The organism is Romboutsia sp., from assembly GCF_056995035.1.
In genome coordinates this window covers 57,672-115,342 of the sequence record NZ_JBXKIW010000048.1, presented here as the reverse complement: position 1 = coordinate 115,342, position 57,671 = coordinate 57,672, and the positions used below count along the sequence as shown (strand labels likewise).

Genomic DNA, 57,671 nt, shown 5'->3' with positions numbered 1-57,671 from the left:
AGCCCGTTTTTATACTATACAGTAGAATCATCCATATTACCAGATTGATTAGCTATATAAGTAGCAATAGATAGTACTCCTATGCCAGCAAGAAATTTTAATTGTTGCTTAGCAACAAACTTACAAGTTGGGACTGTAATTTTTCTAATTGTTGGGCTGATAATACTTGCAGTAGCTAAAGTAGAGCCTGCAATTATACCTGTAGCTAACATTGGATTATTTCCAGTGAATTTTTTTAAATCCTTTGAAAAATCATTGTAATTATCACTACAATCACAGAATTCATCTTCATTGATATTGTCAAATTCATTTAAAGTCATAAAATCACTCCAATCAAGAAATTAATAGAATTGAATTTGTAATTCTTGTACATATGATGTGCAAATAATAGAAAAATATGATATCAAAGAGTAATAATAAAAAATAATATTTAAATATGCAAACAAAAAACATATATCAATTTACTTAAAATACATCAACCCTAAATAATTAGTAACCACATTGAAAGACAATCATATAATTATATTAGACAACATAAGTTTTTTCTTATGGGGGTTAATTTACAGCAAAGGGGTTTTGACATATTATGAGAAAAAAAAAGAAACAAGTATGTTCAACTATATCCAAATATGAAGATTGTAATATATGTAGTGAACAAGTAAATACATGTAAACCATGTAAACCATGTAAACTAAATAATTCGTGTAAACCAAGTAGCACATGTAAAAAGCCAGTTAAGGAGTATGTAGAGTGTCCTTGTGACGATTATGAAATAACTTCTGTAGATAAGTGTGCTAAAATAGCTAAGCAAGCAGAAGAGTTATTTGAAAAAGCTTTAGCATCTGAATGTAAGGCTACAGAAGCATATGAACAAGCTAAAGAATGTGAAGAAGCATCAAAAATATTATCATCAAAAGCTAAAAATTTAATGAAAAATGCTCATCGTGATGAAAAAGAATCTAAAGCAGCTGAGTGTAAAGCTAAAGAGCTAATGGAAAAATCTCAAAAACTTTTAGAACAAGCTAAATGCTTATATAAAGAAGCTGAAAAGATAGAAAGTGAAGCAGAACGTAATTGTGAAAAAGCTAAGTGTTTATACCAAAAAGCTCAAGAGCACAATGATCTGGCAAAAGGTTTATATAATCAAGCATTAAAATGTGATGAAAAAGCATTAGAATGTTATAAGATAGCAGGGGAAAAGATAAAAGAGTATGAAATGAAATCAAAAAAATGTGAAGATATGATGCTAAAATGTAGTCACAAATTAGATCAATGTGAAAACAAACCTAAGTGTGGATTAGAGTCATCGAAGTACGTTGAATGTGGAAAAGAAAAAGAAAAAGAATGTGGATGTAAGCAGGAAAAAAATAAGTATGATTGCTATGCTCCAAAGCAAAAGTATTGTAAACCAGAATGTAAACCAAAATCTTATAATACATGTTATGAAGAGGATGAAATAATATATATTGAACAGGATGATATATATATGGATAATGGATGTACAGCTTATGTAAGTCCTATGTATGATTACTATGCTCCAAAGAAAAAAAATTGTAAATCAGAATATAAACAAAAATCTTACAATACATGTTATGAAAAGGATGATATGTATATGGATAATGGATGTACAACTTATGTAAGTCCTATGTATGATATGTGTAGTATGCAATACATGGGTGGATTTGCAGAACAATATCCAAGTTTAGATATGCCTTATATGAATCCATATATAAACCAATATCCAGACATGAATGATATGTGGATGAACTATTATATGATGATGCAAAATATGATGCAAAATATGATGGCTCAGCCAAGAGATTTTGATTAGTATAAAAAAAAGAATGCTTTAAAGCATTCTTTTTTTTATAGAAATTTAGATTTGATATTCATTATATGCTTATTTTAATAATTCTTTTTCAATTGATTTATATAGATTTTCCATCATAGAATTAAATTGTTTTGTAGCTTGCATATAATTTGAAACTAGAGGTAAGTTAAAAAAATCATGATAATCTCTATTTAGTTGACTAATCTTTTTAGAAGCATCTTCAATTTTATAATTTGAATAAATTGTATTTTTTTTATTAATGTAACTATCAAGTTGCTTTTTCAAAGTTCTATTTTTTTCTAAATCCATCTTACTTTTATTCATAATTTTGAATTCACTTGTATTTTTAACGTAATCAGCAAACTCTCTAGCTTTTTGATTTATATCCATATAATATCCTCCCTTATATAAAATCGCTATAGTATATTTTATATAATGAGTTTATAATATAGACTAAATATTAATATTTATAAAAAAAAGTAATACTAAAAGTGTAGCAAATCTAAAGTATAGTTAATAGTATATAAGGTATGAAATTGACAAATAAGAAATGACATCGTGGAAAAGGAGGCCTCTAATGTTAGTTAGGTCTCCTTATTTATAGTATTAAAGGGAAGTTAAGTCATTTAAAAACTGTTCAAACATAACCCCATCATTTCTGTCTGTATTAAACTTAGATGTATAATTTACAGTTTTATAAATGAAGCTGGTAGCTTCTGTAACAGAAAATTCTAAATCATATCCTTTATTTAAAAGCCCACAAAGTATAGAAGTGAATATATCTCCCGTCCCACTATAAGAACAATCATTATATTTAACAGAAGTAAAAAAGAATTTATCTATATCTCTATCATAACCCAAGTTTAATATATTTTCATCTCTTATTATACCCGTAATGACCACTTTACTAGGTCCTAGAGAAGACACTTCCTTAACAATATCTATAAGTTCACTTTCACTAAATTCATCTACCTTATAATCTCTATTAGTTAAAAAGCAAGCCTCTGTCAAATTTGGAGTAGTAAGATTTGAAAGCTTAACGAGTTCTTTTATTTTAAGGCACATATCTGTATCAAAAATAGGATACATAGATCCGTTATCTCCCATAACTGGATCTATAACTACCAATGCATTCGAATTTTTATGTATAAAATCACAAACTATATCTATTTGATTTTTTGACCCTAGAAAGCCGCTGTATATACAATCAAAATTTATGCTAAGGTTTTTCCAAACTCTAGAATAGTCACTCATATGGTTAGTAAAATCCACGAATGTATATTCTGGGTATCCTGTTTGACTTGATAGTATAGCAGTCGGAAAAGGACAACACTGAACTTTTAATGCTGAAAGTATAGGAATAGCAACTGTCAAAGAACATCTCCCAATACCGGATAAATCATTTATTGCAGCTATTTTCTTCAATATAATAGCACCTCCATATATAAATTTAAAAATTAAAGTTGTATTTTTCATTGTTAAACATTAAAACAATGAATTCTTAAGAATAGATATCATTAAAATGATAAATCATATAATTATATTACTACTAAAAATAGTAAAAAAATAGTGAATAGAATAAAAAAAATAAAAATAATAATGTATTACAACAATTCATTACTAGATAAAATAAGTAAAATTATTTATTTGTTATTTGGATATAATAATACAAAATAATAAACTACTATTCATATATAAATATTTAAAATTATTATGACAGTATGTGCTCTTTATTAGGAGGTGCAATTTTGAAAGGACTTAGAATAAAAAATAAGTACATTAAAAGCATGATTATATCACTAGCTTTAACTTTATCTATAGGATTATACGCATATACCGAACAAGATAAAATTCAAGTGAAAGAAGGATTAATAGAAGCGAGTATAATAGATAAAGAAGAAGTAAATGGTCAATATAAACTGCTTCTGGAGAGCTTATTTGATTATAGAAATAAAGCTTTGTTGGAAAAAAATGATGATATGCTTAAAGAACTATATGAAGTAGATAAAAAATTTGGACTTTGGGCATATGAGCACGAAGTTAAAAAGATGAAATATCTAGAAAACTGGTCAAATAAGCAAGGTGTTAAATTTAATGATATAAAAACAAAAGTAAAAGTAAAGAAAATAAAAGAAAAAGAAGATGATTTATACGGAATTATATGCACAGTATCAACTGAATATAAATACTCATATGAAAATCAAAAAGATATAATAAATATGTTTAGAATAGGAACATATCACTATTTAAATGTAAGGATTAGAGATAATCAGTATATTATAACTAAAGAATGGTACACTGATCCATTTGCTGATTCTTTAAATTTAGAAAATATTAAATCTGAAGATATAAGGAACCATATATTAGAACAACAGCCTGTAAGATTAGAATTAACACCAGAACGAATTAAAGCAGTAAACTATGCTCATCAGTATTGTGGGGGTGCATCTAATGAAGAGTATGGATTAAAGTTTAATTCAAATTATAAAGATTATAATCCTGATGGAGGAGATTGTGCTAATTTTGCATCTCAAATAATGTTTGAGAGTGGAAGATTTAAGAAAAATGATACATGGAATTATTGTGATAAGGAAGGTACAAAAGCATGGGTAAATGCACAAGCTTTCAAAAACTATATAATCTATAGTGGAAGAGGCAGCCTGATAGCAAAAGGTTCTTATCAAGATGTATATAAAGAAGCATATAATTTAAGACCAGGAGACTTTGTAGCGTACGAAAAAGGTGGAAGAATAACACATGTATCTACAGTCACAGGATTAGACTCTAAAGGCTATCCATTAGTAACATGTCATAATACTGATAGATTGCTTGTTCCTTGGGATTTAGGATGGAGCGATAAAAAGATAAGATTTCATCTAATACAAGTACATTACTAGTTTTAGACTAAAAAAGTATTAATAAAAATCATAATTTTACTATAAGTTTAAAGTTTATAAAATTTTACAATATTAGTAAAATATGATAAAATAGTAATAAGGTTACAATGAATTGTAGCTAAATAATTTGTTTTTTTAGGGGGATTTATCAATGAAAACTGGTGTAGTTAAGTGGTTTAACAATGAAAAAGGATTTGGATTTATATCTATAGAAGGCGAAGGAGATGTTTTTGTACATTTCTCAGCTATAACTGGTGATGGATACAAGTCTTTAGAAGAAGGACAAAGCGTTCAATTTGATGTAGTTGAAGGAGCTAAAGGTCCTCAAGCTGCTAATGTAGTTAGACTATAATCAAAAGTTCATATATATTAGTAATTCTAGTAATATGTGAAACATAGCCGCTTTTTAAGCGGCTTTTTGTATGTCAATACTTTAACTCATTTATAAAAAAATATTGTTTTTATGCCTCAAAAAATAGTTTTATATAAAAAAATATCATATAAATATATATTTAAATTTTAAAAAATATGTAAATATGTTAAAATTAATAATAAAGAGTAAAAATTAAATATACTACTTTGATAAAGAGATGGAGTAATATTTAGACAAGTATTTGGAGGTGTAGTATAGTGAACATATTATTTTTTCTAACACCTAAGAGTGAAGTTGCATATATATATGAAGACTACACTATGAGGCAAGCTTTAGAAAAGATGGAGCATCATAGATATTCAGCTATTCCTATAATCGATGATGAAGGAAAATATGTTGGGACTATAACTGAGGGAGATTTACTGTGGACATTAAAAAATGACTTTTCCTTAGATTTAAAATCAGTAGAAGATGTTCCAATAATGAATATAAAAAGAAGAATGGACAACTCACCAGTTTCTGTTAATGCAAATATAGAAGATCTGATATCTAAGTCTATGAATCAAAATTTCGTTCCAGTAATTGATGACCAAAAAACATTTATAGGGATAATTAAAAGAAGAGATATAATAGAATATTGCTACAATAAATTAAGAACATAAAATTAAGTAATTATAAAAGCCTAGCTAAATTAGCTAGGCTTTTTAATTATATATTAGTCGTTAAATTTAACATTACTTTGGTACTTAGACTTAAGATCATTTAATTTATTAGAGTAAACTTCACTTTGTTTTTGGTACATTAAAGTTTTTTCTATTTCACTTTTAACTTCTTCATATTCAGATTCTCCACCAGCTTGTAAATCTTCTAATTTTATTAAGTGATATCCAAATTGAGTTTCAACAGGTCCTGTTACTTCACCTTGTTTCATGTTGAATACAGCCTCTTCAAATTCAGGAACCATTTGTCCTCTAGGGAAAGAACCTAAATTTCCACCAGCATCTTTAGATGGGCAAGTAGAGTGCTCAGCTGCTGCATCCTCAAAAGATATTTCACCGGCATTTATTTTATTAAGTAAATCAGAAGCTTTTTCTTCAGTTTCTACTAATATATGTTTAGCAGAAGCACTTTCTGATTTATTGAATTTGCTTTTATTAGCATCGAAGAAGGCTTTCTTTTCCTCTTCAGTTAATGTAATGCTAGATATAACTTTATTTATAGCATATTGTTTTAACATATTTTCTTCGATTTTTTTCATTTCTGATTTGAAATCTTCATTATTATGTAATTCAGTTTCTTTAGCCTCAATATAGAATAATTCTTGATTTACTAAATCTTCTAATAATTGTTTTTTTCCTTCTTCAGTATTGAAATGCATAGCTTGATATGGATCTAAACTTTGTAATGCACTTTCAATATCATAATTAGTTATTTCTTTTTCTCCAACTGTAACTAAAACCTTTTTTTCCATAATAGTTAACTCCTTTGTATTTATATTTAATTGATAATATTACCTTCTAAAATAAATAATATCAGAAAAGTACTCATATGTCTAATATTTCCAAGTATTATATTAAATATGTATTAATATGAAAAAGTTATAGTAATGAGCATCAAAGCGGATAAAATTCCCACAACGCCCTCATTCATTTTATATTTAAAGTTTTTAATATATGAAATATAAAAATAAACAAATATGAACATAAGCTTTACAAATAATAATATTATGTTTTTGGAAAATAATAAGTAGCTACACAAGAAAACTATAAAAGTAACCAAAGTACTTACTTTATATAAAACAACTATCTTATCAAATTGCTTAAAATTATATAAAAGTAAAAAAATATAAATGATAGATAATAAAGTAAATATTGTAAACATAAAAATTTCCGTTTCTATTTTAGGAATTACAACATAGTTGTACCAAACTATTGGCCAAAATAATAATGTTAAAAATTTAAAAAAATCATCAATAAACTTAGTATTACTCATAACGCACATCCTTTCTAGAAAGTTAAATATCATAGATAGCAAAGGTAATCTATAAATAAATTAAATCATATAAATAGTTTAAATACTATAATTATTATCTATATATTATAAAAATATATGAAAGATTATAAAAATAATTAATATATATATTAATATATTGAAAAGTTTTTATCACAATTAAAAACTACTATAAAATGGAGGCGATTTTATGTATAGATATTATACAAAAGGAGTATGTTCAAAATGTATAGTTATGGATATAGAAGAAAACATATTAAAGGATGTAATATTTGAAGGGGGATGCACAGGTAACGCAATAGGAATAAAACATTTAGTTGAAGGAAAAGACATAGATGAAATAATAGAAACTCTTGAGGATATACCATGTAAGAATAGAGGTACCTCTTGCCCGGATCAATTAGCAAAAGCATTAAGAATTTACAAAGAGTATGCTTATACAAAATAATACAAAAAATGCTTCTACTATTAAAGTAGAAGCATTTTTGTATTATTTTGTAACTAATATTGCTATTTTAGCATCTGGATTGTAGCTTATTTGAACTAATTGATTTCTCTTGATGTTTACAAGGTCTTCTCCACCATAGTTAATTTCTAACTTTATAGGCATCTTTCCTTGTTTTATTATAGCAACATATTCATTTTTACCCTTTTTCTCTAAGCTAATTAAATTACCAACATAAGGCTTGAAGTTTTGGTATTTATCTCCAGATTTCTTTATATAGAAATAAGTACCAACAGCTATTAGTAAGTTAACTCCAAATAGAATCCAAGAGTTTATACCAGCTGCAATTCCACCTATTAACACGATAACCATTAAAATAATAGGAATAATAGCTTTTTTCATAAGTAATTTACCCATTATTTCATTAGCTTTTTTTTCAGAGCCAGTCATTGTTTTTGACCTAGCGAATGATTCTGCGAATTTGTCTTTAAAGCCCATGTTAATCCTCCTAGTCCAATAAATGTTTAGTTATAATAACGATGTAATGCTTGAAACTAAAAATTTACTACATTTATATTATGTACAAGTTTGCTATTAAAATTTATATTCAAGCAAAGTGAAATATATTAATTATTTTATCATAGAATTGTAAAAAAGAAAATAAATGTAGTGATAAAAACTCAATAAATATAATTTATAGGATAAACTTATTTGTTTTTAATCAATAAATAAGCTGAGACCATAAAAAAGCTTAGGAGAAACTTACTCAGATGTACCTACAATTAGGATTTATACTATAACCATATTTTAGACAAAATATAGTTATAGTATTATATCTAAATAAGATAAATTATCATGAAAGAGGTGTTAAAAAACACCTCTTTTTTACATATTAGTAGATTATATTTCTTTTGATTTGTAAACAAGTGGTAAAACTAATAGACTATTCTAATTTATATAGCTAATTATTAGATGAAAAGTTGATTTTCATAAAAATATTGAGGAAAAGCAAAAATGATAAAAATGAAAGTTGAAAAAAATAACTTGCAAAAATAAAAATTAAATGCTACTATTTAAGTAATAAATGCAAGATTAAGACTGATGAGTATAAAAAAATAATGAAAAAAAAAAATAAAATCATGCAAATTGAAGATGATGAGGGAGACGATACTTTGTATAAGGTGGATATAAACAGTGATTTAGGAGAAAGTTTTGGAGCATATAAGATTGGTATGGATGAACAAATACTTAAGTATATATCATCTGCAAATATAGCATGTGGATTTCATGCAGGAGATCCATTGAATATGGCTAAGGTAGTAGATTTATGTAAATTAAATAATGTAAAGATAGGAGCGCATCCAGGATTATTAGATTTAATTGGATTTGGAAGAAGAGAAATGAAGATAACTAAACAAGAAGCTAAAGATTATACAAAATATCAACTAGGAGCACTAATGGGATTTGCAATAGCTTGTGGAGATAAAGTATCTCATGTTAAGCCTCATGGTGCTTTATATAATATGGCTGCAAGAGATGAAAATTTGGCAATGGGCATTTGTGAGGCTATATATGAAATACATAAAGATATTATATTATTAGGTTTATATAACAGTAAGATGATAGAATGCGCAAAACTAATTGGATTAAGATATGCAAGTGAGGTTTTTGCAGATAGGGCATATGATAAAGATGGTTTTTTAGTACCAAGAAATATAACTGGTTCAGTAATACATGATACTGATTTAGTTATAAATAGAGTGGTAAGGATGGTAAAAGATAAAGTAGTTGAGAGTATAGATGGTAAACAAATAAAAATACAAGCAGATTCTATATGTGTCCATGGAGATAATCCTAGTGCTTTAGAATTTGTAAAACAAATTAGAAAAAGATTAGAAGATGAAAATATAAATATATGTTGTATAGAAGAGGTATTGAAAAAATAGGAGGATGATATAAAATGGATGTAAAAAATGCTAATAAAATAAAAAATAATGATAGTGAAAAGTCTAAAAATATAGGTGCTTTATTAGGGGCCGCATTTATAATGGCTACTTCTGCCATAGGACCAGGATTTTTAACTCAAACGGCTCAATTTACTCAAAATTTTGGGGCGAGTTTTTCATTTGTAATAGCTATAACTACAATTTTATTTGTAGGAGCTCAAGTAAATGTATGGAGAGTAATTGGTGTATCAGGTCTTAGAGGTCAAGAAATAGCAAATAAAATAATACCTGGTCTAGGTTATTTTGTTGCATTTTTAGTAGTTTTAGGGGGGTTGACTTTTAATATAGGTAATGTTGGTGGAGCAGCACTTGGAATAAATGTAATGTTTAATCTAGATGTGGTGGTGGGTACTATATTAAGTGGGCTTATAGCTATTTTTGTATTTATGTCAAAAAATTCCAATTCGCTTATAGATAAGATAACAAAGTTTTTAGCATTAGGTATGATAATAATAGTTGGTTATGTTGCAATATTTAATCAACCTCCAGTACAAGAAGCAGTTTATAGAGTAGTAAATCCTGAAAATCCAAAGAATTTAATATTCCCAATAATAACTCTTTTAGGTGGAAGTGTTGGAGGATATATAACTTTTGCAGGAGGTCATAGATTAATAGATGCAGGTATAACAGGTAAGGATAATATAAATCAAATAACTAAATCATCTCTTTTAGGAATCTTAGTAGCAACTATGATGAGAGTACTTTTATTCTTAGCAATACTTGCAGTAGTATCAAAAGGATTACAACTAGATCCAGCAAATCCATCAGCATCAGCATTTAAATATAGTTTAGGTCAAATAGGATACAAATTCTTTGGATTAGTATTATGGGCAGCCTCAATAACATCAGTAATAGGAGCAGCCTATACATCAGTATCTTTCTTAAAGACGCCAAATTCGTTTATAGAAAAAAATGAGAAATATTTCATAATAGGCTTTATAGCTATATCAACAGTTATAATGGCGTTTATAGGAAAGCCAGCAACGCTACTTGTTATAGCAGGCTCACTAAATGGGCTTATTCTTCCTATAACATTAGGAATAATGCTTATAGCTTCAAAAAGAAAGGATATAGTAGGAGAGTATAATCATCCTACATGGCTTTTAATATTTGGTATTGTTGTAGTCTTAATATCTACATATGCTGGAGTTATGTCACTGCAAGACTTAGTAACTATATTTATTTAAAGAAAGAGGAGAGATAATGGAAACTAAGTATTTTTTAGGTGGCGATAAAAGTATAGTTGTAGAATTTGGAAATGAAATAAATGAAGGCATTAATAAAAAAGTAATATCATTAATGAAAGTTATAGAAAAATCAAGCCTTAAAAATGTAGTTACAGAAATGGTACCAACATATAGGTCTTTAATGATAAACTATAACCCACTAAATATAGAGTATGATGATTTAATTAATAAAGTAAAGGAATTAGAACAAAAAATGGAAGAAATAAAAATTAAAGAACCTAAGATTCATGAGATTCCAGTATGTTATAATAATCAGCTTGGAATAGATATAGAAACTGTAGCAAATCATAATAATTTAACTGTAGACGAGGTAATTCAAATACACACAAGTAAAGAGTATTTAATATATATGTTAGGTTTTACGCCAGGATTTCCTTACTTAGGTGGTATGGATGAAAGAATAGCAACACCACGACTTCAAGTACCAAGAACTAAGATACACGCAGGTAGTGTAGGTATAGCAGGGGCTCAAACTGGTGTATATCCGATAGATAGCCCTGGAGGGTGGCAAATAATAGGCAGAACTCCAATAAAATTATATGATGAAAATAGAGAACAACAAATTTTACTTACAGCAGGAGACTTTATAAAATTTGTTCCTATAACTTTAGATGAATTTATAAAAATAGAAAAAAATATGAATTTTAATCAAAAGGGTGAAAAATATGGGATTTAAAGTTGAATTAGGTGGTTTCCAAACTCTAATACAAGATAGAGGAAGGGTAGGATACGGTCAATATGGAGTATCTGGATGTGGCGCAATGGACGAATATGCTCATAGAGTAGGAAATATATTAGTAGGTAATGATGAAAATGAAGCTTCTTTAGAAGTTTTAATGATTGGTCCTACGATTAAGTTTGATAAATATACTCAAATAGCAATTACAGGAGCAGACTTAGGAGCTAATTTAAATGGTAAAAAAATTGATATATGGAGGTCTTATGAAATAAATCCTGGAGACATATTATCTTTCAAAGGAGCAAAATCAGGGGTAAGAGCATATATATCAATTGCTGGAGGAATAGATGTACCAATTGTAATGGGAAGCAAGTCAACATACACAAGAGGTAAAATTGGAGGATTTGAAGGAAGAGCACTTAAAAAGGATGATTATATAAGTACTTTCTTTGAAGAAAGAGATTTTACTATTAATAAAAAGGTTGATGAGGAGTATATACCTAAATATGATGCTACTATAGTTCTTAGAATAGTTAAGGGACCTCAATTCGATTGTTTTAGTGACAGTGAAATAAATAAGTTTTTAGATAATGAATATAAAGTTACAAATGAAATAGACAGAATGGGATGTAGATTAGAAGGTGAAAGTATAAAACATATAAAAAGTGCTGACATAATATCAGATGGAATATCTTGTGGAGCAATACAAGTACCAGGACATGGAAAACCTATAATAATGTTAGCCGATAGACAAACTAGTGGAGGGTACACTAAAATAGGAAACGTAATAAGTGTAGATTTATATAAATTGGCTCAAGCTAAGCCTAATGATATTATAAAATTTGAGTTAATAGATATATATGAAGCTCATAGGTTATTAAAAGAACAAGAATTAAAGATAAAAAGTATATATAAAAATATAATAAATATAAGAAAAGTAAGAGGTAAGATTTTGAAATATATAGCAGTGTAAAAATGGGATTTCATACAATCCCATTTTTATTTATAAAATTTAATTATTAAACTCATATAAATTACTAATTATTTTTTAACAGCAGCTACAACACTCATTTCAACAAGTAAGCATTCTCTTGCCATATTTGCCTCAACACAAGCTCTAGCTGGCTCGAAACCATCTTCAATCCATGCATCCCATACAGAGTTCATATCTGCAAAATCATTCATATCTTTTACATATATTGTAACAGATAAAATATGTCTTTTATCAGAATCATATTTATTTAATAAATCTTCTATTTTAGCTAAAACAGCAGCCGTCTGATCTTTTATATCTCCTTCAGCATGGGTTTGTCCACATAAATAAACCGTATTATTGTGAACCACTGCTCTGCTCATTCTTCCAGTACCTTCAAATCTTTTTATTTCCATTATAAAAACCTCCAATAAATTTTGACAATATAAATTGTAATACATATACATAAAACAATCTATATATATTATTAAAATAATAATTATAAATTTTATAGATGAAAAGAAATTTAAAGATAAATCAATATATACAAAAGTATAATACAATAAGTTTAAGTAGCTATTTATAACAATTAGATACTTAAACTTTATTTGTATTAAAAAGGACTCGATTGTCCTGTGGAATCTAAAAACTTTGTCAAAATATCTATTAACCTTATATGAGATACCTGACATAACTTTTAAAATTAAAAGTAGTGTAGGTTTATCTTAAGATAAATATGAGTTAAAATATAGAATATCATTGGAAAAAGTGTATAATGTAGATTATAGATTACTGAAATGAAATATAGACGTTAGATAATTGTGTAGTGAAAATTTATTTTATGATTTTATTTTGGCTTGAATTGGAGTAATTATTAACGATTTATAATATCATGAAAGTAATTTAAACCTCATATTTCGCTTGATTAAATTTGAAAACTAAATATTTATTTTTGACATATAAAATAGGTGTGAATTTTAACATGAAAACTATGCTTAGCGAGTGAAAAACTGATTTAAATATAGTCTGGTATGTAACATAGATACCTATTTTTAGCCATTTATTTGATTATTAAGATTTAAAACCGAATTGTCTGAAATATGAGAAATAAATATTTAAAGAGGAGCAAAATGAATTTATTATGCGGAGAATTAATGTATTAGAGTTATTTAGAATAAAACAAGCAATATTAAAAAATATAGATAAAGACATAGTTAATCATGGTATAGAAACAGCTTATATTGTATGTATGATAGCTAATGAATTGGCTTATAACAAACAAGAAATATATTACCTTGCAATGGCATCATTTATGCATGATATAGGTGCGTATAAAACAGAGGAATTGAATAATATTAAACAATTTGAAGTAGTAGATACGGGAAAACATTGTATTTATGGATATGCTATTTTAAATAAAAGTAAGATTTTTAAGCACATGGCACCGTCAGTTTTATATCATCATCATTCTTATAAAGATAAAGATAAGTATATATCAGAAATAGAAATACCGCAGGAAGCTTTTTTAATAGGCTTAGGGGATAGAGTGTCAATGTTTTGTAACTTATTAAAATATAATGAAGAAAAAATAACTGAATTTATATATAACATGGACAACAGTTCATTTAATCAAAATCATATGGAGATATTACATGATTTGATAAAAAATAAAGGATTAATAAAAAAAATTATAAGTGGAAAATATGAAAAATATATATGGGAAATAATGCAAGGTGTAGAACTTGATATCGAATTAATCAAAGAGTATTTATTATTTATACCTTTATCAATAGATTTTTTTAGCTTTGAAACATCTCTTCACACTGTTAGTGTATCATGTATGACTAATCGAATATGCAGTAAAATGGATTTAAGTCATGCGTATAAAGAAAAAATAGAAATAGGTGCATATTTACATGATTTAGGGAAAGTATGTACACCAAAGCATATACTTGAAAAGAAAGATAAATTAACAAAAGAAGAATTTGAAATAATGAAACAACATGTATGTTATTCAAGAGAAATATTAGAAGATGCATGTATAGAGGAAGAGCTAATAAGCTTAGCTTGCAATCATCATGAAAAGCTAGATGGTAGTGGCTATAGTAAGGGTTTAAATGCAAAGGATTTAAGCATAGGAGATAGAATAATAAGTGTAAGTGATATATTTTGTGCGTTAACAGAAAAAAGATATTATAAGAAATCTTTTTCAAAAGATAAAGTTCTAGAAATACTTTATGATATGGTAGATTCTAACTATATAGATAAATCAATTGTAGAAATAGTATCTACTAATTATGATGAGCTTTTAGAGTTTGTAAATATAAATAGAAGAGACTATGAAAATAGCCTAGAAGAAATGTTGCAAGATTATAATTATATAACAAGTAAAATATATAAGTTAGATATATACTAAGCATATGTAAAGGGGAGAATTAATATGGGAATAGTAAAAATAGCAATAATAGGTGCAGGCTTAAGGGGAACATATGTATATGCACCATATATATATGAAGATTCTAGAAGGTCTAAAATAATTTCGGTAGTAGAGCCTAAAAAAGGAAGAAGAGATTTATTTGCTAAGAGGTATAATATACATGAAAATCAAGTGTTTGAAAGTATAGAAGAATTTTTAGAAGGAGAAAAAATTGCAGATGCAGTAATAATAGCTAGTAATGATGATAGACATTATGATCATACTAATCTACTTTTAGAAAAAGGATATCATGTTCTTTTAGAAAATCCTATAGCAAATACACTTGATAGGTTAGTGAAGCTTAAAGACTTAAGCGAAAAATATAGTGAAAAAATACTTATGACTTGTAGTGTATTGAGACATACTGAATTCTTCAATAAACTAAAGGAAATAGTAGAAAGTGAAGAACTAGGAGAACTAATAAGCATTCAGCATAATGAAAATATAGGATACTGGAATTTTGCACATAGTCATACAAGGGGTAACTGGAGAAATGATAGTGACACAAGCCCTTTAATTTTAAATAAGAGTTGTCATGATCTCGATATATTAATGCATCTAACAGGAAGTAAGTGTAAAAAAATAGCTTCGTTTGGTAATCTGAAACACATGAACAATGCACACTTTAAAGAAAATATGGGAGAAAACTGTTTCGCTTGTAGTGTGGAGAGTGAATGTCCTTATTCAGCTAAAAAAATATATTTAGAAAATGATAGAGATATAAACAATGCATTACATATTAATCCTACTAAAGAAAATTTAGAGCAAATATTAGAAAAAGGACCTTATGGAAGATGTGTGTATAGATGTGATAATAACGTTGTAGATAATATGGTCAGTATATTAGAATTTGAAAATGGAATAACTGCAACATTTAATTTATCTGCATTTACAAAAGAATGTGACAGAATAATAAAATTAATGTTCAGCCATGGAGAAGTTGACGGAAGTTTTTTAAAAAATGAAATAAATATTAAAAGGTTTACACAACAAGAAGATGAAATAGTATATATGGGAAAAAGCTTAAATCTTTATGGAGAAGGAGATATAAAGCTTATAGAAGATTTCATAAACTCAGTTTATAAAAATGAAAGTAGTAAATGCAACTGTAGTGTAGAAGAGGCTATAGAAAGCCATATACTTGCCTTTGCATCAGAATATTCAAGAATAAGTGAAGGAGTAGTGTATGTAGAAGATTTTTTCCAAAATGCAGTTTGTATGACTAATGAAATAGAAGAAGTTTTAATGTATTAAAGATGAGGATATTTAATTATATCCTCATCTTTTAGCATGTATAAAAAAATCTTAGTAAGAGTATCAAAAATATCAGTAAAAGTATATATAAATAATAGTGAAAGTTATAGAGCATTAAATATCAAGAGAGGATAGTAATCATTAAGGGGGATAAATATGAATACACCTAAAACTCTAAATATAGGAGATACAATAGGAGTTATAGCACCATCAGGGCCATTAAGAAAAGGAAATATTGAACAGATAAAAAGCGCCATAGAAGAGTATGGATATAAAGTTAAGATAGGAGATAGTTGCTATTTAACACATAAAGGATATTTAGCAGGAGATGATGAAACTAGAGCTAAAGACATAGAAAAAATGTTTTTAGATAAAAATATAGATGCAATAATGTGCTTAAGAGGAGGCTATGGAGCTAGTAGGTTATTAGATAAGATAAATTATAAAATAATATCTGAAAGTCCTAAAATATTTATAGGATTTTCAGATATTACAGTACTCCATATTGTATTTAATCAAAAATGTAATCTATCAACATATCATGGAATAATGGCTTATACAGCTCCTAAATGGGATGAATTTACTTATATATCGTTACTAAATGCATTAAATTTTGAAGAAGAACTAATCATAAAAAATCCAACTAAAGAAAAAATACACACAATATATCATGGTAATGCAGAAGGTATGTTAGTTGGAGGAAATTTATCTCTCATAGTATCTACACTTGGAACTAAGTATGAAATAGATACAAAAAATAAAATTCTGTTTATTGAAGAAGTAGGAGAATATGTATATAAATTAGATAGGCTGCTTATGCACTTATACCATGCAGGTAAACTCACTGACTGTAATGGAATAATATATGGAGATTTTAGTGATTGTAGAAAATCTAATGATGATGATAATGAAATAATTGATTTATTAAAAGAAATCTCAGAAAAAGTTAAAAAGCCATCAATATATAATTTACAAGCAGGGCATTGTATGCCGATGTTAACGTTGCCTTTAGGTGCATATTGCAATATAGATGCTAGTAGTCAAATAATTAAATTTACAAGGTAAGTTATGATAAATATGTTATAATCATATACAAGAAAAACTTTAGCTAGGAGGAATAGATATGTCTGATGATAGAATAATCAATTTTAATGATTTAAAAAACAAAGTCAAAGATTCTGATGTAGATAAATTTGAACAATATATATATAATTTATATTTTTCTGTTATGGATGGAAGCTTAACGATGGTTGAATTCTCAAAGAAAATATTTGATTATATGCAAGAGAACAATATATCCCAAGAAAAATTCATGAATATACAAAAAAAATTTATGGAAAGATATGGAATGGATTCTGAAGAAGTAGAAAAGCAACTTAAAAACTTTGGAATAGACCCATCAACTGCAGGGTTTGGAAATATTAATATAGATAATATGGCTAATGAAAATATAGAATCAATTAAAAAGAGTGCAGGATTTTATGAAAAATATGGACATAAAATACAACCTAAAAGCTGTATAACTACATCTATTAAAAATGATATTAATGATATTGAAATAGTAATAGACCAAGAAAAGGTTTTGCTTTATAGCAATAAAAAAATAAGTTTAATGGATTCAGAATTGAATGAATTCTTATTAGGATATAAAAATATGTTCAATAAAAAAATAAGAGTAGTTTTATGTGAAAGCTATACGGAATACGATTATTAAAATAATAAAAACTTCTGATAAATATATTACAGAAGCTTTTTATTATAATAACTTGCTAATAATTACTATTAGTAAGTTATTTTTTTTTACCATAAAGCACCCCCCTATTTACAATACAGGTAAAATTTAACATTTAAATACGTCAAAGTTAAGGCAATAAAAAATGCTACTCTTAAATAATTTTAAAAGTAGCATTTTAGGAGGACTAAGTTATTTGCAAATGTCAAATACCGTCCTATATATATTATGCCTTACACTATGAAATTGATACACTATACTCAAATTATCTTATAAAAAAATAAGTTTGGCTATAATATTGATTTATTTATATAATGATAAAATAATTTTAAAAAAAGTCAACTTTTTCGTTTTAAAAAATAAGATAAAGTAAGACATAGAAGTTTAACATAGGGGGAACGATTAATGGCTATTAATGAAATGTTTAGAGAGATGTTTAATAATCAAAAAAGAGAAAAGGAAATAGAATACCAAAAAGAAATAATAAAAAAAGCATTAGAAAGTCAGGGCAATATGTTGAATGATTTTGAAACAGGAATGGATTTCTTAGAAGAAGAAAAATATGAAGATGCTATATTTTATTTAGAAAAATGTGCACAAAATAATAATTCTCAAGCACAATATGAATTGGGCAGATTATTGAAAGAAGGATTAGGGATAAAACAAGATAATGAAAAAGCTAAAAAATATTTATTAGAATCATATAAGCATGGATTTAAAAAATCAGGTTCTCTTTTAAGAGAAATGAGATATGAAGAACAAGGGAAATTAAATAAAAAAGTAGACACAAAGTTTAAAAATAAAAATAGTAACTTAGGATTTAATATAGATATGCCAATAGATTGGATCGAGCTAGAATCTAAAAATAAAGCTTGCTTTGATGCTGTAGCAATAGATAATTTTAATGGAGATGTTATTTTTAATATAAAGATGCAAGTATTTTTAATAGAGATACCTGAGAATATGACTGGATGCGTATCCCTTGATAGAGTTGCAAATAATATGGGATGTATAGAATCTGTTGATTTTAATAATGGACACTGTGATGGAAAGCTTATATGTGGAGAAGGTATTGATGGAACTTGTAATTATATATTTATATCCAAAGGAAAACTAGGGGTATATGACGTTAGGGTCATTGTAGATAAATACCTTGAACCAATATATGAGGAAATAATTGACCATATTATATATAGTTTTGAGATAATTGATAATATAGAAAACTAGTATACAGTTATATTCAAATTTATTCACACTATAGAATATTTAAGTACAATTCGAGCTAATAAAAATAACTACCAAATTAATCGGTTGATTAAGTGGTAGTTATTTTTGAAAGATTAGGCATTGTGGTTATTAAATATTTAGTTCTTAGAGTTAGTAATTTCATCAGCTAAATTATTTAAATATTCCCATCTCTCATATTTATGTTCAAGTTCTTGTTCAGCCTCAGCTTTTTCATTAAGAACTTCTTGTAATTTTACAAAGTCAGTAGCAAAGTTAGAAGTGCTAGCTTCAAGATTCTCTATTTTTTGTTCGAGTTTTTCAATATCAATATCTATAGTATCAAATTCTCTTTGCTCATTGTAAGTAAATTTAAGTTTTTTTTCACTCTTAGGCTTTTCTTTTTTAGAAGTAGAAGATTCTTCTTTTATATTTTGAGCTTCTTCAAATTCTATGCCTTGGATTTCTCTATAGATTAAGTAATTACTATAGTTACCAGTATAGATATGGATTTTACCAACACCTTCATAGGCAAAAATTTTATTACAAATTCTATCTAAGAAATATCTATCATGTGATACTGTTATAACAACGCCTCTAAACTCATCTAAATAGTCTTCAAGTCTATTTAATGTATCGATATCTAAATCATTGGTAGGTTCATCTAATAAGAGCACGTTAGGCGCAGTCATAAGAATTCTTAATAAATGTAATCTACGTCTTTCACCACCAGATAATTTACCGATTAAAGTATATTGCATAGTAGAATCAAATAAAAATCTTTCACACATTTGAGAAGCTGATATTTTAGTTCCATCAGAAGTTTCGATATAGTCACTACCTTCTTTTACATAATCAATAGCTCTCATTTCAGAGTGCATATGGGAATCATCTTGATTAAAGCATCCTATCTTAACAGTTTCACCTATTTCTATTTGACCACTATCAGGAGAAAGTTGTCCGTTTAATATATTTATAAGCGTAGATTTACCCATACCATTTTTACCAATTATACCTATTCTATCTGTACGAGCGAGTGTGTATTCTAAGTTATCTATTAAAATTTTATCATCGAAAGATTTAGAAATATTATGTATTTCTATAATTTTATTTCCTAGTCTAGTAGAACCAACTGATATATCCATTTTTTCATCATTACTAAAATCATCTTGGTTTGTTAATTCGTCAAATCTTTGAAGTCTAGCCTTTTGCTTTGTACTACGAGCTTTAGCACCACGTCTTACCCATGCAAGTTCTTTTCTCATTAAGTTTTGACGCTTTTCTTCCATGCTAGACTCAAGAGCTAATCTTTCCATTTTCTTTTCTAAGAAATCAGAATAGTTACCATCATAGCTAAATAGTCTACCTTTATCTAACTCGATTATTCTATTAGAAACTCTATCTAAGAAATATCTATCATGAGTTATCATAAGTAGTGAACCACGTCTACTATTAAGATATTCTTCTAAGTAATCAATAGTATCATTATCTAAGTGGTTTGTAGGCTCATCTAGTATCAATAACTCGCAAGGTGTAATAAGAGCTGAAGCAAGTGAAACTCTTTTTCTTTGACCACCAGATAATTCTTTAATCTTTTTATTAAAGTCAGTTAAGCCAAGTTTTGTTAAAACCATTTTAGCTTCACTTTCTAAATCCCAAAGATTAAGAGCATCAATTTTTTCTTGTAAAGAAATTAATTTAGTATTTAAAGTATCACTAAAATCTTTATTAATTTTATCTAGCGTTTCTTGATATTCTAATAGTAATTTCATTTCCTCAGAAGTACCTTTAAATACTTGCTCTAAAACCGTAAAACTTTCATCATATTCAGGATTTTGAGGAAGGTATTCAACTCTAACTCTATTTGCTTTTACGATGGTACCACTATCAGCTATTTCAGCCCCAGCTAGGATTTTAAGTAACGTTGATTTACCTGTACCATTAATACCTATAATACCTATTTTTTCTCCTTCATTAATACCAAGAGAAATGTTTTTTAATAATGTTTTTTCTGAATAACTTTTACATATATTTTCTAAAGTCATTAAATTCATAATATCACCTATATTTCTAAATTATTTAGTCTATTTTTTTCTCGAAATGTTGATAATCGGCATTTTTCCAATGACCTCCCCAGCTCCAACCTCTTTTTATAAAAGCATTATATAAATCATCATCTTCTACTATCATCCCCATCTGAATATTAGATCTATCTGCAAAAACATAACCTTCTTCAGGGTTAACACTAGTTCCAACTACATGAGGGTTTTGAAGAGGATTTATATCAATTGCAAGTCCTTTTCCATGATTTGAAATAACACTAGTATTAGCAATAGTTCTATAACAAAAAGAAGAACTATTATTATCAACCATAGAAAGGTTATCAACCGCATTATATTCATCTATTAATCTTATTTTATCAATAGGATATTTCTTCTCATATACTTCTTTAAATATATCAACAACCTCAGATGCAACTCTTTTGTCAACAACCATATTTCCTACATGAGTATTACTATCGAAGCCATAATAGCTCAAAGTTAAATAACTAAGACTATCAAAACTTAAAGGCTCACTTTCGGGCATAGATAAGCCTAGCATTTTATTTTTTATATCACCTGAAATATTAGAGTAAGAAAAAAGAGGTTTAGTCTGTTGAATCGATTCCTTATTAGATATATTTGTTTCAGTTTCTATATATAAACTCTCTTGTTCCTTATTTAAAGTATCTAGCTTTGATTTATTAGATCTAGATTTATTTATGAAAAATCCACCAGTAGCAATCAATGCAAGAATTAATAAATAACTTAATTTTTTTATAATAAATCACCTCTTCAACTAAAAATATGATAAATATTAATATAAATATTTGAAAATAAGTCATTAAATTCTTATATTAACATTGTTGTAGTATCTATACTTAAAAACTATATATATTATAACTCATAATAATAAACTACACTAATAATATTTAATAAATATTATTAGTGTAGTTTATAAATTTATTCAATTAAATCTAATATAGTATCACCAATTATTTTTATACCTTTCTTGATATCTTCAAAAGATAACCTTGAAAAACCAAGTCTTAAGGTATCATATCCCTTATTATCAATGTAAAATATATCTCCAGGCATAAAAATAACTCCTTTTTCATAACATTTAGATAATAATATTCTAGAGTCTATGTTTTTTAGTTTTATAAAAATATGTAAGCCACCATCACCAAGGATATATTCATTAGGGATATATTTTTTAACACATTCAGAAGCAAAATTAAATTTATCGCCATAAAATTTTCTTATTTTTTTTACATATTTCTCAAAACTACCATTACTAAGGTAATCATATAAAATACTTTGATCTAAAAAAGAAGTATGTATATTTTTGCATCTTTTAATACTTTCTAATTTAGAAATAATATTTTTATCTCCTAAAATCCATCCAACTCTTATTCCTGGGAAAAGTATTTTTGAAAAGCTTCCTATGTAAATAACACCGTTGCTTAAGTTATCTAAAGAGCAAATAGGGAAGATGTGAGAACTAGAATAAAGAAGTTCTTCATTAAATCCATCTTCGATTATAGCTATATTATATTTTTTCATTAAATTATAAAATTTATATCTATTTTCAGGGCTCATTACTATTCCAGTTGGATTATGATAGGAAGGCGTTATATAAGCAAACTTAATTTTAACTTCTTTAATATGCTTAAAAGTATTTAACTTACTTTCAAGCATATTAAAATCAAGACCATCTTTATTTATGTTAACGCCTATAATATTAAGACCAAGAGCCTTAAATATTTTTATAGCTGTATTATGCGTAGGATTTTCACATATTATGTAATCGCCTTTTTCCACAAAGGAAGATAAAATCATATCTAAACCTTCTGTAAAACCGTTAGTAATCAGAACATCCTTATTATAGGTATCAACACCTTTTGTATTCATATAGCTAAGAAGGTAATTTATAAAAGGTCGATAACCCTTTGCATATCCATAGTTCAATATTTTATGGCCTTCCAGAGATATTCTATTTAAAAAAGATTTCTTTAATTCATCCATATCAAAAAGTTCACCATTAGGAGAAATACTTTTAAAAGAAATCAAGTCAGATCTCCAAGGTATTTCATTTTTAACAATATCCATTTCGTTTGCTACTTTAGAATAATCATTTTCAAGATTGTCCCAATTAATATTCCAAGTATTATTTAAAATAGTATTTTGAGAATTTACAAAAGTTCCTTTTCCGCAAATAGAGTAGATTACTCCTTCAGATTTTAATTCTTCATAAGCTAGGATAACAGAGTTTCTACTTATGTTAAAAATCTGGCTAAGCTCCCTTGTAGAAGGGAGCTTGCTATTATTTGGGATTAGACCTTTTTTTATCATATCACTAATATGATTTTTAATTTGTATATAAATTGTTTCAGTATCATTTAATTTAAAATTGGAAAATAACAACATATCACCTCTATAAATATTTAACTTAGGGAGTATTCTATTATTTTATCTAATAACTCACTAAATTCTATTCCTCTAGATTTTGCACTTCTAGGAATTAAGCTAGTTTGAGTCATTCCAGGAAGAGTATTAAGTTCAAGTACATAAGGAATACCTTCACTTATTATAATATCAACTCTTACATATGCTTTGCAATTAAAAATGTTCCAACAAGTTCTAGAAATTTCATTTATTTGTTTTTGTAAATTATCTTTTAAAAATATAACTTCTTCAATTGCTCCATTTGTACTATATTTAGATTTATAATCAAAAAATTCTGAATTAGCTTTTATAGATATAGTAGGGAATACTTCTCCGTTTAGTACAAATGATGTGTATTCACCACCTGGTATATATTTTTCAATCATTACACATTCATCAACTTCAAGTCCATTTTGTACTGCGCTTAAAACTTCATCTTTAGAGTGAACAAAGAATGTTGCAACACTAGAGCCACCACAGTTTGGCTTTATAAATACAGGATAACCAAGTTCCTCAATTTTATCATAGTTTATTTCTTCAATAGATTTTACAACTACCCAAGGTGCAGTAGGTAAATTGGAATCTCTCAATATTTTTTTGGTCATATTTTTATCCATACATAATGCGCTTGTAAGTGGACCACAACCAGAGTATGGTATATCCATAGTTTCTAGTATCGATTGTATACAACCGTCTTCACCAAACTTACCATGAAGAGCTAAAAATGCGAAATCTATATCAGGAGTAAGCTTTGTAAATATATCCATTTTATCATCTAATATTATTTTTACAACTTCATATTTATCTCTATTAAGGTTATTATAAACTTCTCTTCCTGAATTTAGGGAAACTTCTCTTTCAGATGATATTCCACCCATTATAACAGCTATTTTCATATATATCACTCCTAGTTTTAATTAAGTTTAATTATGTCATTTATTATTTATACTTAAAGTATATGTTTTATATACAATAGTTGAAAGTACCACAACAAGTGAAGTTTCAGCTGATAGTGGTTTTAGTAAATAAAAAAATATGAAATTTAGAAATTTATTACATCAATTTAATATAAATAGTTTAAAATTATATAAGAGGGGTGAAGAAAATGAAAGCAGAAATAATAGCAGTAGGAACAGAAATACTTTTAGGCGATATAGTAAATACTAATTCTCAGTATTTAGCACAGGAACTAGCGGCTCTTGGAATTGAAGTTTATTATCAAAATACTGTTGGTGACAATGAAGAAAGACTTATGAAAGTATTTGAAGAAAGTTTGAAAAGAAGTGATATAGTAATAGCAACAGGAGGTCTTGGGCCTACTAATGATGATATAACTAAAGAAGTTGCATGTAAATATTTTAATCAAGAACTTAAATTACATAAACCATCTTTAAAAAAAATAGAAAATTATTTTAAAAAATTAAATATAGAATTAGGTGAAAATAATAAAAAACAAGCATATTTCCCAGAAGAGGCAATAATACTAGAAAATAATAATGGAACAGCTCCAGGAGCTATACTAAGAAAAGATAATAAAACAATAGTAGTATTGCCGGGGCCACCAAGAGAGATGAAGCCAATGTTTGAGGAATCTATAAAGCCATATTTGCAAAAATGTGCAAATAGTATGTTGGTATCAAAAACACTTAGAACATTTGGAATAGGTGAATCATTATTAGAAGAGAGAATAATAGACCTTATAAAAGAACAAAGTAATCCAACGATAGCTCCATATGCAAAGGAAGCAGAAGCAATACTTAGAATAACAGCAAAGGCTAAAACACAAGAGGAAGCGAAAGCTTTAATAGAGCCAACAGTCGAAAAAATTAAAGCTAGGGTAGGTCAATTTATTTATGGAGAGGGAGAAACGTCATTAGAAGAAGAAGTTGCCAAACTTCTTGTGAATAAAAATATGACAATATCTGTATCAGAATCATGTACAGGAGGATTAGTAAGTTCATCTCTTATAAATTACCCAGGCATATCATCAGTATTTATGGAAGGATGTATAACATATTCTAATGAAGCTAAAATAAGTAGACTTGGTGTTAAAAAAGAAACTCTACATAAATATGGTGCAGTTAGTGAAGAAATTGCTAAAGAAATGGCAGAGGGTATAGCAAAAAACTTTAATACTAATATAGGATTATCTACTACTGGAATAGCAGGTCCCGAAGGTGGAAGCGAAGAAAAGCCAGTAGGACTTGTTTATATAGGAATTTATATAAATGGTGAAACAATAATCAAGAAGTTTGTATTTAATGGAAATAGACAAAGTATAAGATTAAGAGCAACTAAAAGCTTACTTAATGAACTAAGATTAAAATTACTAGAATTATAAAAATATATCAAATAGAATCTTAGGAGGTTTATATGATAAAGCATATATTTTGTGATCTAGATGGAACTTTATATCATAGTGGAATAAATAAAGAAGATATAGATGCAATTAGAAATATAGAAGAAAAAGGTGTCAAATTTAATATAGCTACAGGTAGAATTTTTAGACAAGCTTATAAAATGACTAAAGACAGTTTAGATATAAATGGATACTATATATGTGAAAATGGTTCTTTTGTACATGATAAAGACCACAAAATGATTTATAAAGGAACTATAGATGATGACTTAGTAAAGAAAGTTATAAGTAGATTTAAATCAAGTAAAGCCCATTTGTATTTTAAATATAATGGAAGAATTGTGTTATTAGAAGATATACAAAAAATCAAATCTTATACAAATGATTATATAATAGATCCTAAATTCATAAATAAAGATAGTTTTGAAGACTTAGTCGGAAATATAGGTGTGGTTTCTAATGATTTAGATGAATTATATACAATAGAGTTATATTTAAAAAGTGAGTTTAATGAAGTTTTAGATATATATTTTTCAGCTGAAAATACTATAAATATAGTTCCAAAGGGTGTATCAAAGAGAAAATCTATAGAATATGTATGCAATATTTTAGGACTCAAGGAAGATGAAATTGCAACAATAGGAGATTCTCCCAATGATATAAATATGTTAGAGGGAATTAAATATAGTTTTGCAATGTATAATTCTAGAGAAAGTGTAAAGAAAAGTGCTAATTATACGGTAAATAGTGTAGCAGATGCAATAGAAATTATAAAAAAAATAAATGGTGTTGAATAATTTCAACACCTAAACACAATGAACTAATGTATTAGAATTTAAAGTGTTTTCTAATATGCAGTCTAGAATATAATTTATAACACTATTACAAGCATAAGAAGAAAATAATAAGTCATTTTTATAATCTAATTTACTTATATATTCTTCGTATAAAGCATAGAAAAAGTCTTCAAAGGAATTATGCGTTATAACATCTCCTTTGAACTTTGATAAATTTAATTCTTTGGCAACTGCAGATAATTCTTTTTCATAGAGCATATGTTTTTTCATACTATGTTTAAATTCCCAACGTTGGCTATGAGGAACACAAAAGAAATCACATAAAAAATGGCATATAACACCAAGCTCTTGATTAAATTTATTCAAAGAAAAATATTTAGATAAACTATCTAAGTTAAGATTGCATAAATAATTTACCTTAAATGTAATCATATCTAAAGATTCAGTACGATAATGCTTTAGAAAAACATATTTAGAAGATATATCAGGTTTTATATTTCCGTAGATAAAGTTTTTTTCACTAATAAAAAAAGATTTGTTATTATCTATATTTTCAAGTATTGAGTTAGCAATTAAAAAATGAGCGCTCATTAGCATATTTTACACCTCATAAAATTAATTTTATTTAATAAATGGTTATTAAATAATTTGTCATATAAAAAAGTAAAAATCAGCTAGAATAGATATATGATTAATTTGAAAAAATAATATGTTGTTTAAATGTATAAACTTATTTAATAGTAACAAGAAATTACTCTATTTACCATATGTAAATAATGTTAAAATAAATAGTAAAATTAAGCATACGCAGGAGGAATGTATATGAAGAAAGTATTAGTAATGTTAGCAGAAGGATTTGAAGAAATTGAAGCTATATCAGTTGTAGATGTATTAAGAAGGGCTAATATAATATGTGATATGTGTTCAATAAATAAAGAGTATGTAAAAGGAACTCATAATATTTTGATAAAAGCAGATTGTTGTATAGATGATATTAATGCTAAAGAATATGATGCAATAGTACTACCAGGAGGATTACCAGGGGCTACAAATCTACAAGATAAAAGAGTAAAATCTTTTGTTGAAGAATTAAATAAAGCTAAAAAAATAGTGGCCGCTATATGTGCAGCACCAGAAACTTTAGAAGACTTTGGAGTGCTTAAGGGTAAAAAATGTACATCATATCCAGGTTTTGTAAAGGATAGAGAAAGTGTGACTTATATAGAAGATGTAGTTGTAATAGATGAAAATATTATAACAAGTAGGGGACCCGCAACTGCTATAGAATTTAGTATAGAACTTGTAAAAGCTCTAGGCTATGAAGAAGAAGCTAATGACATAAAAGAAGGTATGATGGTCAATTTTTATAATAAAATATCTAGAGTATAAAATTAATTAAATGTAAAAATATATTTCCAAGGAAATTACAACAAAATATAGATAAGTAAGATTTATAATATATAATTTCTGAAAAATGTAAAGTTAATTCAAAAAATCCCCCAATATAATACATATCGTAATATATTGGGGGATTATTAAATAAGTACTTGAATACACTTATTATTTATTAAATTTTAAACCTTGATAAGAATCACGTCTTTTTAACTCGTCATCTATAGCATTTAAAACTTCCCATTTTTTCAGACTCCATAAAGGACCAACTAATTCATCTCTTTTACCATCGCCAGTTAATCGATGGACAATCATAGTGTCAGGAAGAATTTCAAGTTGATCACAAACTAAGTTTACATATTCATCTTGAGTCATTAAAGTCATCATACCTTTTTCTAACATTTTCTCCATAGGAGTATCCTTAATAACATGAAGTAGGTGAATTTTTATACCATCAACACCCATACTAGCAACTTCTTTTGCAGTTTCCATCATCATATCATAATCTTCGCCAGGTAGGCCATTTATTATATGAACTATTACTTTTATATTTTTTGATTTTAATTTTTCAATTCCTTTAACAAATTCTTCATAATCATGCCCTCTATTTATAAGTTTAGAGGTTTTATCATGAATGGTTTGTAAACCTAATTCTACCCATAGATTAGTTTTTTCATTAAGTTCTCCTAAGTAGTCAACTACATCATTAGGCAAACAATCAGGTCTTGTTGATATTGAAAGCCCAATAACATCATCAAGAGCTAATATAGTTTCATATTTTTCCTTTAAAACATTTAGAGGAGCATAAGTATTAGTAAATGCTTGGAAGAAACCTATATATTTTGCAGACGCCCATTTTTTGTGCATCATTTGTGTTATATCATTAAATTGCTTAATAAGATTATCTTTAGGATTTCCAGCAAAGTCCCCAGACCCTTCTTTACTACAGTAAGTACATCCGCCATGACTTATTTTTCCATCTATATTAGGACAAGTAAAACCAGCATTTATAGATACTTTAAATACCTTTTCGCCAAATGTATTCCTAAGATGGTAATTCCATGTATGATATCTTTTATTATCAAAAGCATATTTAAATTTTGTCAATTGTATCACCTTTTTCTAATTAGTATTGTATACATTAATTTATATTACCATAAAAAAAACATATATACAAATTACATATATTTATAAAACATAAGCAGTAAATTTATAAATAATGTTTACAATGCTGTTACATATTTTACTGAATATATATTTGAATGCCTTAATAAAATGTACTAATTAAAGGAATTCAAGGGGGAGTAAAATTATGGATAAAGATAAAGAAAGTTTTAATGGAGAGGGAGAAGAAAATGATGATTCTAATACAACTGATGAACAAGGAATAGAAGAAAGTCAGGATGTTGAAGAAGAAAGTAGTAGAGAAGAAGAAAGTATAAAAGCTAAAGATGAACATGAATATATATCAATTGAAGACGAAAATTTAGAAGTTAATAAAGAAGAAATAATAGAAAATGAGAGCTATGGGGATAATGAAGAAAGTTTAAAAGATAATCTAGATAGAAATGATAGTGAAAAAGAAGTTGAAATTGAAGATAATGATATTGAACATCGTCACAATAAAAATAAAAAAATAGCAATTATGATAGGAAGTATAATCGGATTAATAATCGTAGGAATTATAATTATTAATACTACTGTATCTAAATATGATAGTGTGGTGTATCCAGGGGTCTTTATATACGGAGAAGATGTAGCAGGTTTAAATAAAGATGATTTAAATAAAAGAATAGACGAATTCAAAAATAAAATAAATGATAAGAAAGTAAACATAAATGCTAATGGAAATGCTTATGATTTAAAAATGAAAGATATAGTATTAAATTACAATGAAGACAAATTATCATATAAAATTTTTAATAATAATAAAGACAAAAATATATTTCAAAAATATATTTTAATATTAACTAAACAAAAACAAGAGTATAAGTTAGAAATTGATTTAAAAGAAAATGAGTTAAAAGAAAAAGCACAGAAAATAGGTAAAGAAACTGATAAAAAATGTGAGGAAGCTAAGGTTATAATAAATGGAAATAATATTAAATATGAAGCTGGAAAAAAAGGTACAAAGTTAGATACTAAATCACTTTTATCAACTATAGAAGAGTGTGTAAAAGGCAATAATATATATAAAGAAGATATAAAAATAAATGGGGAATATATAGATGATAATCCTAAAATAAATAAAGAAGATCTAAAAAAAGTAAATTACAAAATATCAACTTACTCAACAACATATGCACCAGGTGGTGGAAGAGGTAGCAATGTAGAAGCAGCAGCAAAAAAAATAGATGATTTCCTTTTAATGCCAGGAGATGAGTTTTCATATGAGCAATCAGTTGGACCTGTAACTCAAGACAATGGGTATACATATGCACCTGTTATAAGTGATGGAGAACTTGTTCAAGGTATAGGTGGAGGTGTATGTCAGGTTTCTTCAACTTTGTATAATACACAGCTAAAATCAGGAATATTACCAACAGAAAGAAGAAACCATTCACATCCTGTCAGTTATGTACCAAGGGGTCTTGATGCGACATTAGCATCTGGAAGTATAGATTATAAATTTAAAAATACTCATGAATATCCTATAGTTATAAATACTCATACGGGAGGAGGTACATTAACTATAGAATTTTGGTCAAATGAGCATGCACTTAAAGGAATAGAGTATAAACCTGTTGGATATGCGAGTGGAAGGACTGCAAATTCATATCTTTATGGATATGATAAAGATGGAAATAAAGTTTATGAAAAACATATAGATACAAGTATATATAGATAGAAAACATTATATCATGTTATTAAAATAAAATGTGTTGTCTTTAATAATACTAAGCAACACATTTTCATTTGAAAGTATTTAAATTCTAAGCTTATTACCAGTAAATAATAAGTGAATACCTAATAATATTATCAACATTGATAATATTGATGCAATAAATTTAGATAAGAAAAATGGTGAAAATACCAAGATAAATCCTAATATTAATTTAAATACACTCCAAAATCCTAATTTATAATAAGGATTTTTTCTGCTTTTAAGTATTATCAATGATTGTGAAAATATAAAGTAAATACCAAATAGAGAAGAAATAAACCCTTGAATTTTAGTTGGAAATAAAATTAATAAAATAGCACCAAAGGATAATAGAAGCTGTATACGTATAGATGGTGCAATTTCATTTTTAGAAGCATATCGTTTAAGTTCATTAATATTTTTTAGATTTAAATAAGCTGCAAATAATAATGATAGGGCTAATGTCCAAGAAACTATTTTAATTCCGATACCTTTATATAAAAAAGACAAAACACCTAATGCAAGCAATAAAGCACCCATCATTATAAACTTAGTTGAATTTTCTTTTTTATATATATTATTAAAGTTAATATTAAATATTTTAAACATTTTTTCACCTCGTAAATTTTAATTATATAATAAATTTAAAGTAATTATAACAAAAAACCGCATAGTACTAAACACTTTAAATTAAAATTATCTAAAAAAAATGTTAGACAACTTATTATATAAGGGCATTAATAAATATGTTTTATCATAAAATTAGTAATAAGTATATTAAAGGGGGGGACAGAAATGTCACAACTAGGGGCAGTTTTATGTGCGGTGTTAGCAGGTAGCTCTACGGCAATGGAATCGTTTATAAATGGAGAATTAGGAAAAAATACAACAGCATTAATAGCAACATTTATAAGCTTAGTGGTAGGGGCTATATTTTTTTTGATAAGTATAATAGTAACAGGGGATTTAAAAGCTTTAATAAATATAAATGATATAAATCCAAAATTATTATTTGGAGGTGTACTAGGTGGTCTTGTAATATACTTTACGGTTAGAGCAATACCAAGTTTAGGAGTATCAAATACAGTGACATTAATAGTAGTGTCTCAAATATTAATAGGATTTTTTATTGACAGTACTATCTTAGGGCAAGAAACAATGCATCTATACAAATACATAGGAGTTACTTTATTATTAATAGGAACTTTCTTTATACTTAATTAAAATAAGTACATATATTAAGATTAACTTAATAAATAAAAAATGGAAACACCTATATACATTATTGAAATGGTATAGGTGTTTTAGTATTTACTTTAAAAAAGATATTATTTTTTCTCCCAAGCTATAACAATTAAGTCTTTACCAGTAGAATTTTTAAGCTCACTTTCTACTTTTTTTATAGCAGTCTCTTCATTTTCTGTTATATGAGCAATTTCGTAATTAGAAATATAAGATTGATCTTTCATAATAATACCTCCTTAAAAATAAAGTTAATATATTTTGTGCATAAAGAGATAATATATGATGATGACATATTTACATAATTGGAAATAAATTAATAAAAAACGTACATTGGTATTGTGCTATAGTATATACTAATGTTAAGCATAAATTTATTTGAATTATATAAAATAGGAGTGATATTTTGCGGTCAAAACAACAAGTCATAAAAAGTATTACATTAATAATTGTAGGTACGTCTATATTGTCTTTCGGAAGTTATAATTTTAATTATCAAAATAGTGTAACTGAAGGTGGAGTATTAGGCTTGATACTTTTAATAAAAAATATATTTGATATATCACCAGCAATAACGAGTCTAATGATAGATTTAACATTATTTACATTAGGGTCTAAATTCTTTGGAAAAAGCTTTTTATTATACTCATTAACATCCACAGTTACATTTTCTACAACATATAAAGTATGGGAAAATATAGGATTTTTAGTACCGAATCTTACTCACAACATGTTATTGGCGAGTATATTAGCAGGAATAGGAGTAGGAATAGGAGTAGGGCTTGTGGTAAGAGGAGGAGGTGCATCCGGAGGAGATGACGTAATTGCACTTTTAGGAAGTAAATTCACAAGTCTAAAAGTTAACCAAATTTATTTAGTAACTGATGGTATAGTACTTTTATTATCATTGGTGTACTTAGACCTTAAACAAATATTTTTTTCTATAATTGCTGTAAGCATAAGTGGTAAAATCATAAGCTTACTTTATAAAAATCATGATGGGGATGAAGAGAAAGATAATAATAAAGATAAAGATGAAGAGAAAGATAATAATAAAGAAAATGAAGAGTATATTGAAGAAATAATATTACTATAATATGAAAGATTATTATAAAATAGAGGAAATCTCTAATATATGAAGAGATTCACTAATGTATTATGAAGATTGAGGTATTTTAAAACCATTTAGAGATGGTAACGACTAGTATATCATATATTTGGAGATTAAACTTAATGAAAGAGCTTAGAAGTTTAAATTTTTATATAAAAAAGGTAAAAGAGTTTATATTTAATTAATTTAGATCAGTAATTTAGATGAGTTTGTTACAGGAATACAAATACCTGTAGTTCTTAAAAAAATACAAAAATTTTAAGTCGAAAATAGTTTTACTATATATTATTTTATAAAAAAAATTAATTTAAAAAGTAGCAAAAATAGTAAATATAGCATAATAATGAATATAGATATTAATTTATTTAATACTATATATACGAATTATGTGTCAAGGCATATAAATATAAATGTGCGGATTATTTAAGGGTAAGAACTATTATAATTAGTTCCTACCCTTTTGTATTTAATAAATACCTATTATTTCACCCATAGTGGAGCGGTAACTGAAATTTTATCATTTTTTTGAATTACCTTTACGTAGTAGAATTTATCTTTTATGGTTTTAGTAGTAAATTCTAATTTTGCTAGATTAGAATTAAAGTTTTTGATTTTTACTATTTCTCCCTTATTACTTATGACTTGTATTTCTTCAATTTTATCTTCAAAATCATTATCAATTACACTTATAGAAAATCTAAGCTTAGAGCTTTTACTTATTGTAGAGCCCATAGGTAAATCATTTATTGTATAGTCTATTTTTATATTTTTATCTTCTGTAGCATAAGCTCTCATATGTTTTAGAGCATCGTATAAACCATCTTTAGTTAAATCAGTAGATAAAACAACTGTTCTAAATTCATTGGCTATACCAAAATCAACTCTATGATTATCTTGATTGCAAGTAGGAGCTAAGTGCCATCCATTGTCTAGTGCTAATTGATACATATCATGAGATCTTATATTTTTACTCATATCACTATTATATCCATTGCCAACTTCTATCAAAGAAATTATAGAATCTCCATAGGGAGAATATTTTAAATTATTAAATTTACCGAATTTATCACATGGATGGTTGAATTGACCTATTAAATTATCTTGATTATAAATCAAACTATAAAAGTTATCTAAATTCATATCAGGTAGTTCTGCACAAACAAATCCCTCAGAATTAAATATATTTATATGGCCTATAGGATCATTTATTTTATAAGGATAAGTCATTTCAAATCCATTAAGAGCTATAAATTCTCCATTTGAAGTAAACATATTTCTTTTTTTTATAAGATCATTCCATTCATTACTAAAGGATGCATTTTCTATATTACACTCAAGATTGTTATCTAACATATTAGAATGCTCTGTTATAGTAAAAAAATCTAAATTAGCTTTATCTCTAGCTAAGTAATAGGCATCACTATAAGTACCATGTCCATCGCTAGCGCTTGTATGAGAATGTAGTAGACCTCTATAATGGTTATAAATAGGTGTTCCAACTACAAAATACCATTCAAAAGAAGTTGCATTTTTATTTGGTGATAAATCTATAACCTCTAATTTTACTATTTGAGTACCTCTCTTAAATTTTTTTTCGGGAGTATACCAAATTTCATTTTCTGATATAGTGGCCTTGTCAGTGACATCTTGATAATTTACAAATAATTTCACTGATGAAGTATCTATGTTGCTATCATCAGAATAATTAACTTTTATAGTAGGTTTAGAAACTATATACTGTTCACATTTAGATGGAGACGTAGAGTTTATAGTTGGGGAATTAATATCTACAGCGGTAGCTTCTAAAGTTTTCTCATGTAAAAAGCTATCTTTTTTTAATTCGGTTAATGAAATTTTACTGAATCCAACTAATATTAATAATATTATTAATGATATTGAAATAGTTTTAAATGACATATGTAATCAGTCCTTTTATATAAAAATTCTCTTTAATTAGGTATTAACATACTTAAACCAGGTCAATTGATAAAACTAAATAGATACGAAAATCATATTTTTAAAGAAAAAATTAAATATAATTTCTCTAAATATAAAAATATAATAATTAGGTTATGTATTTTTTATGTTTACATACATGAAATTAGAGGGTGATTTAATATAATTTACTAAAGAGGAAAACTCGCCATGGGAGGGTACTATGAAAATAGAGGCAATTGAGATAAGTAAAAGTAAAAAAGAAGCTTTAAAATATATATTAAATAAAATGCCGTTAATGAGCAAAGTTTCACAATTCAATACAGTAGTAAGTGATATACATCTAGAATACATAGAATTAAAGGTACTAAATTATGAAGTAGTAAGTAAGGAAAAAACTAATAAAATGTTTAGACATGAAATAAAAACACATTATATAACTATGATAGTAAATACTTATAATGGGTATTGTGAATCTATTGATACCATACCAATTACAACAAGAAGATATGTTACTAAAAGTTATATAAAAAAATGCAAAATAGGAGAAGAGAACATGATAGAAGGTGTAAAAAATGAAATAATGAATTTTTTAGGAGAAAAATCTAGAGGTAATTCAATAGATAAAGTTAACTTGCAAAATATTAAGATAAAAGAAGTTAAAAGTATCTATAAACCATATTGGGTAGCGGAGTTTAAGGGGAGAAGTGTGTTACTTGATGCATGAATAAATATATAAAAGATATAGGGATACTAGATTGGTATCCTATATCTTTTATTATTAGAATTAATTTTTAGTATTGTTTTTTACTAAGTAATCTAATGTTTTCAATTTATATCCTTCTTGTTCCCAATGAGTTAGTACTTCATCCAGTATTTCTGTGTTAGTCTTAGAGTTTGGATGAAGTAAAACTATAGCACCAGGATGAGTTCTTGAATATATCTTTTCTTTTGCATATTCATGAGTGGGTTGCTTATCATTATACCAATCTACGTAAGCGAAACTCCAAAATATTGAACTATAACCTAAATCTTGAGTATATTTTAAAGATTGTTCACTAAATTTACCCATAGGAGGTCTAAAATATTTTGGCATATCTTTTCCTGTGACTTCTTTATAGGCTTCTTCTACGCTAAGAAGTTCTGATTTAAATTTATCAAGATCTGTAATTTGGGCCATAGAGGGATGACTTTTAGAGTGATTACAAACTAAATGGCCTTCCTCTTCCATTCTTCTAACCAAATCAGGATTATTTCTTATGTAGCTTTCTACTACAAAGAATTGAGCTTTAGCATTATGCTTTTTTAAAGTGTTAAGTATGTTTTCGGTAGTATTATTTTCATACCCAGCATCAAAAGATAAGTATATTACCTTTTCATTGGGGTCTCCAATATAGTAAGAGCTATAATTTTTAAAAAAGTTAGCTTCTTTTATTGGATAAGGTTGTTTGCCATCATTTCTAGGATTAAAGTACCAGCTATATTCTTGAGTACTAAGATTTTGATTTAATATTTGGGTTTTTGATTTATTAATCATATGAAAATTAGTTCCAACCAATACACCAAATACAAGTACAAAAAATCCTATAATAAAATAAGTTCTGGAATTTCTGTTATTCATAACATCACCTCTAGTAAGTTGTAAAATTAAAAATGATAATGCTAACCTATATATAGTTTCTATAAATAAAGTAAAAATATACTCTTAAATTAAAAACCTAATTTAAAAATATACTTTTACTTTTTGCACAAACTTATCATATAATTATGTATACTAAATAAGGTAATTACAAATTTATATATAGATATAATCATTGAAAGGAATACAATAATGAAAGAATTCATAAATACATTGCCTGATACAGTTATAAGTGTTTTAGATAATGTTATATATTTAGATATAGAGACAACGGGCTTAGATCCATTTAATTCTGAAATAATAGAGATTGGTGCTATTAAGATAAATAATAGAGAGATACAAACATTTACTACTCTGATAAAAAATGACAAAGAAATACCAATAGAAATATACTCATTGTGTAGTGGGTTAGAGCAACAAGACTTAAGAAATGCACCTACCTTAAAACAAGCTTCAGATAAATTTTTAAATTTTATCGAAGATGATATCATTATTTGCCACAATGCTTCAGTTGATAAGAAATTTTTAAACTATTATATACCGAAAGTTAAAAATAAAATCATAGATTCTATGGAATTAGCATCTATATTAGAGCCTTATCATAAGGAATATAGCCTAGACTATTTAAAAAAGTACTTAACAAACAATAAAGAAAATGAAAAGCATAGGGCTTTATCTGACTCAATAGATACTTTAAGAGTTGTTAATTCATTAATAATGAGACTAAAAAAGAAAGAAGAGTCTACATTAGAACCATTAACATTCAAAATAAACTCATATTTAAATAAATTTATGTTTCCTAAATGGGAATGGAGTGAGTTAATAGAAAATGCAGATTATAAAGAAGATGATTATATTAAAGAAGTATTTATAGAGGAAAAAAACAATTTTAAAATCAAGGAAAATATAAAGGAAAAAGAAGTTTTAAAAAAGATTATTCAAAATAATAAAAGCTATGAAGAATTACTAAAGGATAAAGATATATGGGCTAGCAAAGAAGGTTTTATATATGAATATAGGCCAGGTCAATACGAATTAACTAAGACTATAAGAGAGACATTTAAAGGTAACTCGGGGAGTTCCAAAATTGCTTGTATAGAAGCACCTACTGGAATAGGCAAAAGTGTTGGATATTTACTGCCAGCAATCTTAGAATCTAGAATATATAATAAAAGAGTTGTTATATCTACGGATACAAAAGAATTACAAATCCAGTTAATAAATAAAGATATTCCTAATGTCCTAAATTCGCTAGGACTTAATAATAAAGTAAGTTATGGCTATATAAAGGGAAAAAATAACTATATATGTGTAGAAAAACTAGAAAATTATAAAAAGGATTATACAATTAAAAATCCATCTATAAATGAAATCTTAGCAATTATAATTTTAGAAAGGTTAGTAGAAGAAGGTGAGTATGGTGATATAGAAGAAATAAATTATTGGATACTAAATCATTTTGAGGAAATAAATACTCATTTAAGATATGTAGTGTGTGATCCTAATTTGTGCAGACCTAAAAAATGCTTTAAAGATTGTTTATATAAAAAGAGAACAGAAGAATTAAAAGAAGAAGACATAACAGTTATAAACCACTCCTTACTAGCAAAATGGCCTTACAAAGAAGAAAAACCATTAGAACATATAATAGTAGATGAAGGCCATAACTTAGCAGAAAAAGGATATGATTTCTTTTCAAGTGTAATAGATTACAAAATGTTAAATTATTTCTTAAGAGAAATATACCCATATGAAAATATGCAAGATAGTGCATTTGCATATGGTAACTCTAATAAAAATAGAAAAATAAAACCATTTGATAAATTTTATCATCATGTACATTTTGACAGAAATATAAAAGATAAGATAAGTAGAAATATAAATTTTGTAATAGAAAAAATGAAGGATATATTAAATTTTGGGGTTAATTCAGATTATAAAAATATAAGTAAATACAATTTAAGGTGGGAATTAAATTTACAAGAGCATGAGATTGCAGGAAAAATAAGAAAGAATAATGAAATTATTGAATTAAAATATAGCAAATATAGTCAACAAATAAAAATGAGTTGCGAAAGTATAATAAGAAACTTAGTATCTATACTAGTTATAATAGATAGAAATTTAGATGATGATAGTATAGATAAAGAATCAGATGTATATAAATTTGGGAAAGCAAGAATAAAAGAACTAGAAGATATAAAAATAACATTTGAACTATTTATGGAATACAGCAAAGATGATGATTTTGCAAGAATAGTAGAAATAGACAAAGACTATACAAATTTTGAGATTAGAGTAGTTCCATTAAAGCTAGCAGAATTATTTGAAGAAAATATACTAGCTCAAGTAGAAAGTGCGATATTTTTATCAGCTACCTTAAGCGTAGAAAATAGTATGGATTATTTTAAAAAAACATTAGGTATAAATAGAGTAGATAATATAGAAAAGATAATAGAACCTTTATATGATTATAAAAATAGAGTTTCTATAATTGGATTAAATGATTTATGTAATTATAGCAATAACGAGTTTCCTAAAGAAATGAGTAGTGCTATAGGGAATATATCTCAAATAACCCAGGGACATTTACTATCTTTATTTAATAGTAAAGATAGATTAGAGAAGACCTATGAAAATCTTATAGATGATTTACATAGGAAAAATACAGAAGTCTATATGAATAAAAAAGGTATTAAATACTTAAAAGACATAAATAAAAAGTGTGTTGTATTAGGGTCAAAAGGATGCTTTGAAGGAGTAGACGTACCTGGAGATGGATTGATTTGTGTTACTTTAGATAAAATACCAAATTTAAATCCTAAAGACCCATTATATTCAACTATAATGAAAAAATATAATTTACCTTATCATGTTATAAATTACCCACAAATGGCTATAAAAGTTAAACAAGCTATGGGAAGACTTTTAAGAAGTAAATATGATTATGGTTGCTTTATAATTTTTAATACAGGGACTAATTTATATACACTAAAAAAACTAGAAAGAGATTTACATGGATGTAGGATAAATCTTATGAGTAAAGATAAAATACAAGATTATATGAATAGCCATTTATATATGTGTAGAAAAAATGTAATGAATGAAGCTTTGATAGATATTATAAAATTATTGAAGTACAGCGAAAATATGAATATGAAAAATATAGAAAATTTTATGAATGAAGAAATGAAAAATAGATATATAAAAAGTAATGTTGTTTATTTAGAAAATGAAGTCTTAAAAATAAGGTATTTTAATCAAAGTTATTTAATACCTAAAGAAAGACTTAGACATTGATATATGTATATTTTGAATAAGATTTACATATTTTATAAAGAATAACTATATAAATACTTAAATAAAAACGAAAAGAATAAGAAAGGTGGTTTATATGAGTTATATATTACTGATAATAGGTTTTTTACTTCTTATAAAAGGAGCAGATACGTTTGTAGTAGGTTCTTCATCTATAGCTAGGATTTTCAAAGTTCCTACATTAATAATAGGCTTGACTATAGTAGCATTTGGAACTAGTGCTCCAGAAGCAGCAGTTAGTATAACTGCTGCATTAAAAGGAAATAATGACATGGCAATTGCCAACATAGTAGGATCGAATATATTTAATTTATTAGGAGTTCTTGGAATCGCAGCGATGATAAATCCGATAAAAGTACAAAAAAGTACTATAATAAAAGAGTTTCCATTTGCGACATTAGCAGTGGTAGTTTTAATGATATTATCACATGACATAAAATTTCAGGGATATAATGAGAATTTATTAACTAGAGCAGATGGTCTTATGTTATTAGCTTTATTTGGTATATTTATGTACTATTTAATTGAAATGGCCATTACATCTAAAGAAGAAATGAATATAGAGCAAGCAAAAGAAGATATTTCTATGGGTAAAAGTATTCTAATGAGTGCATTGGGAATTGTAGGTATTCTTATAGGTGGTCAAATAGTAGTAGATTCTGCTAGTAATATAGCTATAGCATGGGGGATGAGTGAAAATTTAATAGGTCTTACTATAGTTGCAATTGGAACTTCTTTACCTGAGTTTGTAACTAGCGTAGTTGCGGCTAGAAAAGGAGAAAGTGATATTGCTATAGGGAATGTAGTTGGTTCAAATATATTTAATATACTATTTATATTAGGTTTATCATCAACAGTAAGCAATATACAAGTTCATTCTATTGTATTTACAGATATGCTTATTATGATAATTGTAACTGTACTAACTTATATACTTGCTACCACAAAGAAAAGTATCAATAAAGTAGAAGGTTTGTTTCTTGTATTAATTTACATTGCATATATGGTATTTATAATAATGAGACAATAAAGTATAATTTCCTTAGAATTAAAAAATAGCGTTGTTATTATTAAACAACGCTATTACATTTATTAAGAAGCAATTTCTAATCTTTCTTTTTCTTCATCAGAAAGTTTTGCAATTGTTATTCCTGTTGCACCATAGAATAATGAAATTAAAGGGCAAAGTAAGTTTAAGAATGCAAATGGTAAAAATGCAAATGATCCAACTCCAAGAGTAGCTGACATATAAGCTCCACAAGTATTCCAAGGAATAAGAGCAGAAGTTACTGTACCACTGTCCTCTAAAGCCCTAGATAAATTTTTAGGAGATAAACCTTGCTTTATAAAGGCATCTTTATACATACTTCCTGGTATAACGATAGCTAAATATTGATCAGCAACAGCTAAATTAGTTCCTATACAAGTGAATATTGTTGCAGCGATTAAACCAAAAGTTCCTTTAGCAACGCTTAAAATAGATTTTGCTAAGGTTTCTAACATTCCAGTTTTTTCTAATATACCTCCAACAGTTAAAGCACAAAGCATTAAAGAAACTGTTCCTAACATGCTATCTAGACCACCACGAGTAAGAAGTTCATCAACAAAGTCCATTCCTGTAGATGAAACATATCCACTCTTAGCAACTACAAATACATCGGCTATAGAAGCGCCTTGGAACACTACAGAAACTATAGCACCCAGTATAACTCCAGCTATAAGACCAGGTATTGCTGGAACTTTAAATATTACCATTACTATAACAGATACAGGAACTAGAAGTAGTAATGGAGACAAAGTAGTATAATTATTAACTAAAGTATTTTGTATTTGGCTTATTTGAGAGGTATCGATTTGGCTACCCGCATATTTCATACCAATTATCCCATACAGCACAAGTGATATTAAAAGCGCGGGTATAGTTGTATATAACATATGATTAATATGTTCAAATAAAGTAGTCCCAGCCATGGCAGGAGCTAAATTTGTTGTATCTGATAATGGAGACATTTTATCTCCAAAATAAGCACCAGATATAATAGCCCCTGCTATTATAGGAGTAGGTATACCAAGAGCACTACCTATACCAAGTAAGGCAATACCGATTGTTCCGGCAGTTGTCCAAGATGAACCAGTTGAAATAGAAACAATTGAACATATAATTGTAGTTGCTACTAAAAATATACCAGGAGATAAAACATTAAGTCCCCAATATATCATAGATGGAACTATACCTCCAAGAATCCAAGTACCTATTAACATACCAACTACTAAAAGAATAAGTATTGCTTGCATAGTGGTATTTATTGTGGATAAAATTCCATCTTCTAATTCTTTCCAAGTGAATCCTAATCTAAATACAGCAACACATGCTGCAAAAATCGCTCCTGCTACAAGCGGAACATGAGCCGATATTTCATAATCTTTTAAAACTACTAAACATGTTACTAAAACTGCAACTAAAAACCCTATACATAAAATTGCATCTAATAAAGTTGCTTGTTTTTTACTTTTTGTTGTCATTGTTGTCATAAAAATCCTCCTATAATTTATGTCGAATATAGTGCTAAGGAGAAATTGAAGATTAAAAAAAGTCTAGGGTAAGAAGTTACCCTAGACTTAAGCATTCAATTTAAAAATTGAATAAAAACTTAATCTAAAGATAGTACTCCACATATTTATGTGACAGTGTCATATATATTTTATATGACCCCAATATATAAGTTTAAAGCATCACTTATACATTTCGGCATAGTTACCTTTCATTTTGTTTCTTCGTGCTTAACTCCACAAAATTACTTATTAACAATGCGACCTCTACCATTAGTTATATCCGATATTTTATTTATTAAATAAATCATACTCTATATTTAAAAAATAATCAAGAAATAAATGGTTTGAAATCGAAAAACACTACATTTAATAGAATATTGTAAAATCAAATAAACCTTTTAAAATCAATGCTTTTAGGATAAAATATTTATTATGTTAATTGGAAAAATAATTGTAAGGAAGTGATCTATTTGAGTAAGAAAAAATTTTATGCTGTAAGAAAAGGAAAAAAAATAGGAATATATAATACTTGGAATGAATGTAAGGAACAAGTCAATGGATTTTCGGGAGCCGAATATAAAAGCTTCACAACTTTAGATGAAGCAAAAGAGTATGTAGAAGGCATAAAAGTTATAGAGTTTAAAAACTTAGAAAGTTCTGTAGAAGCATATGTAGATGGAAGTTATGAACATTGTATTAGAGCTTTTGGATCAGGGGTAGTTATATTAAAAAATAATATTGTTGAAAAAACATATAGTATAAAAGGACAAGATGAATCACTTGTAAGTATGAGAAATGTAGCAGGAGAAATTGAAGCTGCAAAAATTGCAATGGCATATTGCATAAGTAATGAAATAGAAAATTTAACACTATACTTTGATTATGAAGGAATTGAAAAGTGGTGCATGGGGATATGGAAGGCCAACAAAGAAGGAACAATAGCATATAAGAAATTTTATGATAGTATAAAAGATAAATTAAATGTGAAATTTGTTAAAGTAAAAGCTCATAGTGGTGATAAATATAATGAAGAAGCTGATAAATTAGCAAAAGCAGCTATAGGAATTTAAAAGTCTTGCAATAAATTGCAAGACTTTTAAATATTGTAAAAATTAAAATTCTACCAAATCTCCATAGATACCTTTTAATTCTTCTTTAAATAATACAGGGTCATTTATACTATCATTCATAGCTTTAACTAATATATTTGCTTGGTCATAAGTTGATGTCCAAGAGAATATTCCTCCTAAGCAATTTTTCAGTACATATTGACCTTTTAAATATATAGAAAGAGGATCATCATATGACATGGCAAACTGACCTTCTTTTACAAGATAAGGAACCTGAGCTTTTTCGTCAAAAACGTATTCATATCCATTTTTATTTATATAATTTTCTCTAAGTTGGTCATAAGATTTAGTGATTGTAGCTCCAAGTCTTCCGTAAAAAGGAATACCTAATAAAATTTTTGAAACAGGCATTCCAGCTGTTTCTAAATTTTTAATCCAAAGATCTACACTATATCCAGGTAAAGAAGATTCAGAATCATAAAAATTTGCTTGATGTTTTTTACCTGATTCGCCAGTTTCACCAGCAGTAAAGTCATAGCTCATAAGATTAAAATAATCTATAATAGGAGCTATTTTATTTATTTCAGCACTCTTATTTATATATGCTTTATCGCCGGTAGCAGCAACACTTAACCATTTATCATTACCAATAACATCTCTTATAGCAGTGAGAAGTAGTGTAAAGTTTTCTTTATCTTCAGGTCTAGATTTTATACCAGCTGCACTAACAGCAGGATATTCCCAGTCTATATCTACGCCGTCTAATTTATATTGATTTATTAACTTGTTAACTTGTCTAGCAAAATTGTATCTAGAAGCTGGAGTTAAAGCTGCATCAGAAAAACCATCTGCTCCCCACCCACCTATAGCAGCTATTACTTTTAAGTCTGGTTTTTCAGTTTTTAGATTTAGCAATTGATTTAAATACTTAGGTGTAGGAACGTACAATGTACCGTCAGGATTTATTTCTACAAATGCATAAATAACAGCATCTAAAAATGTAGAGTCAACATTTCTTGGATTACCTAAGACATACTCCATAACTATTGGAGCTACATCAGGACAATATGAAATATCAACAGGTTGACTTTTTATATTTGTTATTTGAGGTCGAGAATAATTTTTGCTTTTTTTAGAGGATTTAGATTTATAAGCAATGCAGTCTATACAATTATTATCATTAGAAATTTCTAAATTTTTATCAGGAACAAAACAAAGATACCAATCTACGCATGTACAGTTTTTATCACAGTTCTTAACTCTACTTTTTAATTCTTTGTAAGTTTTAGGATAAGGTAGTATAACTGGCATTCCAGGGAACCAGTTAGCTGGTGTTACAACGTTATCTCTATCACTTGTTTGTAGAGCTTCTATAATTCTTAGTATTTCAGGAATATTTCTACCTGTAGTTAGAGGGTAGTAAAGTATAGTTCTTAGAATTTGTTTATCATCGATTATAAATACAGATCTAATTGTTGAAGTATTGCTCATAGGTTCTGAAATCATTCCATATAATCTAGCAATTGTCATATCTCTATCTTCTATAATAGGGAAAGGTATTTCAACTCCAGTAAGAGAAAAAATATTATAAACCCAAGCTAAATGGGAGCTATTGCTATCAATGCTAAGCCCAATTAATTCTGCATTCCTTTTTTGAAACTCCGGATAGTATTTAGCAAAACACAAAAATTCTGTTGTGCAAACTGGTGTAAAATCACCAGGATGAGAAAATAGAACAACCCATTTACCAGTATAGTCAGATAGTTCAATAGGTCCAAATGTTGTATTAGCCTTAAAATTAGGAGTTTTTGATCCTAAACTTGGCAGACATGGCATATATATCACCCCTTAATTTAATAAAATATTACCTATTCTTATTGTATTAAATTATGGTGACTAATGTTACGTAGAATAAAATAACATTTTAGTAGTAATTCCAACAAAAAATATCAATATTAATTGCTATTTTTCATTATATTTGTTATAGTTAAGTAAGGAATTAAATGTAAAGATTTGTTATTATATGGGGTGAAAAAATTGAAGAAAGTCCTAAGAAAGTTGAAAAATATCTTAAGGGTGTTAATTATGTCGAGTGTGATCTGCTTATTGTTAACGTTCACATTAATAATAGTAAATGCTGTGATGGGAGTATTTATCGGATTAAATTATTATTTAATGATATTTACAGGATTAACTGTAGGTTTAACATTTGGATTAGTATTATTTAATTATAAAAAAATATTCTTTAGTAAAAAGAAAATACAAAAAAGTAAAAGTTCGGTACCTAGTAAGGTTAAAAGAGACAACTGCAGAGAAGTTGCTCAGACTAAAAGAAAAATATCATAATACATATAAAAGTACTTTTAACTTAAAACACAGTGATAACTGTGTTTTTTTTGTTATAAATTTCTATTATTTATAATAGAAAATAAGTAGAAATAAATTATGGAGGAGGAAATATTATTTATGGATCACAAAATATTTCAAAGTAGTGTAGTTGGGTATAAAAATATCTTGAAAAATTTCAATTCTCAAGATTATTTAGATTATAAAATCTTAGATAGAGCGATAATATGTACAGTTGCAGATGGTCATAGTGGTAAATTTTTCAAATATAGTGATACTGGCTCTAAATTAGCTTGTCATAGTGCAATAGAAATACTTGAGGAGTTGATAGATATACCTAAAGAGAATATATTAGAACAATTACAAACTGAGACTATACAAAAAAAAATATATGAAAGATGGATGTATTTAGTAGATGAAAATTATAAAGTAAGTAATCCAGTAGTTTTTAAAACCGAATACTTGAAGTATTCAACTACATTAATTTCAACTTTAATAACTGAAAAATTTAGATTATATTTAAAAATAGGAGATGGAAATGTAGTAAGTGAAGATGATGGGACTTTCAAAAAAATCATAAATACAAAAAACAAAACTATTGTAGATTCGCTTGGTAGATACGATTCATATCAAAATATTATGTATCATATAGAGGATATAAGTGAGTCAAAGGTAAATACCATAATTTTATTTACAGATGGGTATGAAAATAGCTTTAAGGATGATGAAAAATTATATAAAAGTCTAGATACTACTATTAAAAATTATAATAGAAGCGTATTTTCCAGAAGAATATTAAAAAAAGGATATAAAGAATATTTAAATCAATTAAGCCAATCTACTAGTTATGATGATATAAGTATTATATTTATTATGATGTAAATTTAAAAAACATTATTTCGCCTTAAGGTAATTAATAGTTTTATACTATCATTATCAAAATACCATAAAAAAACAAACGAAATTTTCTTAAATTTATTGAGGAAAAGGAATGAGTGTCATTGGATTATATGGTTAATAATGTATATATATGATATAATATAAAGAAGTTTATAGTATAAATAAATTACTAAAATTAAGGAAGGGAAAGATAATGAATTTTAAGGAATCCTTTGATAAATGTGTAGATTTTATAGATATACATAAAAAAATTATAATAGGGGCTTCATTATCAATGCTAGGATTAATAATCTTAATGATTATATTTTTAGTAAGTAGTGATGAATTTAGTATAGAAAAAGAATCTAATACATTATTTAAAAATATAGAACAACGTAAATATTCTATTGCTCTTGAAAATTATGAGAATTATAAGTCACAGTTTTCAGAAGCTAAACTTAAGAGATTTGATAAATCTATTTCAAAAAAAATAAATAAGTTACTTCTTGAAAGTGGAGATAAATATATAAATAAAGAAATAACAAAAGAACATTATATAGGAATTATAAATACTATAAATGTTTTAAGTACTATAGAGATAGACTTACAAAGGATAGTGGATCAAGCACAAAGAGTAAATGAAATGTATGAAAATGAAAATATAAGTTATGATATAGTACTATCATATATGAGTTTAGCGTCTACTTTAAATGGAATAACACATGAATTAGACATATACAAAAATAATATAAAAGAAATTTATGAATCTAGAAAAATATATGAAGAGGCTAACAAAAACGAAAACAATCGTATGTATTATGAAGCTATATTAGGATATGATAAAGTATTAGAAAAAGATAAAAAATATTATGATTTAGCGCAAGAACAAAAAAAAAAATGTATAGAAGATATGCATGACTATTATATACAAAAATCTGATGAATCCGGTGAAATGGGAAATTTTGAAGAAGCATTACAATATATACAGTATTTAAAAAAGTATTATGAAGAAGACGAAAATATATTATCTCTAGAAAAAGAATATAAGAAAAAATTATCTCTTTATACATTATCATCTGATGATATAATAAATTTAATATCAACAAAAAATGGAAAAATCAAAGATACTTTATCCATAAATTCATTTTATCAGATGATAGATGGTGAGAAATATTATTATGTAGAAGTTCTAGAATATGAAACTTTAATAGATGAAGTTTTAATAAATGCTAAAACTAAAGAAATTTATTCTTATAAAGATAGTGATAAAGACTATAAAACAGAGTATTCGAATGGATATTTTAGGTCTATTGGAGATGGGAAAATACAATTTACTATAAGTAAAGAAAAAGCTCAATTTATATTGAGTAACAAGCTTAATGAAAATGGAGATAAATATAAAGAAATATCAGAAATATCTAAAGAAAAGGCAAATAGATATATAAAAAATAAAGAAAGTTTAGATAAAACATTAGGAAAAAATAAAGATTTATATTATTATGAATTAGTGAATAAAGGCATATTTAAAGAAAAACAAGTTTATATTATAAATATGTATACTGAAAAAATATATATTATATCAGAAGATAAGATTAGTGAGTATTAAAGCGTGTTTTTAACACGCTTTAATGCTTTAATTTATAATATAGCATTATAAATTTAGATATTAATGAGTGCATATATATGTTTATTATACAAAATATATATAAAAAACTTATCAAATATTAAAATTCAATGCATTATAAAAGGATATATTAAATTTATATCTAAGTATAATATAACTAATTTGAAATTAAGGAGATACAAAAATGAATAATACAAGAAAAAAAACATATATTGGTGTGGGTATAGTATTAGGGATGATAATAATATTATTCATGGGATGTATAGGATTACAGGTAAGTGGAGACAAAATACTAAAAAACACATATATAAATGAAATTAATGTAGGTGGCTTAAGTAAAAAGGAAGCTAAAAAAGAATTAAAGCAACATTATAAATTAGAAAATATAGAAGTTACTTACTTAAATAAAAAATGGAGTATAAATAATAAAGATGTTGATTTATCTTATAACTTAGATAAAACTGTAGAAAGAGCTTATAGTACAAATAGAGGGAAATCATTCATAAATAATGTAGATAAAACTGTGAAATCAAGTTTAGGTAAAAAAAATAATTTAAAAATAAATATAAGCTACAATGAAGAAAAATTAAAAAAATCAGTAGAGCATATATCAAAAGAAATAAATTTAGAAGTAAAAGATGCAGGTATAAACGTAAATGGATCATCAATAGAAGTAGAAGATGGAAATAGTGGATTAAATGTAAATATAGAAGAAAGCATAAAAAATATTATAAGAGAGCTTGAAAAAGGAAATAAAAAGGAAGAATTAGTAGTTACTAAGGTAGAACCTAATATAAAGAAAGATCAATTACAAGAGGTAAATACGTTATTAGGAAATTACGCCACTAAATTTAATTCTTCAATAGCAGGAAGAAGCAGTAATATTAGATTAGCAGCAAGTAAATCAAGTGATGTTTTACTAATGCCAGGAGAGGTATTTTCTTATAATGAGCATATAGGTGAAACCAATTTATCTAATGGTTATAAAAATGCTCCAGTAATTGTACAAGGTGTTGTTCAAGAGGGAGTAGGTGGAGGTATTTGTCAAGTTTCATCTACATTATATAATTCAGTATTATATGCAGGGTTAGAATTAGTTAATATAAAAAATCACTCAATACCATCTAGTTATGTATCTATGGGAAGAGATGCAACAGTAACAGATGGAGGGATAGATTTTGTATTTAAGAACAACCTAAAATATCCTGTGTATATTAAGAATTATGTATCTGGAAATGTTGTAACGTGCCAAATATATGGAAGTTTAAAAGACAAACAAAATATACAAATATCTACTAGTACCGACGGGGTATCGGTGGCACCTATAAAAAAAGTGGAAGATCCAACAATACCAGCAGGGGAAGAAAAACAATTAGAATCGGGAAGAAATGGATATACAGTATCTACATATAGACTATATATAGATACTGATGGCAAAGTTATGAAAAAAGAAAAGGTAGCAACATCATATTATCCAAAGAAGCAAGGAGTAATAGCAATTGGAACTATGGAAGGTAAACCAGAACAACCACCAGTAAAACCTGAAATATCTCCTACAGTACCAGAACAACCGCCAGTGACACCGGATGTACCACCGACAGAACCAGAGACTCCACCGACGCAACCGGAGACTCCAGTGACACAACCGACAGAAAATAAACCAGAGGGTGTAAATCCTCAAGTACCATCAGTAAAATAAAAATGATTTAAAGTGTATTAATATATTAGGAGGTATTATTTTGAATTTAAATGAGATAACAAGTTATATTCAAAGCGTTTGTGAGAATATATCTAGTATACTTGAGGTAGATGTTACCTTAGTAAGCAAAGATTTAACTAGAATAGCTGGGACGGGAATATTTAAAGAAAAAATAGGAGAAAAAATACCCGAAAAAACTATATATTATAATGTACTTAAAAAAGGTAAACCCTATGTGATAAATAAAGAGCTAGAAGAAAAATGCAATCAATGTTGTAATAAATTAAATTGCAAAGAACTGGCCGATATATGTACACCAGTTAAATTTGAAAATTGTATAGTTGGAGTTTTAGGAATTGCAGCATTTAATGAAGTTCAAAAAAATAAAATACTTTCTAAAGACGAAGAACTAATAGATTTTATCAATAGTATGTCTGATTTAATATCTTTTAAACTAAATGAACTATATAATCAAGAAATTAAAACTATTGAACAATTAGAAAAAGAAGCTATTGAAAATGCTATAAGCAAATATGGAACTAATACAGAAGGGATGAAAAAAGTAGCAGATGCACTTAATATAGGAATAGCAACTTTATATAGGAAAATAAAGAAGTTTGATATTAGGTATTAGTGAAGAGATAGGAATAACTTAAATTAGAAATATTAAAGGGGTCTCTTAAAATATAAGATAACCCCTCTTTTAATATGCAAGTAAATTATATAAAAATAGCAAAAAATGTATAGTTTTGACTTAAAATATTAAATATGTTATCTTAGATATATAAATGAAAATGGGAGGCGATTAATATTTTAGGAAAAAATATTAAAAAAGATATACAGCAAATGTCTAGAAAAATTCTAGATATATCTTTGATAGAAGAAAATAAAAGTGATTTAACTTTTTTTAATATAGAAGAAGAAGAAACCAATGAAACGTTAAAGGTATTGAAACAAAGCTATGTTACAACTAACTATAAAGAAGAAACTATATTAAATTTACAAAATGCTTTAAACAGTAACTCAGATGATACATCAAAAGAACTAAAAATAGAATCATATAATAGATATAATAATGCTCTTGAATTAGCAGATAAAAACTATATAACTAGTGCTTGTTATACTGTAGAGAAAGCGCTAGAAATTAACCCTAAAGATGTTGATATTTTAAATTTAAAAGGATTGTTAACTTTATTAAAATGTGACTTTTCTAAGTCATTTGAAAGTTTTTATACTGCAATGTGCTACGGAAACAATGAACTATCTAGAAAATATGTTGATATGCTTTCTTCAGATGAATTCAATGTATTTTTAGGGAGATACAACCATTCGATTAGATTTATAAATGAAGAACTAAATCATGAATCTATACACATATTAGACAATATGATAGAAGAGGACCCTTATTTAATTGAACCATATATTATACTTTCGTTACTATATGATAAATTAGGAAATGTAAAAAAAAGGGAACTTTATTTACAAAAGCTTAGAGAAGTTGATAAAGACAATGCTTTATCTGAAGAAAAAGAAGAAGTCAATAGCTCAGATAAACAAGAAGAGAAAAAGGTTAAAAAAAGATCAAATAAAAAAAATAGAATACCTTATGTATTAATTGGTTGCATAGTTTTAGGTATGGGAGCGTATTTTGTTGAGAATAAGAATAAGATAGAAGAGTTAAATTCTCAAATTGTTAAAAAAGAACAAAAACTAGATGAAGCAGGAAAAGAATTAGATGAAAAGGAACAAAAAATAGAACAAAAAGACCAAGAATTAGATAAAGTAAAAAATGAAGAAAAAGAAGTTCAAGTATTGGTTTCAGATGAAGCAACGTTATATAGCGAAAGTTTAAAATTAAAGAAAAATAAAGACTATGAAGGTGCAATAGAAAATTTTAAACATGTTATAGATTCAGGTAAAAGTAAACAATATATATCAGAATCAATATATGAAGTGGCTTCATTAAATGAAAAATTAGGAAATAAAGATGAAGCTATAAAATATTATAAAAAGTATATAAATATATATACATCAAAAGATCAATACTATGATGATGCATTTTATCAATTAGGGATGTTATACTACAATAATGGAGAATTAGAAGAGGCTAAAAGTACATTTTATGGATTAAGAAGTGAAGTTCCAGATAGTATGTATAATAACTCAAAAGTAAAAGCTATTTTAAAAGAACAATAGATATATTATTTAATAAATAACTATTTTTAGTGTGTTTAAATTTCATACTTAAAGATAGTTATTTTTATTTACCAAGAATTTATAAATTATATGAATAATAAAATTTGTGATGAATAATGTAAATAAAAATAATACTACTAAAAGAATAAGCAGAGCATATATTATAAGATAATAAAATATAATAACGATACTATGCGTTTATTATTTAGTAGGGGGGGCTAAGTATGATAGAGAAAGATTTATTTCTTCCAGTACTTAGAGATGGTAAGTATGGATTTATAGACAAAGATAAAAATATTATAATAAAACCAAGATTCAAATATGTATCAGAAAGGTTTAGAGATGGGTATTGTGTAGTTACTTATATAAAAAAAATAAGAAAGTCGATAAGATGGGTTTTTGGATATATAGATCAAAGTGGTAATATACAAATATTTCTTCATTTAGATAGCGCATCAGAGTTTAATGAAGGGTTAGCAAGAATAAAAATAAATGATAATTATGGATATATAGATACATCATTAAGAGAGGTTATAAGACCTAAATTTGACTCAGCTGCTAATTTTAAAGAGGGATTAGCAGGTGTTAAAATTAATAAGAGGTGGGGGTTCATAAATAAAAATGAAGACATTGTTATATCTCCTGTATATACATATGTAAATCAATTTTTTGAAGGAAGAGGATTAGTTGAATTGAAAAATAAGTATGGTTATATAAATAAGAATGGAGAAGTTATAGTTTCTCCTCATTATGATATAGCAACAGACTTTTCAGAAGGTTTTGCAGCTGTAAGGGTGGATGATAAGTGGGGGTATATAGATAGAAGTGGGAACCTAAAGATTGATTTGTTATTTGATAGAGCAAAATCATTTTATGAAGGCCTAGCTGCAGTATGCATAGATGATAAATGGGGATATATAAATAAGCAAGGGGATATTGTAATAGACCCTATATTTGATTATGCATGTAATTTTAAAGAAGGATTAGCTAGGTTTAATATAGGATCGAACTCTTTAACAAGAGGAATAAGCACTCCTAAAGGTGGAATGTGGGGATTTTTAAATAAATCAGGAAATATAGAAATAATTCCTGTATTTGACTCTATATCTGATTTTGAAGACGGATATGCACAAGTTATACAAGGAAATAATAATAATTATATAGATAGATATGGAAAATTAATACTATAAATTAAAATTTGAAAATTTTTTATTTAAGTAGTAATATATAAGAGAAAAGGGAGAAAAATCTCCCTTTAATTTTTTGACGAACAGACGTAAAATACACAAAATTATTTTCAAGGAGGACAAAATGAAGATATTCAATCAACTAGCTCTAATACTTGGAGTATGGGGTGTAGGAGAGTATGTTAGCTCATTTATACAGAATATAGTAGTTGTACCAGGAAGTATAATTGGAATATTGTTATTATTTTTGCTTTTACAGTTTAAGGTTATAAAAATAGAAAGTATAAAAGAGTTGAGTGACTTTCTATTAGATAATATGGCTATATTTTTTATACCTGCAGGAGTATCATTAATAAATTCATTAAACCTCATAGCAGACAACATATTTGTTATTGTGATAAATATAGCATTAAGTACAGCTATAGTTATGTATGTAACAGGTATTATAGTTGAAAAAATGATACAAAATACAGCTAAGGAGAATTAATCATGTATAACATTTTAGACACACAAATATTTGGACTAGTATTAACGATTTTATTTTTTAATTTAGGTATATATATACAAAAGAAAACTAAAAGTCCAATTATGAATCCACTGTTAGTTTCAATTGTTGGAATTATACTATTTTTAAGTGTAACAAAAATACCTTATGAAAATTATAAAAAAGGAGCTGACAGTATAAACTTCTTCTTAGGTCCTGTAACGATTGTATTAGCTGTACCATTATACAAGCAATTTGAATTATTTAAAAAGTATATATTAGAAATAGTTATAGGTATAGGTTGTGGTGTAGTAGTATCATTTATATCTATAAAGATAATAGGAAGCTTAACTAATGCTAATATTGATATAATAAATTCTCTAATACCGAAATCTATAACAACACCTATGGGGATTTCCCTTACGAATACAATAAATGGTGTGGAAGCTATAACTGTTGTAGCTATAATCTTAACAGGTATATTAGGCGCTATAATTGCACCTACAATCTTTAAATTAGGGAAAATAAATAATCCTGTAGCTAAGGGTATAGCTTTAGGTACTTCAGCACATGCATTAGGTACTTCAAAAGCTATAGAACTGGGAGAAGTGGAAGGTGCCATGAGTGGACTATCAATAGGGATATCAGGAATAATTACTGTGATACTAATTCCAATTATAATAAACTTAATATAAAAAATAAAATAAATAAAAGATTAATATAAAAAATAAAATAAATTAAATTTAAAATTCATAGAGTGAAATAAATAAAATATTAATTTCATTTTAATGAATTTTAAATAAAAAAAATAATTATAATGAGGTATATTGTTTGTATATAATTACTGAAATTCAAATAATTGTATATGAATATTAAATGAGATATAAATTTTTATTATATTGCAAGATGTATTATAGATTTTTCTTTTACTGGTAGAAAATAATATATTATATCCAAAAATCAATACAGTAGAAATTTATATGGAAAATATTCGCCTAAAAATTCACTAGACATATAAAAAAAAGATAATATAATAGATGATGTATTAAAAATATACAAAGTATATTAATAAATCTGGTGTAAAAATACTACACAAAAAATATATGTGTAGAGATATTTGAAGGGAGAAAAAAATGAGTAAAGTTAACACCACTCTAGAAGACAATATTTTCTTAAGATACTTTGTCATAATTATAGGAATGACAATAGCATGTATAGGGATAAATGGTTTTTTAAGACCTGCACATTTATTAAGTGGAGGGGTGCCTGGTGCGTCAGCAGCTATAAACTACTTAACAGACATAAATATAGGACTTTTAACATTCTTGATAAATATACCAATATTTATTTTAGGTTTCATATATCTTGAAAAACAATTTTGTATTTATAGTTTAATAAATATGATAATATTTTCGATATTACTTGGATTAACTCAAAATGTAGGCCAGTTTATACCGATAAAGGATATATTGCTTCAAAGTGTATATGGAGGGGTAATGTCAGGTATAGGAACTGGACTTGTGTTTAAAACTAAATCATCTCAAGGTGGAACAGATATAATAGCAGCAATATTAAAGTTTAAAAAGAATATACCTATGAAAGACACAAGTCTTTCAATAAATATTATCATTGTTTTAGTAGGTGGAGCATTATTTGGAATGGAACTTGCATTATATACTCTTATTGCTATGTTTTTAAGTGCGTATGCAATGAATTCTGTAAAAGATGCAATGAATTATCAAAAGTCTGTAATGGTTATATCAAAAGAAAGTGAATTAATCGCAAAAGATATTATGGATAGATTACACAGAGGAGTTACATTCCTAGACGCTGAAGGTGCTTATACTCATGAGAGGAAAAAAATTATATACTGTATAGTTGCGTCAAATGAAATACCTAAAATAAAAGAAATTTCATTAAAATATGATAAGAAATCATTTATATCGGTTAATGATGTAACTGAAGTTAAAGGAAGAGGATTTAAGGAAAAATATTTATAAAAAATTAAAAAATGAATGTATTAAATATATAAAATTTGATATAATATATATTGAGAGGGTTGTTAATCCCTCTTAAACTCTAGAGTGGAATTCAAAACTATCGGACCTCGATATACATAGAAGTATATGGAAGTAAGCAGAAGAGATTTTTATAAAGTATAATGAACTGAGCGGGTAGCTAAAGCTATTTATGGCAATCGGATGATATGTTACTAAAAAGTAGGATATTCCATATTTATGGAATATCCTACTTTTTATGTGTTAAATAGTTTAATATATATTATGAAAAATTTATTTATATATGGAAAAATATATGAAAATTAAGATATAATAAGTTTAGGCTAATAACTGACAAACATTGATAGGAGAAATACAATATGAATTTATCTAAAGAATATGTTAATATATATAATCAATACTTAAAACTTATAAATGATACAAAAAAAGAAATTAAATCAATAAAACTTATACAAAAAATAACAACTAAAAGACAAGAAAAAGCTACAAATGAGGAGATTTTAGCATTAGAAAATGAAGATATAAATATGGAGGAAGAAATATATAAATCCAAAAAAGCTACTAATAAAATATATAATTTTTCAAATGGAGATGTATATATAGGTAAAATAATTGATGGAAATATAAATGGAAAAGGTATATACACTTTTATAGAAGGGATAGAGTATGTAGGAGAATTTAAAAATAATATGAAAGATGGCAATGGTATATGCACATTTAATAATGGGAATATATATACAGGATTATTTAAAGAAGACAAAATGAATGGAATCGGTCAAATGATTTATAATAGTCAAAATGAATATATAGGAAACTGGGAAAATGGTAAACGAAATGGTATGGGTATATACAAATGGAATGATGGATGTATATATGTAGGAGAATTTAAAAACAACAAAATGGAAGGCAATGGAGCCTGTTATGATACAAATGGTAGATTGATATATGATGGAAGTTGGAAAAATAACCTAGCTCATGGAATAGGCATGTATGTATGGGAAGAAGGTAAAATGTATAAAGGAGAATTTGTACATGGAAAAAGACATGGACAAGGAACTTTTTACTTAAATCATGAATTGGTATATGAAGGAACGTGGAAATTTGATAAACCATCAATATTTAATAGAACTTTAGATGAAATATTTTCATTTATACGATAACCTTATCTAAGCAAAGATAAGGTTTTTTTATATTTGAAGAATTATAATTAGAATATAATAAAATTAAATTATTAAACAAGACAAGTATGAATATCTTATAAATGTACACTATGTTAAATAGGGAAAATTGATTGGAGAGTGATGAATTGAAAAAGGTAGTATTTA

54 protein-coding genes and 1 riboswitch (1 of these 55 only partly in view) are annotated in these 57,671 nt (G+C 26.6%); of the genes, 36 read left to right on the top strand and 18 right to left on the bottom strand.

The features are described from left to right. Positions 1-14: 14 nt before the first annotated feature. Complete coding sequence (locus AC11VW_RS07025; RefSeq protein ID WP_484300690.1) at positions 15-320, bottom strand: hypothetical protein; 306 nt, start codon at positions 318-320, stop codon at positions 15-17. A 266-nt stretch (positions 321-586) separates the two neighbouring features. Here AC11VW_RS07025 and AC11VW_RS07020 point away from each other — a divergent pair, with 266 nt between their 5' ends. Continuing rightward, entirely contained in the window at positions 587-1,831 is a 1,245-nt protein-coding gene (locus tag AC11VW_RS07020) for a hypothetical protein (RefSeq protein WP_484300689.1), read from the top strand. Between the two features lie 69 nt (positions 1,832-1,900). Here AC11VW_RS07020 and AC11VW_RS07015 read toward each other — a convergent pair whose 3' ends face one another. Next, positions 1,901-2,221 carry a YlbF/YmcA family competence regulator gene (locus AC11VW_RS07015; protein WP_484300688.1) on the bottom strand — a complete coding sequence of 107 codons (321 nt, stop codon included), beginning with the start codon at positions 2,219-2,221 and terminating at the stop codon, positions 1,901-1,903. A gap of 216 nt (positions 2,222-2,437) precedes the next feature. Continuing rightward, entirely contained in the window at positions 2,438-3,256 is an 819-nt protein-coding gene (locus tag AC11VW_RS07010; protein WP_484300687.1) for a pyridoxamine kinase, read from the bottom strand. A 323-nt stretch (positions 3,257-3,579) separates the two neighbouring features. Between AC11VW_RS07010 and AC11VW_RS07005 the strand changes: the two genes are divergently transcribed. From AC11VW_RS07005 to AC11VW_RS06995, 3 genes are all read left to right on the top strand, one after another. Next, positions 3,580-4,728 (top strand): amidase domain-containing protein, encoded by a 1,149-nt coding sequence (locus tag AC11VW_RS07005; RefSeq protein WP_484300686.1) that lies wholly within the window; start codon positions 3,580-3,582, stop codon positions 4,726-4,728. A gap of 151 nt (positions 4,729-4,879) precedes the next feature. Beyond that, complete coding sequence (locus AC11VW_RS07000) at positions 4,880-5,080, top strand: cold-shock protein (protein ID WP_484300685.1); 201 nt, start codon at positions 4,880-4,882, stop codon at positions 5,078-5,080. 278 nt (positions 5,081-5,358) lie between these two features. Continuing rightward, the gene (locus AC11VW_RS06995; protein ID WP_484300684.1) at positions 5,359-5,763 is read left to right on the top strand and encodes a CBS domain-containing protein; all 405 of its coding nucleotides are present in this window, start codon (positions 5,359-5,361) and stop codon (positions 5,761-5,763) included. A 53-nt stretch (positions 5,764-5,816) separates the two neighbouring features. Here the strand turns inward: AC11VW_RS06995 and AC11VW_RS06990 are convergent, their stop codons facing one another. After that, positions 5,817-6,572 (bottom strand): peptidylprolyl isomerase, encoded by a 756-nt coding sequence (locus tag AC11VW_RS06990; protein ID WP_484300683.1) that lies wholly within the window; start codon positions 6,570-6,572, stop codon positions 5,817-5,819. 729 nt (positions 6,573-7,301) lie between these two features. On the opposite strand from AC11VW_RS06990, the gene AC11VW_RS06985 reads away from it, so the two are divergent. After that, positions 7,302-7,559 carry a TIGR03905 family TSCPD domain-containing protein gene (locus AC11VW_RS06985; RefSeq protein WP_484300682.1) on the top strand — a complete coding sequence of 86 codons (258 nt, stop codon included), beginning with the start codon at positions 7,302-7,304 and terminating at the stop codon, positions 7,557-7,559. Positions 7,560-7,601: 42 nt separating this feature from the next. Here AC11VW_RS06985 and AC11VW_RS06980 read toward each other — a convergent pair whose 3' ends face one another. Then, complete coding sequence (locus AC11VW_RS06980; protein ID WP_484300681.1) at positions 7,602-8,054, bottom strand: hypothetical protein; 453 nt, start codon at positions 8,052-8,054, stop codon at positions 7,602-7,604. 674 nt (positions 8,055-8,728) lie between these two features. Between AC11VW_RS06980 and AC11VW_RS06975 the strand changes: the two genes are divergently transcribed. From AC11VW_RS06975 to AC11VW_RS06960, 4 genes are read left to right on the top strand one after another with little or no spacing between them, the layout of a single operon-like run. Further along, positions 8,729-9,502 carry a LamB/YcsF family protein gene (locus AC11VW_RS06975; RefSeq protein WP_484300770.1) on the top strand — a complete coding sequence of 258 codons (774 nt, stop codon included), beginning with the start codon at positions 8,729-8,731 and terminating at the stop codon, positions 9,500-9,502. Between the two features lie 14 nt (positions 9,503-9,516). Beyond that, the gene (locus AC11VW_RS06970) at positions 9,517-10,749 is read left to right on the top strand and encodes an NRAMP family divalent metal transporter (protein ID WP_484300680.1); all 1,233 of its coding nucleotides are present in this window, start codon (positions 9,517-9,519) and stop codon (positions 10,747-10,749) included. A 16-nt stretch (positions 10,750-10,765) separates the two neighbouring features. Beyond that, a complete protein-coding gene (gene pxpB / locus AC11VW_RS06965) occupies positions 10,766-11,485 on the top strand; it encodes a 5-oxoprolinase subunit PxpB (RefSeq protein ID WP_484300679.1) in 720 nt (239 codons plus the stop codon). Further along, complete coding sequence (locus AC11VW_RS06960; protein ID WP_484300678.1) at positions 11,475-12,461, top strand: 5-oxoprolinase subunit C family protein; 987 nt, start codon at positions 11,475-11,477, stop codon at positions 12,459-12,461. The genes pxpB and AC11VW_RS06960 overlap by 11 nt, the downstream gene beginning before the upstream one ends. Positions 12,462-12,529: 68 nt before the next feature. Here the strand turns inward: AC11VW_RS06960 and AC11VW_RS06955 are convergent, their stop codons facing one another. Beyond that, positions 12,530-12,877: a RidA family protein gene (locus AC11VW_RS06955; RefSeq protein WP_484300677.1), complete on the bottom strand. Its 348-nt coding sequence runs from the start codon at positions 12,875-12,877 to the stop codon at positions 12,530-12,532. 725 nt (positions 12,878-13,602) lie between these two features. On the opposite strand from AC11VW_RS06955, the gene AC11VW_RS06950 reads away from it, so the two are divergent. The 5 genes from AC11VW_RS06950 to AC11VW_RS06930 all read left to right on the top strand — a co-directional run bounded on the left by AC11VW_RS06950 (position 13,603) and on the right by AC11VW_RS06930 (position 19,150). Beyond that, a complete protein-coding gene (locus AC11VW_RS06950) occupies positions 13,603-14,877 on the top strand; it encodes an HD domain-containing phosphohydrolase (protein ID WP_484300676.1) in 1,275 nt (424 codons plus the stop codon). 24 nt (positions 14,878-14,901) lie between these two features. Continuing rightward, the gene (locus AC11VW_RS06945; RefSeq protein ID WP_484300675.1) at positions 14,902-16,191 is read left to right on the top strand and encodes a Gfo/Idh/MocA family protein; all 1,290 of its coding nucleotides are present in this window, start codon (positions 14,902-14,904) and stop codon (positions 16,189-16,191) included. 156 nt (positions 16,192-16,347) lie between these two features. Next, on the top strand, positions 16,348-17,256 hold the full coding sequence (locus tag AC11VW_RS06940; RefSeq protein ID WP_484300674.1) for a S66 peptidase family protein: 909 nt from the start codon (positions 16,348-16,350) through the stop codon (positions 17,254-17,256). A gap of 58 nt (positions 17,257-17,314) precedes the next feature. Next, the gene (locus AC11VW_RS06935) at positions 17,315-17,905 is read left to right on the top strand and encodes a DUF3867 domain-containing protein (RefSeq protein ID WP_484300673.1); all 591 of its coding nucleotides are present in this window, start codon (positions 17,315-17,317) and stop codon (positions 17,903-17,905) included. A gap of 423 nt (positions 17,906-18,328) precedes the next feature. Then, a complete protein-coding gene (locus AC11VW_RS06930; RefSeq protein WP_484300672.1) occupies positions 18,329-19,150 on the top strand; it encodes a tetratricopeptide repeat protein in 822 nt (273 codons plus the stop codon). Positions 19,151-19,287: 137 nt separating this feature from the next. Here the strand turns inward: AC11VW_RS06930 and AC11VW_RS06925 are convergent, their stop codons facing one another. From AC11VW_RS06925 to AC11VW_RS06910, 4 genes are all read right to left on the bottom strand, one after another. Continuing rightward, entirely contained in the window at positions 19,288-21,201 is a 1,914-nt protein-coding gene (locus AC11VW_RS06925) for an ABC-F family ATP-binding cassette domain-containing protein (RefSeq protein WP_484300671.1), read from the bottom strand. 25 nt (positions 21,202-21,226) lie between these two features. Beyond that, positions 21,227-21,934, bottom strand: a complete 708-nt coding sequence (locus tag AC11VW_RS06920) for a M15 family metallopeptidase (protein WP_484300670.1) — start codon at positions 21,932-21,934, stop codon at positions 21,227-21,229. Positions 21,935-22,149: 215 nt separating this feature from the next. Beyond that, complete coding sequence (locus AC11VW_RS06915) at positions 22,150-23,613, bottom strand: aminotransferase-like domain-containing protein (protein ID WP_484300669.1); 1,464 nt, start codon at positions 23,611-23,613, stop codon at positions 22,150-22,152. Positions 23,614-23,633: 20 nt separating this feature from the next. After that, positions 23,634-24,530, bottom strand: coding sequence for a D-alanine--D-alanine ligase (locus tag AC11VW_RS06910; protein WP_484300668.1), 897 nt, complete (start codon positions 24,528-24,530; stop codon positions 23,634-23,636). A gap of 209 nt (positions 24,531-24,739) precedes the next feature. On the opposite strand from AC11VW_RS06910, the gene AC11VW_RS06905 reads away from it, so the two are divergent. Together AC11VW_RS06905 and AC11VW_RS06900 are read left to right on the top strand one after the other, a co-directional pair. Then, on the top strand, positions 24,740-25,975 hold the full coding sequence (locus AC11VW_RS06905) for a competence/damage-inducible protein A (RefSeq protein WP_484300667.1): 1,236 nt from the start codon (positions 24,740-24,742) through the stop codon (positions 25,973-25,975). 32 nt (positions 25,976-26,007) lie between these two features. Further along, complete coding sequence (locus AC11VW_RS06900) at positions 26,008-26,790, top strand: HAD family hydrolase (RefSeq protein WP_484300666.1); 783 nt, start codon at positions 26,008-26,010, stop codon at positions 26,788-26,790. Positions 26,791-26,799: 9 nt separating this feature from the next. On the opposite strand, the gene AC11VW_RS06895 is transcribed toward AC11VW_RS06900, so the two are convergent. After that, a complete protein-coding gene (locus tag AC11VW_RS06895; protein WP_484300665.1) occupies positions 26,800-27,387 on the bottom strand; it encodes a zinc dependent phospholipase C family protein in 588 nt (195 codons plus the stop codon). A 225-nt stretch (positions 27,388-27,612) separates the two neighbouring features. Between AC11VW_RS06895 and AC11VW_RS06890 the strand changes: the two genes are divergently transcribed. Then, on the top strand, positions 27,613-28,179 hold the full coding sequence (locus AC11VW_RS06890) for a DJ-1 family glyoxalase III (RefSeq protein WP_484300664.1): 567 nt from the start codon (positions 27,613-27,615) through the stop codon (positions 28,177-28,179). Positions 28,180-28,350: 171 nt separating this feature from the next. Here AC11VW_RS06890 and mnmL read toward each other — a convergent pair whose 3' ends face one another. Continuing rightward, on the bottom strand, positions 28,351-29,289 hold the full coding sequence (gene mnmL, locus AC11VW_RS06885; RefSeq protein ID WP_484300663.1) for a tRNA modification radical SAM protein MnmL/YtqA: 939 nt from the start codon (positions 29,287-29,289) through the stop codon (positions 28,351-28,353). Positions 29,290-29,494: 205 nt separating this feature from the next. On the opposite strand from mnmL, the gene AC11VW_RS06880 reads away from it, so the two are divergent. Further along, positions 29,495-31,030 carry a VanW family protein gene (locus AC11VW_RS06880; protein ID WP_484300662.1) on the top strand — a complete coding sequence of 512 codons (1,536 nt, stop codon included), beginning with the start codon at positions 29,495-29,497 and terminating at the stop codon, positions 31,028-31,030. A gap of 78 nt (positions 31,031-31,108) precedes the next feature. Here the strand turns inward: AC11VW_RS06880 and AC11VW_RS06875 are convergent, their stop codons facing one another. After that, positions 31,109-31,654 carry a DUF308 domain-containing protein gene (locus tag AC11VW_RS06875; protein ID WP_484300661.1) on the bottom strand — a complete coding sequence of 182 codons (546 nt, stop codon included), beginning with the start codon at positions 31,652-31,654 and terminating at the stop codon, positions 31,109-31,111. 186 nt (positions 31,655-31,840) lie between these two features. Between AC11VW_RS06875 and AC11VW_RS06870 the strand changes: the two genes are divergently transcribed. After that, positions 31,841-32,269 carry a DMT family transporter gene (locus AC11VW_RS06870; RefSeq protein ID WP_484300660.1) on the top strand — a complete coding sequence of 143 codons (429 nt, stop codon included), beginning with the start codon at positions 31,841-31,843 and terminating at the stop codon, positions 32,267-32,269. A gap of 104 nt (positions 32,270-32,373) precedes the next feature. Here AC11VW_RS06870 and AC11VW_RS06865 read toward each other — a convergent pair whose 3' ends face one another. Next, positions 32,374-32,514, bottom strand: a complete 141-nt coding sequence (locus tag AC11VW_RS06865) for a hypothetical protein (RefSeq protein ID WP_484300659.1) — start codon at positions 32,512-32,514, stop codon at positions 32,374-32,376. Between the two features lie 179 nt (positions 32,515-32,693). On the opposite strand from AC11VW_RS06865, the gene AC11VW_RS06860 reads away from it, so the two are divergent. Continuing rightward, entirely contained in the window at positions 32,694-33,383 is a 690-nt protein-coding gene (locus AC11VW_RS06860) for a YitT family protein (RefSeq protein ID WP_484300658.1), read from the top strand. A 495-nt stretch (positions 33,384-33,878) separates the two neighbouring features. On the opposite strand, the gene AC11VW_RS06855 is transcribed toward AC11VW_RS06860, so the two are convergent. Beyond that, positions 33,879-35,315, bottom strand: coding sequence for a CehA/McbA family metallohydrolase (locus AC11VW_RS06855; RefSeq protein WP_484300657.1), 1,437 nt, complete (start codon positions 35,313-35,315; stop codon positions 33,879-33,881). A 241-nt stretch (positions 35,316-35,556) separates the two neighbouring features. Between AC11VW_RS06855 and AC11VW_RS06850 the strand changes: the two genes are divergently transcribed. Next, positions 35,557-36,060 (top strand): hypothetical protein, encoded by a 504-nt coding sequence (locus AC11VW_RS06850; protein ID WP_484300656.1) that lies wholly within the window; start codon positions 35,557-35,559, stop codon positions 36,058-36,060. A 60-nt stretch (positions 36,061-36,120) separates the two neighbouring features. Here AC11VW_RS06850 and pdaA read toward each other — a convergent pair whose 3' ends face one another. Then, complete coding sequence (pdaA, locus tag AC11VW_RS06845) at positions 36,121-36,954, bottom strand: delta-lactam-biosynthetic de-N-acetylase (RefSeq protein ID WP_484300655.1); 834 nt, start codon at positions 36,952-36,954, stop codon at positions 36,121-36,123. A gap of 210 nt (positions 36,955-37,164) precedes the next feature. Between pdaA and AC11VW_RS06840 the strand changes: the two genes are divergently transcribed. Together AC11VW_RS06840 and AC11VW_RS06835 are read left to right on the top strand one after the other, a co-directional pair. Further along, on the top strand, positions 37,165-40,272 hold the full coding sequence (locus tag AC11VW_RS06840; RefSeq protein WP_484300654.1) for an exonuclease domain-containing protein: 3,108 nt from the start codon (positions 37,165-37,167) through the stop codon (positions 40,270-40,272). Between the two features lie 94 nt (positions 40,273-40,366). Beyond that, positions 40,367-41,320 carry a calcium/sodium antiporter gene (locus AC11VW_RS06835; RefSeq protein ID WP_484300653.1) on the top strand — a complete coding sequence of 318 codons (954 nt, stop codon included), beginning with the start codon at positions 40,367-40,369 and terminating at the stop codon, positions 41,318-41,320. Positions 41,321-41,382: 62 nt separating this feature from the next. On the opposite strand, the gene nhaC is transcribed toward AC11VW_RS06835, so the two are convergent. Further along, positions 41,383-42,813, bottom strand: coding sequence for a Na+/H+ antiporter NhaC (nhaC, locus tag AC11VW_RS06830; RefSeq protein ID WP_484300769.1), 1,431 nt, complete (start codon positions 42,811-42,813; stop codon positions 41,383-41,385). A gap of 132 nt (positions 42,814-42,945) precedes the next feature. After that, a riboswitch (Lysine riboswitch) is annotated at positions 42,946-43,118 on the bottom strand. 186 nt (positions 43,119-43,304) lie between these two features. Between nhaC and AC11VW_RS06825 the strand changes: the two genes are divergently transcribed. Next, positions 43,305-43,913, top strand: a complete 609-nt coding sequence (locus AC11VW_RS06825; protein ID WP_484300652.1) for a ribonuclease H1 domain-containing protein — start codon at positions 43,305-43,307, stop codon at positions 43,911-43,913. A gap of 42 nt (positions 43,914-43,955) precedes the next feature. Here AC11VW_RS06825 and AC11VW_RS06820 read toward each other — a convergent pair whose 3' ends face one another. Further along, positions 43,956-45,749 (bottom strand): peroxiredoxin, encoded by a 1,794-nt coding sequence (locus tag AC11VW_RS06820; RefSeq protein WP_484300651.1) that lies wholly within the window; start codon positions 45,747-45,749, stop codon positions 43,956-43,958. A gap of 249 nt (positions 45,750-45,998) precedes the next feature. Between AC11VW_RS06820 and AC11VW_RS06815 the strand changes: the two genes are divergently transcribed. From AC11VW_RS06815 to AC11VW_RS06760, 12 genes are all read left to right on the top strand, one after another. Then, positions 45,999-46,259, top strand: a complete 261-nt coding sequence (locus AC11VW_RS06815; RefSeq protein WP_484300650.1) for a hypothetical protein — start codon at positions 45,999-46,001, stop codon at positions 46,257-46,259. A 120-nt stretch (positions 46,260-46,379) separates the two neighbouring features. Then, entirely contained in the window at positions 46,380-47,141 is a 762-nt protein-coding gene (locus AC11VW_RS06810) for a protein phosphatase 2C domain-containing protein (protein WP_484300649.1), read from the top strand. A 211-nt stretch (positions 47,142-47,352) separates the two neighbouring features. Beyond that, positions 47,353-48,744 carry a UbiD family decarboxylase gene (locus tag AC11VW_RS06805; protein ID WP_484300648.1) on the top strand — a complete coding sequence of 464 codons (1,392 nt, stop codon included), beginning with the start codon at positions 47,353-47,355 and terminating at the stop codon, positions 48,742-48,744. Positions 48,745-48,946: 202 nt separating this feature from the next. After that, positions 48,947-50,461, top strand: coding sequence for a VanW family protein (locus AC11VW_RS06800; RefSeq protein ID WP_484300647.1), 1,515 nt, complete (start codon positions 48,947-48,949; stop codon positions 50,459-50,461). A gap of 40 nt (positions 50,462-50,501) precedes the next feature. Continuing rightward, the gene (locus tag AC11VW_RS06795; protein WP_484300646.1) at positions 50,502-51,095 is read left to right on the top strand and encodes a helix-turn-helix domain-containing protein; all 594 of its coding nucleotides are present in this window, start codon (positions 50,502-50,504) and stop codon (positions 51,093-51,095) included. A 212-nt stretch (positions 51,096-51,307) separates the two neighbouring features. Then, entirely contained in the window at positions 51,308-52,657 is a 1,350-nt protein-coding gene (locus AC11VW_RS06790) for a tetratricopeptide repeat protein (protein WP_484300645.1), read from the top strand. A 224-nt stretch (positions 52,658-52,881) separates the two neighbouring features. After that, positions 52,882-53,847, top strand: a complete 966-nt coding sequence (locus AC11VW_RS06785) for a WG repeat-containing protein (protein WP_484300644.1) — start codon at positions 52,882-52,884, stop codon at positions 53,845-53,847. A gap of 121 nt (positions 53,848-53,968) precedes the next feature. Then, entirely contained in the window at positions 53,969-54,331 is a 363-nt protein-coding gene (locus tag AC11VW_RS06780) for a CidA/LrgA family protein (RefSeq protein WP_484300643.1), read from the top strand. 2 nt (positions 54,332-54,333) lie between these two features. Next, positions 54,334-55,023 (top strand): LrgB family protein, encoded by a 690-nt coding sequence (locus AC11VW_RS06775; protein WP_484300642.1) that lies wholly within the window; start codon positions 54,334-54,336, stop codon positions 55,021-55,023. A gap of 438 nt (positions 55,024-55,461) precedes the next feature. Next, on the top strand, positions 55,462-56,328 hold the full coding sequence (locus tag AC11VW_RS06770; protein WP_484300641.1) for a YitT family protein: 867 nt from the start codon (positions 55,462-55,464) through the stop codon (positions 56,326-56,328). A gap of 377 nt (positions 56,329-56,705) precedes the next feature. After that, a complete protein-coding gene (locus tag AC11VW_RS06765; RefSeq protein ID WP_484300640.1) occupies positions 56,706-57,506 on the top strand; it encodes an MORN repeat-containing protein in 801 nt (266 codons plus the stop codon). Between the two features lie 146 nt (positions 57,507-57,652). Beyond that, a protein-coding gene (locus AC11VW_RS06760) for a CAP domain-containing protein (RefSeq protein ID WP_484300639.1) crosses the window boundary here: on the top strand, positions 57,653-57,671 show its 5' end (the start). The gene runs 965 nt beyond the window's last position; the window shows 19 of its 984 coding nt (coding positions 1-19); the start codon lies at positions 57,653-57,655; the stop codon falls past the right edge of the window.

Bases quoted from the DNA above. Each gene is read 5' to 3' on its own strand.
- AC11VW_RS07025 (WP_484300690.1), bottom strand. From the start codon at position 320: ATGACTTTAAATGAATTTGACAATATCAATGAAGATGAATTCTGTGAT.
- AC11VW_RS07020 (WP_484300689.1), top strand. From the start codon at position 587: ATGAGAAAAAAAAAGAAACAAGTATGTTCAACTATATCCAAATATGAA.
- AC11VW_RS07015 (WP_484300688.1), bottom strand. From the start codon at position 2,221: ATGGATATAAATCAAAAAGCTAGAGAGTTTGCTGATTACGTTAAAAAT.
- AC11VW_RS07000 (WP_484300685.1), top strand. From the start codon at position 4,880: ATGAAAACTGGTGTAGTTAAGTGGTTTAACAATGAAAAAGGATTTGGA.
- AC11VW_RS06990 (WP_484300683.1), bottom strand. From the start codon at position 6,572: ATGGAAAAAAAGGTTTTAGTTACAGTTGGAGAAAAAGAAATAACTAAT.
- AC11VW_RS06985 (WP_484300682.1), top strand. From the start codon at position 7,302: ATGTATAGATATTATACAAAAGGAGTATGTTCAAAATGTATAGTTATG.
- AC11VW_RS06980 (WP_484300681.1), bottom strand. From the start codon at position 8,054: ATGGGCTTTAAAGACAAATTCGCAGAATCATTCGCTAGGTCAAAAACA.
- AC11VW_RS06970 (WP_484300680.1), top strand. From the start codon at position 9,517: ATGGATGTAAAAAATGCTAATAAAATAAAAAATAATGATAGTGAAAAG.
- pxpB (WP_484300679.1), top strand. From the start codon at position 10,766: ATGGAAACTAAGTATTTTTTAGGTGGCGATAAAAGTATAGTTGTAGAA.
- AC11VW_RS06960 (WP_484300678.1), top strand. From the start codon at position 11,475: ATGGGATTTAAAGTTGAATTAGGTGGTTTCCAAACTCTAATACAAGAT.
- AC11VW_RS06955 (WP_484300677.1), bottom strand. From the start codon at position 12,877: ATGGAAATAAAAAGATTTGAAGGTACTGGAAGAATGAGCAGAGCAGTG.
- AC11VW_RS06950 (WP_484300676.1), top strand. From the start codon at position 13,603: ATGCGGAGAATTAATGTATTAGAGTTATTTAGAATAAAACAAGCAATA.
- AC11VW_RS06945 (WP_484300675.1), top strand. From the start codon at position 14,902: ATGGGAATAGTAAAAATAGCAATAATAGGTGCAGGCTTAAGGGGAACA.
- AC11VW_RS06940 (WP_484300674.1), top strand. From the start codon at position 16,348: ATGAATACACCTAAAACTCTAAATATAGGAGATACAATAGGAGTTATA.
- AC11VW_RS06935 (WP_484300673.1), top strand. From the start codon at position 17,315: ATGTCTGATGATAGAATAATCAATTTTAATGATTTAAAAAACAAAGTC.
- AC11VW_RS06930 (WP_484300672.1), top strand. From the start codon at position 18,329: ATGGCTATTAATGAAATGTTTAGAGAGATGTTTAATAATCAAAAAAGA.
- AC11VW_RS06925 (WP_484300671.1), bottom strand. From the start codon at position 21,201: ATGAATTTAATGACTTTAGAAAATATATGTAAAAGTTATTCAGAAAAA.
- AC11VW_RS06910 (WP_484300668.1), bottom strand. From the start codon at position 24,530: ATGAAAATAGCTGTTATAATGGGTGGAATATCATCTGAAAGAGAAGTT.
- AC11VW_RS06905 (WP_484300667.1), top strand. From the start codon at position 24,740: ATGAAAGCAGAAATAATAGCAGTAGGAACAGAAATACTTTTAGGCGAT.
- AC11VW_RS06900 (WP_484300666.1), top strand. From the start codon at position 26,008: ATGATAAAGCATATATTTTGTGATCTAGATGGAACTTTATATCATAGT.
- AC11VW_RS06895 (WP_484300665.1), bottom strand. From the start codon at position 27,387: ATGCTAATGAGCGCTCATTTTTTAATTGCTAACTCAATACTTGAAAAT.
- AC11VW_RS06890 (WP_484300664.1), top strand. From the start codon at position 27,613: ATGAAGAAAGTATTAGTAATGTTAGCAGAAGGATTTGAAGAAATTGAA.
- AC11VW_RS06880 (WP_484300662.1), top strand. From the start codon at position 29,495: ATGGATAAAGATAAAGAAAGTTTTAATGGAGAGGGAGAAGAAAATGAT.
- AC11VW_RS06875 (WP_484300661.1), bottom strand. From the start codon at position 31,654: ATGTTTAAAATATTTAATATTAACTTTAATAATATATATAAAAAAGAA.
- AC11VW_RS06870 (WP_484300660.1), top strand. From the start codon at position 31,841: ATGTCACAACTAGGGGCAGTTTTATGTGCGGTGTTAGCAGGTAGCTCT.
- AC11VW_RS06865 (WP_484300659.1), bottom strand. From the start codon at position 32,514: ATGAAAGATCAATCTTATATTTCTAATTACGAAATTGCTCATATAACA.
- AC11VW_RS06855 (WP_484300657.1), bottom strand. From the start codon at position 35,315: ATGTCATTTAAAACTATTTCAATATCATTAATAATATTATTAATATTA.
- AC11VW_RS06850 (WP_484300656.1), top strand. From the start codon at position 35,557: ATGAAAATAGAGGCAATTGAGATAAGTAAAAGTAAAAAAGAAGCTTTA.
- pdaA (WP_484300655.1), bottom strand. From the start codon at position 36,954: ATGAATAACAGAAATTCCAGAACTTATTTTATTATAGGATTTTTTGTA.
- AC11VW_RS06840 (WP_484300654.1), top strand. From the start codon at position 37,165: ATGAAAGAATTCATAAATACATTGCCTGATACAGTTATAAGTGTTTTA.
- AC11VW_RS06835 (WP_484300653.1), top strand. From the start codon at position 40,367: ATGAGTTATATATTACTGATAATAGGTTTTTTACTTCTTATAAAAGGA.
- nhaC (WP_484300769.1), bottom strand. From the start codon at position 42,813: ATGACAACAAAAAGTAAAAAACAAGCAACTTTATTAGATGCAATTTTA.
- AC11VW_RS06820 (WP_484300651.1), bottom strand. From the start codon at position 45,749: ATGCCATGTCTGCCAAGTTTAGGATCAAAAACTCCTAATTTTAAGGCT.
- AC11VW_RS06815 (WP_484300650.1), top strand. From the start codon at position 45,999: ATGTCGAGTGTGATCTGCTTATTGTTAACGTTCACATTAATAATAGTA.
- AC11VW_RS06810 (WP_484300649.1), top strand. From the start codon at position 46,380: ATGGATCACAAAATATTTCAAAGTAGTGTAGTTGGGTATAAAAATATC.
- AC11VW_RS06805 (WP_484300648.1), top strand. From the start codon at position 47,353: ATGAATTTTAAGGAATCCTTTGATAAATGTGTAGATTTTATAGATATA.
- AC11VW_RS06800 (WP_484300647.1), top strand. From the start codon at position 48,947: ATGAATAATACAAGAAAAAAAACATATATTGGTGTGGGTATAGTATTA.
- AC11VW_RS06790 (WP_484300645.1), top strand. From the start codon at position 51,308: ATGTCTAGAAAAATTCTAGATATATCTTTGATAGAAGAAAATAAAAGT.
- AC11VW_RS06785 (WP_484300644.1), top strand. From the start codon at position 52,882: ATGATAGAGAAAGATTTATTTCTTCCAGTACTTAGAGATGGTAAGTAT.
- AC11VW_RS06780 (WP_484300643.1), top strand. From the start codon at position 53,969: ATGAAGATATTCAATCAACTAGCTCTAATACTTGGAGTATGGGGTGTA.
- AC11VW_RS06775 (WP_484300642.1), top strand. From the start codon at position 54,334: ATGTATAACATTTTAGACACACAAATATTTGGACTAGTATTAACGATT.
- AC11VW_RS06770 (WP_484300641.1), top strand. From the start codon at position 55,462: ATGAGTAAAGTTAACACCACTCTAGAAGACAATATTTTCTTAAGATAC.
- AC11VW_RS06765 (WP_484300640.1), top strand. From the start codon at position 56,706: ATGAATTTATCTAAAGAATATGTTAATATATATAATCAATACTTAAAA.